Source organism: Micromonospora sp. CPCC 205561, assembly GCF_036906775.1.
Lineage (GTDB): Bacteria > Actinomycetota > Actinomycetes > Mycobacteriales > Micromonosporaceae > Micromonospora.
The window spans coordinates 1-57,671 of record NZ_JBAKHV010000038.1; the positions used below are offsets into that span (position 1 = coordinate 1).

The following is a 57,671-nucleotide window of genomic DNA, read 5'->3' on the forward strand; positions in this document are numbered from 1 at the left end:
AAATCAATTTGGCACTGGCTTATCAAGCACCCTGTTGAGTTCTCAAAGAACAACCACACACCGCCCGGAAACCCCACACCGTGGAGCCCCCGACCCGGGGCATTTCAATCACCACACCCGCCGCTCTCGCGCCAGGCACTTCTACAACGTTACCCACCGGTTTCCGCCGTGTCAAACCGCTCTGCAGCGATCCACACCACTTCACCCGATTCGCGGGCACCCCGACAAAGTCGGCTCTCGCCGACGTTCTTCGGAGATTCGGCAGACCGGCCGCTCCGCGGTCTCCCGCGAGCTCGCCCGGTTTCCTGCCGGCCGTGAACCTTACCCGGTCGGTTCCGCCTCGCCAAATCCGCCTCGCGGCGGATCCGGGGCACCGCCCGGTCCAGGACCGATGTGTACCACCACCGTACCTGGAACTCGTCTCCCGCGCCCGGCCTGTCGGAGCGTTGCCCCGTCTCGTCCGTTCCGCGCTGACACGGAGAAAGCTACGCCCGCCCGGCAAGATCGTCAAGTCGGGGGGCGGCGGTGCCGTCACACCGACTCGCCGGCGGCCAGGGCGGCGGCTGCCGCCCCGTCCAGCGTCCCGTCCGCGACCACCACCAGGTGGCGTCCGGCCCGGCTCGTTCCCGCCGCGATCACCCTGGGCCGGTCGAAGGCGAACGCCGCGCAGACCCCCGGGTACATCGCGGTCCGGACGAACCACCGGTCGCCCTGCGCGAGCCCCGCCAGCACCAGGGTGTACGGCGCGCCGTCCGGCCCCGTGCCGCCGAAGGCCAGCCAGGGATCGGCGCTGCCGTTGACGGCCTCCTCCCCCTCCGCGGTGGCGGTGCGCACCCACGCGGGCGTCGCGCTGACCGCCCGCCAGAAGAATCCGCCGTAGCCGGCGCCACCCGGGCGCCCGTTGGTGGCCGGGCTACCCAGGGCGACGTCCCGGTCGGCGGGGGCCGTCAGCGTGTACGCCACGTCCAGGGCCCACGCCCGCCCGCCGACCCGCCGGGCAACCAACTCGCGTCGCTCGGTGAGCAGCACCCCGCCGTCCCGGTCACGCCACTGGAGCCGGTGCGCCAGCCGCTGCGGTTCGCGGGTCTCCCACCCGGTGTGCGCGATCCGGCCGTGGTCGTCGCGCCAGGTGTAGCCGGCGTCGCGCACGTACGTCCGCCCGCCCCAGAGGTTGGTGCCGTCGACGTCCTGCACGGCCAGGGACGCGCCGAGGTGCCAGACGTGATCGGCGGGGAACGCGTCGGTGACCACCGTCCCGCCGAGGGTGCGCACCGGGTGCAGGTACGGGCGGGGACCGTGTCGCGGGTCGATCGCCGGGTCGACGACGTACCGCGCCACCGGCACGTCGTCGACGCTGAGCTGCCGGTCGTCCTCGGTCCCGGCAGGACCGTCCCGCTCGTGCGCGGCCGGGCCGCCCCTGCCGGTCACGACTGGCCCACCGGGGCGAGCCCGGCGCGGCGGGCGACCGCGTGCAGGGCGGCGACGAGGTAACCGGCGAGGATGGGCACCACGACGGGGGTGACCAGCACGGCGAGCAGCGCGGCGACCGCGCTGACCCCGCCGGCCGCGGCCCAGGTGCCCGGCCGGGCCCGGCAGACCTCGGCGGCGGCGCGGGCGGCCTCCCGCCAGCCGCGTCCGCCGCCGCGGCCGACCTGTACCACCGCCAGCGCCGCGTACCCGGCCAGGGCGGCCGCGACCACGACCGTGGCCAGCAGCAGCGGCGCCCCACCGGGAACCCGGCCGCCGGCCAGCGCGGCGACGTCCACCGCCAGCAGGCCGAGGGCCGCGACGGCCAGCACGCTCACCCCCGCGCCGGGCAGCAGAGCCCGGCCGTACCGGGTCAGGTTCTCCCGGGCCGGGGGCCACGACCCGACGGTGTACCGCTGGTGCACCGCCGCGCTGGCGGTGGCCACGGCGGCGGCCGCGGTGACCACCGGCAGCGCCGCCAGCGTCAGGGCGATGCCGAGGACCGCCAGGTCCGTGGCGTCGGTGAGCACGTCCCGCCAGTCGCGGCGGGCGGGCCCGTCGTCGCGCTCCGGACCGTCGTCCCGGTGCGGCCTCATCCCTTGAGCCCGCTGGTGTTGATGCCCTCCACCAGCATCCGCTGGAAGGCCACGAAGAACAGGAACACCGGAAGCAGCGACAGCACCGACATGGCGAACATGGGGCCGACGGCGCTCTGGCTCGTCGAGTCGATGAACAGGGTCAACGCCACCGGCACCGTGTAGTCCCCCAGGTCGGAGAGGAAGACGAGCTGGCGGAAGAAGTCGTTCCAGGTCCAGATGAACGAGAAGATCGCCGTGGTGACGAGCGCCGGGCGGCTCAGCGGCAGGATCACGTGCCGGAAGATCCCGAACGCGTTCGCCCCGTCGATCTTGGCGGCCTCGTCGAGTTCCTTCGGGATGCCGCGCATGAACTGCACCATCAGGAAGACGAAGAACGCCTCGGTGGCGAGGAACTGCGGGATCAGCAGCGGCAGGTACGGCCACTCGCCGCCCACCAGGCCGAGGCTGCGGAACAGGATGTACTGCGGCACGATCAGCACGTGGCCGGGGAGCAGCAGGGTCCCGATCATCACGGCGAACCAGACGCCCCGCAGCCGGAACCGCAGCCGGGCGAAGGCGTACGCGGCGAGCAGGCAGGAGATGCCGTTGCCGATCACGGTCAGCAGGCTGACCATCGCGCTGTTGAGGAAGAACCGGCCGAAGCTGAAGTCGAAGTTCGTCCACCCGTCGGCGTAGTTGCCCGGGGTGAACTCTTCCGGCAGCAGGCCGATGTTGTTGACGATCTCCTCCTGGCTCTTCAGGGACGTACCGATCATCCAGAAGAGCGGGTAGAGCACGACCGCGACGATCGCGATCAGGATGAGCAGGCGCAGGGCCTGTCCGCCGCCGCTGGCGCGGCGCGGGCCGCGCGGCCCGGTCGCCGCCGGCGCCACCGGGGTTGCCGTCGCCGTCACCGGTCCTCCCCGTCGGAGTAGTGCACCCAGAACCGCCCGGTGCTGAAGAAGATCGCTGTGATGATCGCGATGGCGACCAGGAAGACCCAGGCCATCGCGGAGGCGTAGCCCATCTCCAGGTCGGTGAAGCCGGTGATGTAGAGGTTCAGCGTGTACATCAGGGTGGAGTCGACCGGGCCGCCGGTGCCGTTGCTGAGCACGAACGCGGCGGTGAAGCCCTGGAAGCCGTTGATGGTCTCGAGCACCAGGTTGAAGAAGATCACCGGTGAGAGCATCGGCAGGGTGACGGCGACGAACTGCCGCCACTTGCCGGCGCCGTCGACCGAGGCGGCCTCGTAGAGCTCGGTGGGCACCTGCTTGAGGCCGGCCAGGAAGATCACCATGGGCGCGCCGAACTGCCAGATGGCGAGCACCATCAGGGTCTCCAGCGCCCAGTCGGGGTCGTTGACCCACGGCTTGCCCTGGATGCCGAAGACGCTCAGCAGCGAGTTGAACGCGCCCTCGCGGTTGAACATGTTCACCCAGACGATGGCCAGCGCGACGCTGCCGCCGAGCAGCGACGGCAGGTAGAACAGGCCGCGGAACAGCCCGACGCCGCGCCAGGCCCGGTTGAGCAGCAGGGCCACCCCGAGCGCGGCCGCCAGCTTCAGCGGCACGGCGACCAGGGCGAAGGTGAGCGTCACCCGCACCGAGTGCCAGTACGACGGGTCGGCGGTGAACATCCGCTCGTAGTTGGCGAACCCGACCCACTCCACCTCGGAGAAGGGGGTGAGGATGTCGTAGTTGGTGAAGCTCAGGTAGAGCGACAGGAGCATGGGTATCGCCGTGACGGCCAGCAGGCCGAGCAGCCAGGGCGACAGGAAGACGTAGCCGGCCAGACCGTCCCCGTGCCGGTCCCGCCCGACCCCGCGCCTGCCGGCGGGGGTCGGGACGGATCCGGTACGACGTCGGGTCGGGCCGGGCGCCGTGGTCAGGGCCACGAGCCGGTTCCTCTCCGTAGCGTCTCAGGTCAGGCGATGGCGGACTTGCAGGCGGTGATGAACTGCTCCGCCGCCTGGGCGGAGCTGATCCGGCCGTACTGGGCGTTCTCGGCGGCCTTGATCAGCTCGGCGCGCACCTTGCTGTGGCCCTTGAGCGGAACCTGCGGCGCCTCGCCGAACTTCTCGGCCAGGTCGGACTCGACCTGGATCGACTGCTTCATCGCCGGGTCGGTGACGTCGTCGCTGACCACGCGCCGCAGGTCCAGGTTGGAGGGCAGGCCCCGGTCGGTGCCGAGGACCTTGACCGCCTCGGGGTCGTTGACCAGGAAGTTGATCACGTCGACCGCGACGTCCTTGTGCTTGCTGCCCCTGGAGACGGACCAGTACATGGAGGCGCGGGCCCACTGGGCGCTCGGGTCGCCGGGGTAGGCGACGACGCCCAGCTCGTCCTTGGTGTTCTTCTTCAGCTCCGGCATCTGGTTGACCCAGACCCAGCTGGTGCCGGCCTTGCCGGTGACCACGAGCTGCTTGGTGATGTCGGTGGCGTTGCCCTCGTGGATGACGTCGGGGGTCGGGGTCGCGCCCCGGTCCCGGGCACCCTTCCACAGGTCGAACCACTTCGTCACGTCCTCGGCGGTGAAGCCGAGTTCCTTGCCCTTGTAGAGGTCCTTGCCCTGCTGACGCAGCCACACCCAGAACGCCTTGTAGTCGGCGCTCGGGTCCTGGGTGCCGGGCACCTTGGTCTTCTTCGCGACCTGCTCGGCCCAGGCGATGTGCTCCTCCCAGGTCATGCCGGTGGTTGGCTCCGGCAGGCCGTTCTTCGTCAGCAGCGTCTTGTTGTAGACCAGGCCCTGGGTGTTCTCCCCCGCCGCGACGCCGGCGAGCTTGCCGTCGACCACGCCGTACTGCCAGAGGCTCTTCGGGAACTTCGACACGTCGAGATCGCCGGCGTCCTTGTGGGACGTCAGGTCGAGGGTGGTGCTGCGGGCGGCGTACTCGGCCAGGTAGTTGTCGTCGATCTGGAAGAGGTCCGGCGGGTTGCCGCCGGCGGTGAGGGTGGCCAGCTTGTCGAAGTAGCCCTGGTTGGCCTGCCAGGTCTTGTCGAACGTGACGTTCGGGTGCTTCTTCGTGTAAAGGGCGAGGGCCTCCTCGGTCAGCTTGTTGCGGGCGTCACCGCCCCACCAGAAGATCGAGAGCTTGATCGGCGCGTTGGGGTCGGTGCTGGCCTCGTCGTCGCCGCAGCCGGCGGCACCGAGGACCAGGGGCAGGGCGACGACCGCGGCGATCAGGCCGCGGAACAGCCGCCGTCGGCGGACGGGGGTACGGTGAACGGGCACGGCGTACGTGCCAGTGGTGGGGGGCGTTGCGGGGTGCATGTGCGCTCACTCCTTGGCGTTAGGAGGCGACGACGCCACCGGTGGCCGCGGTCGGGCGACCCGGGCCCGCAAGGCGATGCGGGCCCGGGGTGACCAACTCGGCGTCGAGGCGGTTCCGACCGTCAGCCGGCGCGGCGGCGGTCGAGTCGCGGATGACCAGTTCGGTCTGGAGCATTACCTGTGCGGTGGTACGACGGTCGTCGCTCGTGACACCCCGACCGCCGCGTGAGCCGCGGGCGGCGACGGTGTCGTGTTGCAGGAGCATGTCGACGGCCGTCCGGCCGGCGGCCGCGTTGGGCGTGGCCACCGTCGTCAACTTGGGCCGGGTGAGCCGGCTGAGGGCGATGTCGTCGATGCCGACGACGCTCACGTCCTGCGGGACGCGCAGTCCGACGGCGTCGAGCCCCTCGATCAGGCCGATCGCCATCAGGTCGTTGTAGGCCAGGACCGCGGTGGCCTCGCCGCGGCGGACCTGCTCGGCGAGGGCCATGCCGCCCGTCTCGGTGGGCTGGTTGGGCCCGAGCACGGTGAACTCCGCGCCGCCGGCCCGCGCCGCGACGCCGGCCGCCCGGCGGATCTCCCGGCTGGTCCACGAGCCGCGCGGCCCGCTGAGCAGCGCGATCCGCCGGTGGCCGAGGCCGAGCAGGTGCTCGATCGCCGACCGGGCGCCCTGGCCGACGTCCATGGTGACGCACGGCAGCCCGGCGACCTGACGGTTTATCACCACCAGCGGCACCTCGCGGCTGAGCTGCTCGATCATGCTGTTGCTCATCCGGGGGCTGCACAGCAGTACCCCGTCCACCTGCTTCGCCAGGGCGTGGACCAGCTCCTCCTCGGCGATCGGGTCCTCGTTCGTGTCGGCCACGAAGACGTGGTAGTCACGCTGGCGGGCCTGGCTCTCCGCCGCCTTGATCAGCGGCGGGAAGAACGGGTTCGCGATGTCCGCGATGATCAGCCCCACGTTGTGCGTGCGGCCGGTGATCAGAGCGCGGGCGGCGCGGTTGGGCCGGTAGCCGAGTTCCTCGGCACAGGCCAGCACCCGGCCCCGGGTCTCCGGGTTGACCAGGTGCGGGGCCGAGAACGTGCGGGAGACCGTGGAGATGTGCACGCCGGAGGCCCGGGCGACGTCTCGGATGGTGGCTGGCACGGCGGGGCCCTTCGTCCAGTGTGGCTGGGGTCACGTCAGGTGTCGCCAATTAATGCAAACGGTTGTGCCGGTGTCAACGGGCGAGGGTTACAGCTAAGTTTCGGCTGCGCTCCCACCATGCAACCAAACCCCCATCAAATCGGATCTATGCCGCCGGTTTGGCATCGATCGTTGACGCCGCCGCTCAGGTCGTGGTTATTTCGCTGCAAACCTTTGCAGCAATCGGGAGGCGGTCGCCATGTCGTCCAGAACCGGCGAGCGGATCCGCCACGCCCTGGTGGGCACCGGGTCCCGGGCCGAGATGTTCGTGCGGGCGCTGGTGCGTGACCACGCCGACACCGCCGAACTCGTCGCGTTCGCCGACGTCAACCAGGCCCGCATGGACGCCCACAACCGGTGGCTCGGCGAGTCGGGCCACCCGCCCGTGCCGACGTACCGGGCCGACGAGCTGGCCGCGACGCTCCGCAAGGAACGCGTGGACGTGCTGGTGGTGACGAGCGTGGACGACACCCACGCCGCGCACATCGACACCGCGTTGCGGGCCGGCTGCGACGTGATCACCGAGAAGCCGATGACCGTGGACGCGGACGGCTGCCGGCAGATCCTCGCCGCCGTCGCCGACACCGGCCGGCAGGTGCGGGTGGCCTTCAACTACCGCTACAACCCGCTGCACGAGAAGCTGCGCGAGCTGCTCGCCGACGGCGCGATCGGCGAGGTGGGCTCGGTGCACTTCGAGTGGCTGCTCGACGTGCGGCACGGCGCGGACTACTTCCGCCGCTGGCACCGCGACAAGGCGCACTCCGGCGGCCTGATGGTGCACAAGGCCGGCCACCACTTCGACCTGGTCAACTGGTGGCTGGACGCCGCCCCCGTCGAGGTGTACGCCGCCGGTCGGCTCTTCTTCTACGGCGAGGCCGGCCGCCGGCACGGCTACGCCCGCGACTACGAGCGGGCGTACGGCTCCCCCGCCGCCGCCGACGACCCGTTCGCCCTGCGCCTCGACGCGCACCCGAAGCTGCGCGAGCTCTATCTCGACGCCGAGACCGAGGACGGCTACCAGCGCGACCGCAACGTCTTCGCCCCGGGGGTGAGCATCGAGGACGACATGTCGGTGCTGGCCCGCTACTCCACGGGCGCGACGATGACGTACCACCTCACCGCGTACGCCCCCTACGAGGGCTACCGGGTGATGGTCAACGGCAGCCGGGGCCGGCTGGAGCTGGAGGTCGTGGAGAGCGACCACGTCAGCCCGGCGTCGGCCGGCGCCCTCAAGGGCGCGGCGCTGCACGGCGACGAGGCGGCCGTCGAGGCCGGCTCCGCCACCCTGACGCTGCGGCCGTTCTGGGCGCCGCCGCAGGTGGTGCCCGTCTCGGGGCACACCCGCTCCGGGCACGGGGGCGCCGACGCCCGGATGGCGCGGGTGCTGATCGGAGGCGAGCCGGACCCGATGGGGCGGGCGGCGACCGCCCGCGACGGCGCGCTCGCCCTGCTCACCGGGCTGGCCGCGAACCGGTCCTTCACCACCGGCGCCCCGGTCCGGGTCGCCGACCTGCTCGACCTCCCCTGAGCCGCGAATCCCTCCCGAGGAGCCCCTTCCGTGCCCACGACCGACCTGCTCTTCCCCGCCGACCCCGCGCAGCGCGCGGTGGCCCGCCGGTTGTACGCGCTGGCCGCGCCCCAGCCGATCATCTCCCCGCACGGACACGTCGACCCGGCGATCCTGGCCGAGGACCGCCCGTTCCCCGACCCGGCACAGCTGCTCATCGTGCCCGACCACTACCTCACCCGGATGCTGTTGAGCCAGGGCGTCCCCCCGGCCGAGCTGGGCGTGCCGACCGTCGACGGCAGCCCGACCGAGGCCGACGGGCGCACCATCTGGCGGCGCTTCGCCGCGCACTGGCACCTGTTCCGGGGCACCCCCTCCCGGCTCTGGCTGGAGCAGACCTTCCGGGAGGTGTTCGGGGTGCGCGTCCCGCTCTCGCCGGCCACCGCCGACGCCGTCTACGACGAGCTCGCGGCCCGCCTCGCCGAGCCGGAGTTCCGGCCCCGGGCGCTCTTCGAGCGCTTCGGCATCGAGGTGCTCGCCACCACCGAGTCGCCCCTGGACGACCTCGGGCAGCACGCCAAGCTGGCCGCCGACGGCTGGGGCGGGCCGGGCGGCCGGGTGATCACCACGTTCCGCCCCGACAACGTGGTCGACATGGAGTTCGACGGCTGGGCCGGCAACGTCGCGCGGCTGGGCGAGATCACCGGCGAGGACACCGGCACGTACGCCGGCTACCTGGCGGCGCTGCGCCAGCGGCGGGCGGCCTTCATCGCGGCCGGCGCCACCTGCTCCGACCACGGCCACCCCACCGCCCGCACCCTCGCGCTGGGCGCGGACGAGGCGGCCCGCCTCTACGACCGGGGGCTGCGGGGGCTCGCCGACGCGGCCGACGCGGAGACCTTCCGGGCGCACATGCTGCTGGAGTTCGCCCGGATGTCACTGGACGACGGCCTCGTCATGCAGCTGCACCCCGGCTCGGTGCGCAACCACAACCGCTGGCTGTACGCGCGGCACGGCCGCGACGTCGGCGGCGACCTGCCGCAGGCCACCGAGTACCTGCACGCGCTGACCCCGCTGCTGGACGCGTACGGCAACGACCCTCGGCTGCGGGTGGTGCTCTACACCCTCGACGAGTACACCTTCTCCCGCGAACTCGCCCCCCTGGCCGGCGGGTACGCCGCGCTGTACCTCGGGGCGCCCTGGTGGTTCCTGGACTCGCCGGAGGTGCTGCGCCGCTTCCGCGAGTCGGTCACCGAGTCCGCGGGCTTCTACAACACCGCCGGGTTCGTCGACGACACCCGCGCGTTCTGCTCCATCCCGGTACGCCACGACGTGGCCCGCCGGGTCGACGCCGCCTACCTGGCCCGGCTGGTCACCGAGCACCGCCTCGACGAGGACGAGGCGGCCGAGACCATCGTCGACCTGGCGTACCGGCTGCCGAAGAAGGTCTTCAAGATCGGAGAGAATGTCCTGTGAGTGTCACCGTCACCGACGTCGACGTGCACGACGTGCGGTTCCCGACCGCCGCCGCCGGCGACGGCTCGGACGCGATCAACCGGGGCGACTACTCGGCCAGCTACGTGGAGCTGCGTACCGACGCCGGCGTCACCGGGGCCGGGTTCACCTTCACCAACGGGCGGGGCAACGAGCTGACCTGCGCGGCGATCCGGGCCCTCGCCCACCACGTGACCGGCCGCAGCGTCGAGGAGATCTTCGCCGACCCCGTGGCGTTCTGGCGCTCGCTCAGCGCCGACGTGCAGCTGCGCTGGCTGGGCCCGGAGAAGGGGGTCATCCACATGGCCACCGGCGCGCTGGTCAACGCGGTCTGGGACCTGCGGGCCAAGCTGGCCGGCAAGCCGATGTGGCAGCTGCTCGCCGAGCTGCCCACCGAGGAGCTGGTGGCCAGCATCGACTTCCACCACATCACCGACGCCATCACCCCGGACGAGGCGGCGGCCATCCTCGACAAGGGGCTGGTCGGGCTGGACGAGCGCCGCGCCGAGCTGGAGCGCGACGGGTTCCCCTCGTACACCACCTCGGTGGGCTGGCTGGGCTACCCCGACGACAAGGTCCGGGCGCTGACCCGGCAGGCGTACGCCGACGGGTGGCGGGCGATGAAGATGAAGGTCGGCGGGCCGCCGGCCGACGACCTGCGGCGGGCACGCATCATCCGGGCGGAGATCGGGCCGGACGCGCTGCTGATGATGGACGCCAACCAGGTCTGGGACGTCGACGAGGCGATCACCAACATGACCGCCCTGGCCGAGGTGGACCCGTACTGGATCGAGGAGCCGACGCACGCCGACGACATCCTCGGGCACGCCCGGATCGCGCGGGCGGTGACCGGGCTGACCGGCGGCCGGTGCCGGGTCGCCACCGGGGAGGTGGCCGCCAACCGGGTCATCTTCAAGCAGCTGCTCCAGGCCGAGGCGATCGGCGTGATGCAGATCGACGCCTGCCGGGTCGGCGGCGTCAACGAGGTCCTCGCCGAGATCGTGATGGCGGCGAAGTTCGGGGTGCCGATCTGCCCGCACTCCGGCGGCGTGGGCCTGTGCGAGTACGTCCAGCACCTGGCGGTCTTCGACTACCTGCGGGTCGGCACCAGCCTCGACGGCCGGATGGTGGAGTACGTCGACCACCTGCACGAGCACTTCGTCGACCCGGTGCGCACCCGCGAGGGGCGCTACCTGCTGCCGGAGGCACCCGGTTACAGCTCCACGATGAGGCCGGAGTCGATCGCCGAGTACCGCTTCCCGGACGGCCCGGTGTGGCGGTGAGCGTGGGTGCCGCCCGGCTCGGTCTCGCGACGCTGCGCCGGCTGCCGACGGACAGCCGACCGCTGCTGCGCCCGGGCAGCGTGCCGGCCGGGATCGTCCACCTCGGGCTGGGCGCCTTCCACCGCGCCCACCAGGCGGTCTACACCGAGGAGGCGATCGCGCGGGCCGGAGGCGACTGGGGCATCGTCGGCGTCGCCCCGCGCAACCCCGACGTGGTGACGACGCTGACCGCGCAGGACAACCTGTTCAGCGTCACCACCACCAGCGCGCAGGGCTGCCACACCCGGGTGGTCGGGGCCCTGGCGGGGACCCGGCACGCCGCCGGCGACCCCGCCGCCGTGGTGGCCCTGCTGGCCGATCCGGCGATCCGGGTGGTGACCCTCACCGTGACGGAGAAGGCGTACCAGCTCGACCCGGTGACCGGGCGGCTGCGACCGGACCCGGAGGTCGCCACCGACCTGCGCACCGACCGGGCGCCGCTCACCGTGCCGGGCCTGCTGCTGCGCGGGCTGCTCGCCCGCGCCGCCGCGCAGGGGCCGCCGCTGGCCCTGGTCAGCTGCGACAACCTGCCCGCCAACGGCCGCCGGCTGCGCGGCCTGGTCGAGCAGTCGTTGGCGTACGCGGGGGTGCCGGAGCCGCTGGCCGACTGGGTGCGGGAGTCCGTCAGCTTCCCCGGCACGATGGTGGACCGGATCGTGCCGGCCAGCACCGCCCAGACCCTAGCCGACGCCGAGCGGGCCCTCGGGGTGGCCGACCTGGCGGCCGTGGTCGCCGAGCCGTACCGGCAGTGGGTGGTCGAGGACGACTTCCCGGGCGGACGGCCGGCCTGGGAGCGGGCCGGGGCGGTGCTCACCGCCGACGCCGGGCCCTGGGAGCGGCTGAAGCTGCGCGCCCTGAACGGGGTGCACTCGGCCGCCGCGTACCTGGGCGCGCTCGCCGGCCAGGAGACCATCGCCGACGCCCTGACCGTGCCACACCTGACCACGGTGCTGCGCCGGCTGGTCGCCGAGGACGTGGCGGCCAGCTTCACGCCGCCCGAGGGCGTCTCGGTCGTGGCGTACGGCGAGGAGGTGCTGACCCGGTTCGCCAACCCGGCGATCCACCACCGCACCCTCCAGGTGGCCATGGACGGCTCGCAGAAGCTGCCGCAGCGGGTCCTGCACACCGTCGCCGACCTGCGGGCCGCGGGGCGGTCGGCGCGCTGGGCCACGCTGGTGGTGGCCGCCTGGCTGCGCTTCGCGCAGGGCCACGCCGACGACGGCAGCCTCCTGCCGCTGGCCGATCCGCTCGCCGAGGAGATCCGCGCGGCGCTCGCCGCCGCCCCGCGTACCCCGGCCGGGGCGGTCGACGCGGTGTTCGCGCTGCGCGAGGTCTTCCCCGCCGAGGTGGCCGAGGACGAGGAGGTGCGCGCGGACGTGATCGGCTGGTTGACCGCCCTGGAGCGGCACGGGGTCGTCGCGACGCTGGCGGGTGCCCGGTGACGGCCGGCGTGCCGCGGGTCGCCGTCGTCGGGGCGAACGGGCACGGCCGCTGGCACCGGCGGGTCATCGCCCCGCTGCACGCCGCCGGGCGGCTGCGGCTGGTCGCCCTGGTCGACGTACGCCCGTTGGAGGAGGATCCGGCGGCGCCGGTGCCGGACGGCACGGCGGTGCACGCCGACCACCGGGAGATGCTGCGCGCGGCCCGGCCGGACGTGGTGGTGGTCTGCACCCCGCCGCACACCCACCTACCGATCGCCCTGGACGTGCTCGCGGCGGGGGCCGACCTGCTGCTGGAGAAGCCGCCGGTGCTCTCCACCGCCGAGCACAGGGAGCTGGCCGCCGCCCTGGCCGCGACGGGCCGGGTCTGCCAGGTGGGCTTCCAGGCACTGGGCTCGGCGGCGTTGACGGAGCTGACCGACGCGGTCCGGGCCGGCCGGCTCGGCGCCGTCACCCGCATCGCCACGGTGGCGGCCTGGCAGCGCTCCGACGCCTACTACGCCCGGGCCCCGTGGGCCGGGCGGCGGACGCTGCACGGCCGGCCGGTGCTCGACGGCGCCCTCGCCAACCCCCTGGCGCACGCGGTCATGCAGTGCCTGGCGGTCGCCGAGGCGGCCGGGAGCGGGCCGGTGGAACCGGTGCGCATCGAGGTGGAGCGCTACCGGGTCCGGCCGATCGAGGTCGACGACACGGCGACGCTGCGGGTGTCGTCGCGCTCGGGGCCGCCGATCGTGGCGGCGGTGACCCTCGCCGGCGAGGACTTCGTCGCCGGCGAGGTCGTGGTGACCGGCACCGCCGGCCGCGCGGTGCTGGAGTACCCCACCGACCGGCTGCTGCTGCCCGGTGACGCCGGGCCGCGCGAGGTGCCGGGTCGGCGCGGGCTGCTGGAGAACCTCCTCGACCACCGGGAGGACCCCGCGGTCGCGCTGATCGCGCCGCTGGCCCGGACGGCGCCGTTCACGGCGGTGCTGGGCGCGGTCACGGCCGCGCCGGAGCCGACGCCGCTCGGCGGGGACCTCGTCACCGCCGTCGGTGCCGGTGCCGACCGGGTACTCACCGTGCGCGGGGTCAACCGGCTGCTGCGCCTGGCGGCCGACGAGGGGGCGCTGTTGTCGGAGCTGGGGGTGCCGTGGGCGGTGGCGCCGCACCGCGCCGACCTGACGGGGGCGGGAGGAACCGCAACGCACTGCAACTGAGCCGCCCGCCTAGCGCGGGTCCATATCGGACATAAGCGCGTCAACCTGACCGAGTGCGGTCGGGACGATACCGGCCGATCAGATCATTTGCAACACTTCTGCACACGATTGTCATTGACTCACATAAATCGCGAAACCTACCGTTGCCTGATATCGAGCAGGCGACGAACAGGTGGTCCGACATATGTGGAAGCAGGCAGCGGGCGCGGCGATGATCGCCGTCACGCTCGCGGCGACACCCGCGAGCGTGACGGCGGCCCCGGCCCCGCACGGCGGTCCCGCCGGAAGTACGGACAAGTCAGAGGCAACCGACGGCGGGCTCTCCTGGGCCGCCCGGCACTTCGGCCGGCAGGCGCTGCCGACCGGTGACGGCTGGGCGGCCGAGGGGGCCGGCACCACCGGCGGCGCGGCCGCGGCGACGGAGCAGGTGCGCGTGGTCTCCAGCCGGGCCGAGCTGGTCGCGGCACTCGGCGGCGACAACGCCACGAACCGGGGCAACGCCACCCCGAAGATCATCTACGTCCACGGCGAGATCGACGGCTTCGAGGGGCCCGACGGGACCCCGCGCGACTGCGCCGAACTCGCCGACCCGGAGTACTCGCTGCCGGCCTACCTCGCGGCGTACGACCCGGCGGTCTGGGGCCGGGTCGCACCGAGCGGGCCGCTGGAGGCGGCGCGGGTGCGCTCGGTGGCGAACCAGACCCGGCAGACCCAGATCAACGTCGGCCCGAACACCACGCTAGTCGGCCTGCGCGGCGCCCGGCTGACCGGCCTGACGCTGATGCTCGACGGCGCGCACAACACGATCGTGCGGAACCTCACCTTCGACGACGCCCGGGACTGCTTCCCCGCCTGGTCCCCCACCGACGGCGACGCCGGCAACTGGAACTCCCAGTACGACCAGATCTCGGTGCGCCGCAGCGAGCACGTCTGGATCGACCACAACACCTTCACCGACGGCGACAATCCGGACAGCGCGCAGCCCGTGTACCTGGGCCGCCCGTACCAGGTGCACGACGGGTCGCTGGACGTCACGCACACCGCGAGCCTGGTGACCGTCTCCCACAACCGGTTCGTCGGGCGGGACAAGGTGATGCTCATCGGCTCGTCCAACACCGTCGGCCCGGACGTCGGGCGGCTGCGGGTCAGCCTGCACCACAACCTCTTCGACGGGGTGCTCCAGCGGCTGCCCCGGGTGCGCTTCGGTCAGGTCGACCTGTGGAACAACCACTACCGGCTGGCCGGCGAGGGCTTCGCCTACGCGATCGGCGTCGGGGTGCAGTCCGCCGTGGTCGCCGAGAACAACTTCTTCAGCCTCGGCGCCGGCGTCGCCGCCGGCGACCTGCTCTACGACTGGGGCGGCACCGCCGTCACCACCCGGGGCAACTGGGTGGATCCCGCCGACGGGCGGCCCCGGCCGGTCGACCTGGTGGCCGCGTACAACGCGACGCACGAGCCCGACCTGGCCCCGGACGCCGGCTGGACGCCGACCCTGCGACGCGGCCCGGTGCTGCCGGCGCCCGCGGTGCCCGCGGTCGTCGGGCTGACGGCCGGCGCGGACCGGCTGCCCCTGTAGGACACCGGCCGCCGCGTCGTCCCACGCGGCGGCCGGAGAGCCGGTGGGCCGCCGCGCCCGGCGCTCAGCTCGGCGGCCCACCGGTGCCCACCCCACCACCAGGAGGTCCACCATGAACCGGACACCCCGTTCCCGGCGGCGCGCGCCGAGGCTGCTCGGCGCGGCGCTCACCGCCGCCGCCCTGGCCGTCGGCACGGTGCTCGTGACCACCTCGTCGGCGCAGGCCGACACCCTGTTCACCGACACGTTCTCCGACGGCGCCGCCGACGGGTGGTCCCGCTCCGGCGGCAGCTGGTCGGTGGTGACCGACGGGTCGTACGCCTATCGCCAGTCCGGCACCAGCAGCGACGCGCGCGCCCTGGCCGGCGCGGGCACCTGGACCGATTACGGGGTGCAGGCCCGCGTGCGGCCGACCGGCTTCGGCGGCGCGAACCGGCACGTCGGCGTGATCGCCCGGGCACAGAGCAGCAGCAGCTACTACGCGCTGGTGGTGACCGCCGGCGGCGGCGTGCAGCTGATCCGCCGCTCCGGCGGCGACCCGGTGTCGCTCGGCTCCGCCAGCGCCGGGCTCGCCGTGGGCAGCTGGGCGACGCTGCGGCTGGAGGCGGTCGGCAGCTCGCTGCGCGGCTACGTCGACGGCACGCTGCGGGTGCAGGCCACCGACGCGACGTTCGCCGCCGGCCGGGTCGGCCTGGCCACCTCGTACGCCAGCGCCACCTTCGACGACGTCGAGGTCTCCACGGCGACCGGCGCCCCGCCCACCGGCACCCCGACCGGCGGGCCCACCCTGCCACCCACCGGGCCGCCGATCGACCCGGGCGCCCCGCCGATCGGATTCGCCTCGGTGAACGCGCTGGGCCAGAACGGCACCACCGGCGGGGCCGGCGGCCCGACCGTCACGGTGGACACGGCCGCCGAGCTGCTCACCGCGATCGGCACGGCCGGCCCGCTGACCGTGCGGGTCGACGGGATGATCGCCCTGCCCGGCCCGATGCACGACGTCACCTCGGACAAGACCATCGTCGGCGTGGGCGCGAACTCCGGCATCACCGGCGGCGGGCTGAACATCGGCCTGCCGGTCAGCGACGCCACCAGCCCGCCGGCGAACGCCGTGCACAACGTGATCATCCGGAACCTGAACTTCCGCAACACCGTCGACGACGCGATCAACGTGCAGATGTTCTCGCACCACGTCTGGATCGACCACAACGACCTGGCGTACGGCTACGACGGGCTGATCGACGTCAAGCGCGGCTCCAGCTACGTCACCGTGTCCTGGAACCACACCCACCACCACACGAAGAACATGCTGCTCGGGCACGACGACCGCAACGCCGCGCAGGACGTCGGCAATCTCAAGGTCACCTACCACCACAACTGGTTCGACCGCACCCCGCAGCGCAACCCGCGGGTGCGCTACGGCGACCCGGTGCACGTGTTCAACAACTACTTCGTCTACAACACCGACGTCGGGGTCGCCTGCCAGCTCGACTCCGGCTGCGTGGTGGAGGGCAACTACTTCGAGGACGTCGAGGTGCCCTGGTCGATCAGCTACGCCGGGGACCGGGGTCGGATGATCGCCCGGGACAACGTGCTCGCCGGCACCAGCGAACCCGGCGACGCGGGCGGCACCGTCCAGGAACCGCGCACGTTCTACCCGTACACCCTGACCGAGCCGGCCACCGTGAAGTCCGTCGTCACGGCCGGCGCCGGCACCGGTCGACTCCCCTACTGACCACGCCCCCGCGGACCGCCGGACCCGGTTCGGCGCCGGGCACCGGCCCGGCGGACCGCGGCGCACCACACCCTCAGAGATCGATGCTCGTCGATCATTTGGACACCACCAGGGAGGTCCCGTGCACCACTCCGACACTCGTCGGCGGAGGCACCGCCGAGGGTTCCTCACCGCGATCGGGGCCGCGCTCTTCGCGGTCACCCTCGCCGTCGGCATGGCCGCCACGGCCCACGCCGACACGCTCTTCTCCGACGACTTCTCCGACGGCAACTCGTCCGGCTGGACGGCCTCCGGCGGAAGCTGGTCGGTGACCGGCGACAGCGCGCGGGCACTGCGCCAGAGCGGCACCAGCAGCGACGCCCGCGCACTGGCGGGCACGTCGAGCTGGACGGACTACTCGGTCCAGGCCACCGTCCGGCCCACCGCGTTCAACGGGTCGAACCGGTTCGTCGCCCTGCTCGCCCGGGCGCAGAGCAACACCAGCTACTACTACCTGGCGCTGCGCAGCAACAACACCGTCGAGCTCAAGCGGCTGAGCGGCGGCTCCTCCACCACCCTGGACACCGCGTCCGTGCCGGTCGCCGCCGGCAGGACCTACACGCTGCGGCTGGAGGTGGTGGGCGGCTCGCTCAAGGGCTACGTCGACGGCACGCTGCGCACCGAGGCGACCGACACCGCGTACGCCAGCGGCCGGATCGGGGTGGCGACGTTCTACGCCAGCGCCGACTTCGACGACGTACGGGTCGACTCGGGCGGCGCCGGCCCCACGCCGACGCCGACCAGCCCGACGCCCACGCCGACCGGCGACCCCGGCAACCCCGGCTCGAACGTGGCCGACGGTTGGGCCTCGGTGGACGCGTGGGGCCAGAACGGCACCACGGGCGGTGCCGGCGGACCGACGGTGACCGTCACCACGGCCAGCCAGTTCGTGGCCGAGGCGGCGTCCGCCGGCCCGAAGATCATCCAGGTGAACGGCATGATCGCGCTGCCCGGCCCGATGCACGAGGTCGCCTCCGACAAGACGATCGTCGGTCTCGGCGCCAACTCCGGGTTCACCGGCGGCGGCCTCAACATCGGCCTGCCGATCGACAACGCGGTCACCGCTCCGCCGGCCAACGCCGTGCACAACGTGATCATCCGGAACCTGAACTTCCGGAACTGGGCGGACGACGCGATCAACGTGCAGATGTTCAGCCACCACATCTGGATCGACCACAACACCTGGACCACCGGGGCGGACGGCGGCGTCGACGTCAAGCGCGGCTCGTCGTACGTGACGATCTCCTACAACCACGCCGACGGCACCGACAAGAACATGCTGCTCGGCCACGACGACGGCAACGCCGCCCAGGACACCGGCCGGCTGAAGGTCACCTACCACCACAACTTCTTCGACAGCACCAACCAGCGCAACCCACGGGTCCGCTTCGGCGACCAGGTACACGTCTACAACAACTACTACCTGGACACCGGCGACTACGGCGTCGCGTCGACCGAGAACGCCGGGGTCATCGTCGAGGGCAACCACTTCGAGAACGTCGACGACCCGTACCACCTCGGGGAGGGCTCCTCGGGCGACGGGCGGCTGGTGGCCCGGAACAACTGCCTGGTCAACTCCGGCGCCGGGCAGACCGGCGGCAGCGTGAGCAACCCGCCGTACGCGTACACCGTGGGCACGGCCTGCGACACGAAGGCCGTCGTCACCGCGCAGGCCGGCGTCGGGCGGGTCGGGCTGCCCGGCGGCCCGACCCCGCCGCCGAGCACCACCGCGCCGCCGACCGCCACGCCGGACCCGACGCCGACCCTCCCGCCCACCGGGGACCTCGTCGGCTGGGCCACCCAGAACGGCGGCACCACCGGCGGTGCCGGCGGCCAGACCGTCACCGTCTCCGACGGCCAGGCGCTCGCCGACGCGCTGGAGTCCTCCGCACCGCTGGTCATCCGCGTGCAGGGCGCGCTCACCATGCCCGACACGATGAACGACGTACGCAGCAACAAGACCGTGCTCGGCGTGGGCAACGCGACGCTGGACAACGGGCTGAACATCAGCGGCGCTAGCAACGTCATCGTCCGCAACCTCACCTTCCGGGGCTGGGACGACGACGCGATCAACGTGCAGGGCTCGCGCAACGTCTGGATCGACCACAACACCTTCGACGGCGGCTACGACGGCGCGGTGGACGTCAAGCGGGCCTCCGACTTCGTGACCGTCTCCTGGAACCGGGTCACGAACCACACCAAGAGCATGCTGCTCGGCCACGACGACGGGCACACCGCCGACATCGGCCACCTGCGGGTCACCTACCACCACAACTGGTTCGACGGGAGCAGGGAGCGGCACCCGCGGGTCCGGTTCGGTGACCCGGTGCACGTGTTCAACAACTACTACTTCGGCGCGGACTACGGCGTGGCGTCCACCATGGGCGCCGGGGTGCTGGTCGAGGGCAACCACTTCGAGAACGTGACCCGCCCCACCGCAGTCGGCTACGCCGAGTCCGACCCGGGAGACCTGGTCCAGCGGAACAACATCTTCACCAACTCCGGCGCCCCGGAGAGCGCCGGGGACGTCGCACCCATCCCCTACCCGTACCGGCTCGACGACGCGAGCGGGGTCAAGGCGGCCGTGACCGCCGGGGCCGGCGCCGGTCGGATCAACCCCTGAGCGGACCCCCGGGGGCGGTGGTCGGGTCGACCGCCGCCCCCGGGGGCGTGCGCGCACCCGCCACCACCGCCCGTGGCCGCCCCGCGGCGACGGGCGGACCGGCGTCCCGGCGGGCCCGGGGACCACGCCGGGGCCGGGCTGCAACAGACCTGCACATCGCGGGCATTGACCACGCTCTTCGTCGAAACCTAGTGTGAAGCCGAACAGGGAAGCGCTTTCCAAGCCTCCTGACCTCCCGTTGAGCCGCGCCGGAGCCCGGGCCTCCGACGCGCCGCACGACGGGTCCGGGCCGCGGTCACCGCCCGTCCCGCCCATTCCTCGGGCCCCCGGACCGCGCACCCCCATACCGAACCGCAAGGAGAAGAAACCGTGCAACTGAGACCCACCCCACGACGGGCCCTGGCGGCGGCCTTCACCGCCGGGGCCACCGCCGCCGTACTCGCCGCCGGCCTGGGCTCCTCGGCCTCCGCCGCCACCGTCTTCTCGGACGACTTCAACGACGGCGACGCCGGCGGATGGTCGAAGTCCGGCGGCACCTGGTCGGTGGTCACCGACGGCTCCGGCGCGCTGCGGCAGTCCAGTCAGGGCAGCGAGCTGGCCCGGCAGTTCGCCGGGCAGACGAGCTGGACCGACTACCAGGTCCAGGCGCGGGTCAAGCCGCTGTCGTTCGGCTCGTCCAGCGGCCTGGTGGGCCTGGCCGCCCGTTCGGCCAGCAGCACGAAGATGTACCGGCTGGCCCTGCTCGGCTCCGGCCGGGCCGAGTTGCAGGCGGTCAACGGCAGCCAGGTCACCTCGCTCGGCTCGGCCGCCGTGGGGGCGGCGGCCGGCAGCTGGTACACGCTGCGCATCGAGGCCGCCGGCAGCACCGTCCGGGGCTTCGTCAACGGCGCGCAGGTCGGCTCCGGCACCAGCGCCCTGGCCTCCGCCGGCCGGATCGGGCTGGTCACCGCGTACGCCAGCGCCAGTTTCGACGACGTGGCGGTGGACACCTCCGGCGGCTCCACCCCGACCACGCCGCCGCCGACCAGCGCGCCGCCGACCACGCCCCCGCCCACCACGCCGCCGCCCACCACGCCCCCGCCGACGACGAACCCGCCGGTGAGCTGGCCCACGCCGACGGCCAACGTCAAGGTCGACGCCACCATCGACGTCCCGGTGAGCCTGGACGGCGGGCTCAAGCGCTACTACGGCATCGGCGACGGCGGGCAGGGCGAGAGCCAGGACCCGATGTTCGTGCTCGCCCCCGGGGCCACCCTGCGCAACGTGATCATCGGCGCCCCGGCCGGCGACGGCGTCCACTGCGAGGGCAACTGCACGCTGGTCAACGTCTGGTGGGAGGACGTCGGCGAGGACGCCGCGACCTTCCGGGGCGGCACCACGTACACGGTGGACGGTGGCGGGGCGCGCTCCGCCAGCGACAAGGTGTTCCAGCACAACGGCTCGGGCACCGTGTACATCCGCAACTTCCGGGTGGAGAGCTCCGGCAAGCTCTACCGGGCCTGCGGCAACTGTTCCACCTCGTACCAGCGGCACGTGGTGATGGAGAACGTCACCGCGACCTCGACGAAGATGCTGGCCGGCATCAACACGAACTGGGGCGACACCGCCCGGTTCAGTCGGATCACCATCCTCGGCGACCCGAACCGCACGACCCGGATCTGCGTGAAGTACAAGGGCGTGCCGAAGGGCAGCGAGCCGAGCGAGATCGGTGAGGGCGCCGACGGCACCAACTGCCTCTACTCCGCGTCGGACATCACCTGGCGGTAGCCCTCGGCAGGGCGACGGCGACCCCGTGGACCACAGCGTCCCCGGGGTCGCCGCGTGGAGTCACCCTTTCGGCGCAGGCGCGGATCCGCGACGGTAGCGTGGCGCCACGGCACGGCCCGGTGGGGCGGATCTTCCCGCCGCCGTGGCGCTCGCGATCGTACGGAGGAGGGTGCATGTCCCACGGCGAGGACCCGTTCGCGGCACGCGAGGAGGTGGCCGCGCGGCCGAGCTTCGACCTCGCGCTGCGCGGTTACGACAAGCGGCAGGTGGACCGCTACGTCGAGCAGGTCGACAGCGAGCGGTCGACGTCGACCGCCGAGCGGGAGCGGGCCGCGTCCCAGCTGCGCGAGCTGACCGTCGAGTTGCACCGCCTGCGGGCGGAGGTGACCGAGCTGCGCGACCGGCCGGCCCCGCGTGACCGGGCGTCCTTCCGCGACCTCGGCCCGATGGTCGACCAGATCCTGGCCCTGGCCGAGAAGCAGGCCGGGGCCATCACCGACGCCGCCGGGCAGCGGGCCGCCGACCTGGAGGCCGAGGCGGAGCGGGTGCTCGCCGAGGCCCGGGAGGTGACCGACGCGACGCTGCGCGAGCTGGAGGAGACGGCGGCGGCGCGACGCGCGCAGCACGAGAAGGAGCACGAGGAGCGCCGCGGCAACGCCCAGGCCGAGCTCGCCCGGATCCGCGAGGCCGCGGAGCGGCTGCGGGCGGCCGGCGAGGCGGCGCACGACCACGCGCTTCAGGAGGCGAAGCGGATCGACGAGCAGACCGCCCAGCAGGTCGAACAGGCCCGCGCCGAGTCCGAGGCGTTCCTCGTCTCCGCCCGCGCCCAGATCCAGCAGGAGGTGCAGGCGGCGCGCGCGAAGACCCAGCAGGAACTGGGCCAGTGGCAGGCCGGCGTGGAGCGGGAGATCAACGAGCGGCGCACCACCGCCGAACAGGAGATCACCGAGCAGCTCGCCTCCGCCGAGCGGGAGCTCGGCGCCCAGCGTACGACGGCGGAGCAGGAGATCGCGACGCTGATCGCGGAGGCCCAGCAGTACGCGGCCAAGGTGCGCCAGCACGCCGACGAGCAGGCCGCGACCCACCAGCAGCAGTTCGCCGCGGCCCAGCAGGGCATCCGGGACCGGCGGGAGGCGCTGGCCCGGATGCAGTCCGAGTTGGACGCCGCGCAGCAGCAGCTCGCCCAGGCGCGGCAGGAGAGCGCAAGCATCGAACGGGAGTTCGCCGAGGCCCAGCAGCGGCTCGCCGCCACCCGGCAGGAGCTGACCGACGAGCTGCGCCGCCTCGACGAGGCGCGCCGGGCCGCGGACTCCGCCGAGCAGCACGCCAAGGAGGTCCGCGCGCGGGTGAAGCGGGAGGCGAAGCGGGTCGCCGACCTGGCCGCGGCGGCGGTCATGGCGGCCGCCACGGGCGGCGCGGAAACCGCCGAGTACCCGCAGGTCGCGGCCCGGCCGCGCCCGGACCGACCGGCGCCGGTGGCGGTGGACCGCCCCGTCGACGGCGCGGCCCCGGACGGCAGCGACGACGCGGCGGCGACCGCCCCCGGCGACGGCGGGCGGGCCCCGGCCGAGGCACCGGCGCCGCAGCCGGCGAACCAGGTGGTGACCGCCCGCTGACGTCGACGCTGATCGCGGGCCGCGCGCGCTCGCCAGATCGGCAATGGCCGGACCGGGCGGGGGCTCGACCATCCGGCTGGTCCAACCAGTTGACGGGTTGATGTGCGCTGCGCCACACTGCTCCGCATGGCCTTCGCCCCCGTCCCGCGCTCCTCGGTCTCCGACCACGTCTTCGGCCAGGTCCGTGACGCCATCGTCAGCGGCACCTACCGCCCGGACGAGGCGCTGCCCGGCGAACGGGAGCTGGCCGCCACCTTCGGGGTCAACCGGCACGCCGTCCGGGAGGCGCTGCGCCGGTTGCAGCAGCTCGGCCTGGTGCGGGTGAGCCAGGGCGGCGCCACCCGGGTGCTGGACTGGCGGGTGCACGCCGGGCTCGACCTCGCCCTGTCGCTCACCCGCTTCCACGACACCCTGCCGGTGGACACCCTGGTCCGCGACATGCTCGAGATGCGGGCCTGCATCGGCGTCGACGCCGCCCGGCTCTGCGCCGAGCGCGGCGACCCGGCGGTGCGGGCCGCGGTTCCGCGCGCCGTCGAGGAGTACGCCGACCTGGCGCCGGACCTGACCGGGATGGGCGAGGCCACGATCGTGCTCTGGCGGCACATCGTCGCCGGCTCCGGCAACACCGCCTACCTGCTGGCCTTCAACAGCCTGGTGGCCGGCGCGCTCGCCGTCGGCGAGGTGCCACCGGAGCGGCGCGCCGCGGAACTCCTCGACGTCGCGGGCCACCGCCGGCTCGCCGACGCCGTCGTCGCCGGCCGGGCCGCCGACGCCGCACGCGAGGCACGGGCCCTGCTCACCGCCCCCCTCACCACCCCCGCCGCAGCACCGAGAAGGGAAACCCGGGCATGATCCCCGCCGTGCTCTACGCCGTACCGGCGTTCCTGCTCCTGGTCGTCGTCGAGGCACTCTCCTACCGCTTCGCCCCCGACGACGACGAACGCGGCTACGAGCTGCGCGACACGGCCACCAGCCTGACCATGGGCGTCGGCAGCCAGGTCGTCGGCGTGCCGTGGAAGCTGGCGACGATCGGCCTCTACGCCGCCGCGTACACCGTCACGCCGTTCCAGCTCTCCCCCACCAGCATCTGGACGTGGGTGCTGCTCTTCTTCGCCGACGACCTCGCCTACTACTGGTTCCACCGCTCCCACCACGAGGTGCGGCTGCTCTGGGCCGGGCACGTGGTGCACCACTCCAGCGTCTTCTTCAACCTCTCCACGGCCCTGCGGCAGAGCTGGACCCCGATGACGTCCGTGCCGTTCTGGCTCGGCCTGGCGCTGCTGGGCATCCCACCGTGGATGATCTTCCTCCAGCAGTCGGTCAGCCTGCTGTACCAGTTCTTCCTGCACACCGAGCGGATCAACCTGCTCCCCCGCCCCATCGAGTGGGTCTTCAACACGCCGTCGCACCACCGGGTCCACCACGGCGCCAACGCCGAGTACCTGGACCGCAACTACGGCGGGATCCTGATCGTCTGGGACCGGCTGTTCGGCACCTTCGAGCCCGAGCGGGCGGCGGTCCGGTACGGCCTGACCAAGAACATCGACACGTACAACCCGCTGCGGGTGGCGACCCACGAGTACCGGGCGATCTGGGCCGACGCCCGGGCCGCCTCCTGCTGGCGGGACCGGCTCGGCCACGTGCTCGGCCGACCGGGCTGGCAGCCCGCCCCGCGCCGGCAGCCGGCGGTGGCCCGGTGAGGCGTCTCTGGCCGTTCGGCGTGGTGGCCGCCGTCGAGCTGGCCGGCGTGGCGGCCGACTCGCCCCTGTTGCAGTGGCTGGCCAAGCCCCTGCTCGCGCCGGTGCTGCTGGTCCACCTGCTGCGGACGCGCCGGCGCGTCGACCCCGTCGCCGTGGGGCTGGTCTTCGCGACCGGCGGAGACATCGCGCTGCTGGTCTCCGGCGACACGGCGTTCCTCGTCGGCATGGGGTGCTTCCTCGGCACCCAGGTGGCCTTCCTGACCGCCTTCCTGCGGCACCGGCGGCCACCGGTCGTCGCGGTCGCCGGATACCTCGCCTGCTGGGCGGCGGCCAACGCCGTGCTCTGGAGCTCCCTCGGCGCGCTGCGGCTGCCGGTCCTCGGCTACAGCCTCGCGCTCAGCCTGATGGCCGCCGCCGCGGCCGGGATCTCCCGCCGGGTCGCCGTGGGTGGCGCACTCTTCCTCGTCTCCGACCTGCTGATCGGGCTGGAGGCCGCGGGTACCCGGCTGCCCGGCCACGGCCTGGCCGTGATGACCACCTACATCGCCGCCCTGCCGCTCATCACCACCGGCTGGGTGGCGGTCACCGCCGGCCGGGCCCGGCCGGCGGTGCCGATGAGGGCCGACGGGGCCGCGTCCGGCACGATACCGCTGCCCGAACGCGCACGGTGAGCCCGCGCCCGGGGTTCGCCCCGCCGGGCACCGCGGGACCGTCGCACGAGGTGTGAGGCGGATCCCGCCGGCCGGGATCCGGGCGCCCCCGCCCGCGCGGCGCCGCTCAGTTGTACGGCATCGTCGGGAACCACCCCACGCCGAAGATCGCCGGCACGCGCAGGTCCCAGTACACGACGGTGAAGACGCCCAGCGCGACCAGCAGCGAGCCGGTCACCGTCGCGGCGCGGCGCGGCGACGCCATCCAGGCGAGGAACCGCCCCCGGCTCACCAGGATGAGGAGCGCGAAGAGCGCCGCCACGATGACGATGTTGCCCAGCGACTGCAGGGCGAAGGCGAGCGCGCCGTACGCCGGGTTGCCGGTGTCCACCGCCCAGTGGAACAGCTTGTTGAACAGCGGGTAGGGGCGGCCGACGAGGAACCCGCCGACCAGGGCGCCCATCACGACCACCCGCGCCACCGGCCGGGCGGCGAAGACGTCGGGCAGCAGCCCGAGGGCCGCGAGCCCGAGGTACGTCAGCGCCAGGCCGATCAGGCCGAAGACGACCGAGGACTGGATCAGGCGGACGGGCATCCCGCCGACCGTGTCGGTCGAGAGCTGCGGCAGGCGTTCGCCCACCAGCACGCCGATCGCGCCGTAGGTCACCGACACCGCCAACATGCCCACGGTCAGCCAGGCGACGGGCCGCAGCAGCGACCGTACGCCGGCGCGTCGCCCGACCGCTCCGGCCTGGCTCATCGGGCCGACGGAGGCCGCCATCGCGATGTTGCAGGCGGTGAAGGTCCCGGCGAAGCCGGACACGAAGGCGAACAGCAGCCCGGCCGCCGTACCGCCGATGGCGACGCCCTTGGCGTCGTGGCCGAGGAGGGCGTCGGCGATCGTGTCACCGATGACCGAGTCGACCAGCTCGAACGACCAGAGCACGGCCAGCAGCACGCCCGCCGCCGCGCTGATCAGCGCCGTGCGTCCGCGGCGTGCCGGGGGCGGCGCGACGGGCGCCACCGGTACGTGTCGGGTCGGAGCCTCGGGGGTCGGGTGCACGCCGCATCGCCTCGTTTCCGTCTCTGGTCCGGGCCGGCGGACGCGGGCCGGCCCGCCGCCGCCGGGGTGGGCCGCCGGCGGCACCGCGGCGCGGCGTGGGCGGCGTGGCGCCGGCGGTGCTGAGCCGTGCGGGGCACGCCCCGCCGGTGGCCCTCAGTGTGCCTGCCGTCGCCCGGCGTGACATCTTCGATCGTGCTGACCGTCGGGCACCGCCCCGCGCGGCGCGCAGCCGAACGCGTCGTCGGCGCGGCCCGCCCGGGGCCACGCCGACGACGGATCGGAGGGCGTCAGCTGACGGCGGTCTGGGCCGCCGCCGCGCGCCGGGAGCGGTCACGCAGCCAGATGCCCCACCAGAGCAGGCCCCGGGCGAGACAGACGATCGTCACGGCGAAGAAGAGGGTGTAGACGACGTTGAAGGTGATCAGGACGCCGTACACGGCCGCGACGCTCGCGCCGAACATGAACTGCGCGCGACCCGAGCTGGGGGTGGTGCCGGGGTCGGTGATCATGTAGTTGGTGAAGAGCACGAACGCGACACCGGTGATCGGCAGCAGCGCCGCCCAGAGCGCGACGTCCCAGATGAAGTGCCGCACCAGCGCCTGGATCACGAAGCCGCCCACCCAGCCCACGACGAGCGGGATCTTCTTGGTCAGCACCCCGTTGAGCACCGTGCCGGCGGTCAGGATGACCAGCGGCACGAGGAGCCGGATCATGTCCGGAACGTCCTCGGTGAAGTGGTACGGCGGGGCGATGTTGACCCAGGAGAAGGCGACCAGGGTCACCGTGATGCCGAAGTTGGACGGGTTCATGAAGTGCCGCATGCGGCCCTTGATCGGCGCCAGGAAGATCGCCTTCTGACCGATCGCGACGACCACCGCGAAGGCGATGGGCCAGAAGTTGTCGTTGGCGTAGAGCAGCATGTTCGCCGCGAGCGCGGTGATGTGGGTGGGCAGCAGGAACGTGTACATCCCCCAGGCGCCGTTGCCGCTGAAGGCCGGCGGGCGCTTGTTCGCCCGCGCGGTCACCAGCTCGACCACGATCTCGGTGGCGTAGCCGACCGCCAGCGCGAAGAACGGCCAGGTCCAGGGCTGCTCGAAGCCCAGCACCGTGTAGCCGAGGATGTTGAAGATGCTCATGGAGAGGGCGAAGTTGCGCAGGGCCAGGTAGCGGGGGTCCCGCCGGTCGACCCGCGGGGGCGCCCCGGGGGTGGCGGCCACCGACGCGTTCCGGTCGAAGGTGACGACCGGCGGCGGGCCGACCGGGGCGTCGGCGAGCTTGGTGTCGCCCGGCTCCCGGACGCCGGTGGCGGTGCGGGCGCTGTCTCGGACGTCGGTCATTTGGCGTTCATCTCCTGGGCTTTGTCCGTGAGCATGACCGTGTGCCAGCCCGCGGAGAGGTCGAGGGTCTGCTTGTGCACGCCACCGTTGAGGTCGCGCCAGGCGATCTCCGCCGAGACCGGCTTGTCGCCGGCGTCGCCGAGGCCGAAGAAGACGTCGAAGCTGCGCTTGCCCGAGTGGCCGCTGCCGCCGTCGAGCTGCGCGACGCGGGTACGCCCGTCCGCGGTCTTCACCCGGACCTGCGCGCCGTACGCGGGCGAGCCGAGGCCGTCCTCGCCGGGCCGGCACAGCCGCAGGCCGAGGAAGTTGCCCTTGCCGGGCTTGTCGTTGCGGTAGTACGACGGGGCGCCCCACTGCCGCGCGACCGCGAAGTCCTGCCCGCCGTCGCCGTTGGTGTCCGCCACCGCCACGCCCCGGCTCGGCGTGCTGTCGGTCATCCCGAGCTGGGCGCTGATGTTCGCGTAGCGCCCGTTCTTCTCCCGCACCCAGAACGCGAACGGCTCGGAACCGGCGATGTCGTCACCCGGCTCGGCCTTGGGCCACATCGCCGGGTTGCGGAGCATGAGGTCGTTGCTCATGGCCAGCTCCTGGAGCCAGGACCAACGGTTGATCTTGCCCTTGACGAACCCGGCGGTCTGCACCACCGACATCTCGCCGCTGTTGTCGAAGTCGGCGATCTTGGCATCCCAGCCCCAGCCGACCCAGGCCATGTTGAGCTCGGCGGCCTTGTTGTCGAAGACGGCCTTGCCCTCGCTCAGCCGCTTGCGGGCGTCGGCCAGGCTCGAAGAGTTGTTGCGCCAGACGAAGTTGCTCTCCTCCAGGCCCCAGGAGCTGGTGATGTTGCTGACGAACATGTCGAACCTGCCGGTGCCGGCCAGGTCGCCGAACTCGATGGACATGCCCTTGAAGGAGTCGTGCCCGACCACCATGGACTTCGGGGTGAGCGCGCCCCGACGCCCCTCGACCATGGCGAACTTGATCTGGCCAGGGCGGGAGACGTTGTGGAAGAAGCGGTCCCGGCCGAAGTCGTTGGCCAGGTACAGCTCGGGCAGCAGGTCGCCGTCGATGTCGGCGGAGCCGGCGCCGAGCGTCCAGCCGGTGGCGAACTCCGGCGGGATGGCGGCCTGCTCGACGTACGTCACGCTCGGGTTGTCGCCGCTGGTGGCGCCGGTCCAGCGCAGCACGTGCGCACCGCCGGCGTTCTCGGCGCGGGAGAGCGAGTGGTTCATCTCGACGTTCGGCTGCCCGACCGGGTCGAGGACCTGGCTGTCCGGGAAGTAGTTGAAGACGCCGATGTCCGGGCGGCCGTCGCCGTCGAAGTCCGCGACGGCGACCGCGTTGGTGTTCCAGAACTTGCCCTGGTACTCGCCCCCCGAGGAGGACGGCTGGCCGACCAGCTCGGTGGGCTGGAAGGTCGCCTTGCTCAGCGGGGCCTTCGCGGAGGCCCGGTGCAGGAACATCACCGGCGTACGGCCCCAGTAGTAGGCGAGCAGGTCGGTGCGGCCGTCACCGTTGAAGTCCCCGGGCACGCAGCCCATCGGCGCCATCGACCTGTGGGTGGGCAGCGGCGCGGGGTCCAGCACGAAGGGCGCGTACCGGGCGGGCCCGTCGGGCGACGGCGTGACGATCACGCTGTCGCTGCGGGTGTCGACCAGGCAGAGGTCGTTGGCGATCATGTCGCCGTCGAGGTCGTTCGCCGCGACGGCGGCGCCGACCGACGACACCCAGGCGCGGATGTGCTCGTACTCGGGATTCACCGGCCGCACGGTGCGCTCGGGCAGGCCGGGCGGCAGCGCGATCGGCAGCTCGGTGAAGCCGAACCGCGATGCCAGCGTCCGGCGCTCCTCGGCCGACGCGCTGGGCAGCCGGGCGACGACGAAGAACGCGGCCACTAGGACCAACACGAAGACGGCGGGAATGATTCGGCGGATAGCGCCGACGGGTTGCGATGGCAAGGGGTTCCCCTTCAGATTCGGCCATCACCCGTGCCGCGCAACGGCGTACTGGCCGTGCGGCCGGGTCTGGCGACGGGCAGCGTCAGCGGCTGACGGAAGAAGTGAATTGACCGCCGGCGGTTCTCTCGCCTGTTCTGCGCGACCAGTGAATTGCCGGCGACGGACGCCCGCGACGCGTGACGCTAAGGCGTCCGCTGCGGGTGCACTTTCCCAGCCGATCGAGGCATGACGTGCGGTCCCTTCACGATGCCTGGCGAAACCGGTAGCGGAAAGTCGCTACCGGCTCACTTATCGTGGCGGGAGCGCCGCCCGAGTTCTTCTCAAAGGTTGCTCAGTGGACGTCACGCCCGCGCGGCGCTCCGACATGCGCGGCGCCGGTCGCGGCGCGGCCGTCATCCGCTCTGGTCGGGGAATCGCTCTGCCACGTAGTGCTCGTGCGCGATCCGGCGCAGGGCGGACAGCGCGACCTCGAACAGGATGCTGCGGACGATCGCCGGCGCCTTGGCGGCGGCGCTCTCGTCGACGATGAGGTCGAGCTCCGCCACCACGAGCAGCTCGGCCGCCCGGGCGAAGGGGGTGAAGAAGGGGACCTCGGCGGTGCAGCCGAGGCTGCGCAGCCCGGCCAGCACGTGCGCGAGCACCTCGCGGCCGCACGTGCTGGCGTCGGGGGACCAGCCGAGCGCGCCGGTGAGATCCGCCACGTCCGTCCGCGCCCGTTCCACGGCGGAACGGGACAGGGTCTCCGCGCCGTCCAGGTGCAGGACCTGGTCCAGGACCTGGTACGCGTCCCGGAGGGTGACCTCGTCGTCGTCGATGGCGGCCAGGATGTCCCGGACCGAGGAGAGGTCGAGCCCGGCGATCCCGGTCAGCACCCGGATCAGTCGAATCCGGCGCAGGTGCCGCTCGCCGTAGTCGGCCTGATTGCGGCCGGTTGGCACACCCCCTGGGAGCAATCCCTCACGCAGGTAGAACTTGATCGTCGGGACTGACACGCCACTCTGTCGACTGAGTTCCGAGATACGCACGCGCCCTCCGCCCTGGCGAACGTTGCGGCAATCTTGCCATAGAGATCGACAAAGAGCCATCGATAGATGGACGTCCATAGGAACGGGTCCACCACCGGCCAGTCGCGACCGCACACCAGTTCGATGGAGAACCGCAGAACACATGGTCATGTCCGAAAAACTACGCTAAGTATTGATAGCCGACGAACGGATACTGGCGAGTTCCACAATACAAACAGGAATGATAGTGATTCATGTCCGCGCTGTACAGTGGATAGTGCCAATTCTGGGCAAGAATCGATAAGCTGCGGCAGTAACTCCGCGCTACTCTCTGATCGCAGCTCGTGTTGACCGCCCCGCTGGGCTCGGCTAACATCGACTGCGGTTAGCGGGAAAATATGGCAATCGACGCCACAAAATGGCCGGCAGAATTGCCGAACCCGAAATTGGATTGTCCGCAATCCGGGGGAGACAAATGTACAACAGCGCAGAGCAGGCAGTGGAACGGGCAATCGACACGATGCGCAGCAATCTGTCGGAACAACTGACGGTGGACGACATGGCACGCGCAGCCATGTTCAGCAAGTTCCACTTCACGCGGATCTTCCAGCGGGTCACCGGCATTTCGCCGGGTCGATTCCTGTCCGCGATCAGGTTGCAGGAGGCGAAGCGGCTGTTGACCACGACGAGACTCAATGTCACGGACATCAGTCTCCGGGTGGGATACAACAGCGTCGGGACGTTCAGCACCCGCTTCACCAAGAGTGTCGGCCTGCCGCCGACCACCTATCGCCGAATGGGAGGCTTCGCCCCACGCATTCCCATCCAACGCCCCACCGGCCTGACGCAGGGAGTCGTCGCCGGCCGGGTCACCGCGCCGGAGGACGGGCCGGGACCCGGGCTCATCTTCATGGGCCTGTTCCAGCACCGGATCCCCGAGGGCCCACCGGTGCGCTGCGCGGTGCTCGACGAGCCCGGGACCTACCGCTTCACGGACGTGCCCGACGGCACCTGGCACCTGCTGTGCCACTCGGTCTCCGGCGACGTGCTGAGCCTGCGGCAGGAGGGGATGATGGTGGCCTCGGTGGGCCCGCTGACCGTTCGCGGCCGGCAGCCCGTCACCGCCGACGCCTATCTGAAACCGGTCACCAAGCTCGACCCGCCGGTGCTGCTGGCCCTGCTCGACAGCCGCAAGGCCGCCTGCGAGCGCAACGAGCGGGCACAGGCCGAGCAGCGGGCCCGCGCGACGATGTACGCCGCCTGAACCCGCCGCCGGACAGTGCAGCCACCGATCCGCCGCCGGCGCCCGCCACGGGCGCCGGCGGCAAGCGTCGTGGCCCCGGCCCGCCGCCACGACCCGGACCCGCCCGGACCGGAATCCCCCGCCGGCGGCCGCGGTCGCCGGGACGACCCGGCGCGTCCGGCGGCAGGCGTACGGACGCACACGAACGGTCCGCGGACACCGTGGCGCCCGCGGACCGCTCGCCGCCTCAGTCGACCTTGCGTACCGTCATCGGCAGGCCGCCGCGTACGCGCAGCGACAGCATCGGCTCGGGCACCACCGGACGGCCCGGCACCCCGGTCAGGCGCACGTCCCGGGCCAGCATGGCCAGCACGAGGGTCGCCTCCATCATCCCCAGGTTGTTGCCGACGCAGAAGCGCGGGCCCGCGCCGAACGGGATGTACGCGTACCGGGGGCGCTCCGAGGTCCGCTGCGCGTCGAAGCGGTCCGGGTCGAAGCGCTCCGGCGCGTCCCAGAACCGGGGATGGCGGTGCAGGGTGTACGGGGAGATGAGGATGTCCGCCCCCGCCGGCACGTGGTACCCGCCGATCTCGTCCGCCTGCTGCGCCTTGCGCGGCAGGAGCCACACCGGCGGGTAGAGCCGGATCGCCTCCTCCACCACCATCGCCGTGAACCGCAGCCGGTGCAGGTCCTCGTAGACCGGCACCCGGTCGCCCAGCACCGTCACGGCCTCCTCGCGGACCCGCTGCCTGATCGCCGGGTGGCGATCGAGCAGGTGCAGGCTCCAGCCCAGCGTGCTGGCGGTCGTCTCGTGCCCCGCCAGCAGCAGCGTGACCAGCTCGTCGCGCAGCCGCTGCCGGGCCACCCGTGGGTCGCTCTCCAGCCGGGTCGAGATGATCAGGCGGGAGAGCACGTCGTCGCGCCCGTCCACGTCCCGGCCCCGGCCGGCGACGAGCTCGTCGACGACGTGCTGGAGGTGTCCGCGGGCGCGCCGGAACCGCCGCTGCCGCGGCAGCGGGATCCAGTGCGGCACGGTACTGAGCGTCTCCAGCTCGAACATGGCCTGGTCCTGCACGGCGGCGAAGGAGTCCCCGACGCCGTGGAAGCCGCCGAGTTCGGCGTCGAGCAGGGTCCGCCCGAGCACCCCCAGGGTCAGCGTCGTCATCTCCTCCAGCACGTCCACCGGGGGCCCGTCGATCCGGGCCACCAGCCGCCGGACGAGCAGGGCGGCCTCCTCGCCGATCACCCCCGCGTACTGGGCGAGCCGCCGGCTCTGGAACGCCGGCTGGATCACCTTGCGCTGCTTGCGCCACAACTCGCCCTCGCTGGTGAGCAGCCCGTCGCCGAGCGCCCGGCGGGCGTGCACCAGGCCGATGCCCTTCTGGTAGTTGGCGGCGTTGTCGGTGAGCACGTGCTTGGCGTGGTCGGGGTGGTTGAAGAAGTAGAGCTGCCGGTGCCCGACCGGCAGCCGGGCGGCGTCGCCGTACCGCTCGGCCGCCAGGGTCATCATCCTCAGCCGGTCCCGCGTCATCAGGACCAGCATGTTCACCGCGTGGGAACGCGGCGGGCCCGGCGGCGTACGCAGGCCCCGCCCGTCGATGGTCGTCATGCCGCCTCGCTCCGCTCCCGCTCGACCTGACGGAACCGCCCCGCCAGGAAGAGCAACGCCTCCTCCCCCGACCGGCGCTCCAGGGAGAGCAGCCGGCCGAGGAAGATCGTGTGGTCGCCGCCGTCGTAGGACCGCCACACCTCGCACTCGAAGTGGGCGAGGGCGCCGCTGATCAGCGGCGCCCCCGTCGCCTGGCCCGGGTGCCACTGCACCTGCTCGAACTGCTCCCCGCCGAGCGGGCGCCGCCCGTCGGCGAAGTAGCGGGCCACCTGCTCCTGGCCGTCGGTCAGCACCGAGACGCCGAACTCGCGGGTCTCGGAGAGGCAGGCGTGCATCAGCGCCTTGCGGTCGATGCACACCAGGATCAGCGCGGGGTCGAGCGACACCGAGGTGAAGGAGTTGGCCGTCATTCCGTGCGGGGTCGCGCCGCCGACGGTCACCACGGTGACGCCGGTCGCGAACGCACCGAACGCCCGCCGAAGTGCCTTCACGTCGGGCGTTCCGACGGTGAGTGTTCGCTGTACGTCCACGTCCGTCCCTTCCGTCAGGAGCGCCGCGCCGAGGCGTACGGCTGCAGGGCCGTCGCCAGCGCTTCCGGCACCCTCGCCGGCGCGGTGCGGGTGTTCGGGCCGCGCATGCAGGCGATGCGCTGCCGGCCCCGGGCCACCAGCGTCTCGCCGCCGTCCCGTTCGAGCTTCACGTAGTCGAAACTGAACTCCACCTGGGTCTGTGCCAGTTCCTCCAGGCGCATCCGGATGGACAACTCGTCGAACGCGGTGATCTCGGCGAAGAACTCGCAGTCGACGCGCAGGGTGAACAGCTTCAGGTCACCGCGCACGTCCGCCAGCACGTCCGGCGCCCGTTCCTTGAGGAACATCTCCCGGCAGCGCCCCTGCCAGCGCAGGTAGTTGACGTAGTACACGTTGCCGACGAGGTTGGTCTCCTCGAAGCCCACCGTGTGCAGGTACTCGAAGTACTTGTCCATCGCCTAGACCCGTCCTTCCGTCAGGATCGCGAACGCCATCGGCTGGGAGAGGTCCCGCACGCTCGTGACGAGCGTGGCGATCCGCAGCTCGCCGGAGGCGAACACCAGCCAGCCGGCCCGGTCGGTCGGCACCACCACCAGCGGCGCCCGGTGCGACAGGCCCGCCTTGCGCAGGCACTCGATCGCCGCCCACACCCGCGTCGCGGCGGCGTCGAGCGACTCCCCGCCGTCGGTGGCGCAGAGCCGGGCGAGGTCCGCGTGCGCGCCGAGCAGGCCCGCCCAGACCGACTCGTCCCGGTCGCGTACGGCCTCCACGTCGCAGGCGACCGTCGCGCTCCCGACCACGCACAGGGCCAGGTCCTCCGCGTGCGCCGCGGAGAGCGAGCGCCCGTCGGCCAGTTCGGGGCGCCCGTCGGGCCGGTACGCGACCTCGACGGGGTGGCCCGCCGCCCGGCCGGCGGCGACCGCGGTGCGGGCGCGCCTCCTGCGGACCTCGTCCGACGTGCCCTGTCCGGCGGACTCGCCGCGCCGGACCGGACCCGCCGGGCCGGGCTCCACCGCGACCGCGACGTCGCCGCCGACCAGGTCACCGACGGTGCGCTCCAGGTACGGCCCGAGCAGCGACGCGACCCAGGGGCCCTTCCCGTCGGTCTTGCGCACCGCCCGCAGCCGCAGGCCCTCCCAGCGCTCCACGACCTCGCCGTCGGCGGCGCGCAGCGCGATGTCGTAGACGTAGGTGTCGCCGTCGCGGCTGCGCTCCACGGCGCAGTAGCGCAGCTCCTCCGCCTCCGTCAGCCGCGGGCCCGCCGGATGCAGCCGCTCGATCCCCGCCGGCAGCAGCGTCGCGTCGGGGACGCAGACCTGGTTGCCGTGCATGAGCGCGTCGCGCACCCCCGGGTCGCCGAGGAGCAGTGTGGCCGGCAGGTAGTCGGCGAACCACCTCGTCGCCGGCTCGGTCACCACGTCGACGTCGACGTGTCGGGCCGCCGCCCGGTGGTAGCGGCGCAGCCGCTGGAAGCGTCCGCCCTGGAAGAGGATCCCGTCGTACAGGTCGGCGGCGGGGTCCAGCGGCACCGCCGGCAGGCCGGCGGGCACCTGCTCCGGGGGACCCGAGGCCGGCCGCGCGTCGGTGAAGCGCAGCCGGGCCTGGAAGTGCGCGGCCCGGAAGTCCGTCTCGGCGCTGTAGATGACCGCGTCCACGATCCCGTCGTCGACCACGAGGGTGGCGATGCGGACGGTGGTGCTGCCGTCCGGCGGCACCACGATCGGTCGCAGGAACTCCGCCTGCTCGATGACCGGAGTCTCCGCCCGGCCCGTCACCGCGGCCGCGACCTGGGCCATCGCCTCCATGCCGAACACCGCCGGGAAGAGCAGGTTGCCGTCCAGCCGGTGGTGCTCCAGGTAGAGGTCGGCGGCCGGCTTCAGCTCCGCCTCGGTGACCAGCTCGACGCCGTGGTAGCGCACGAGCGGGCGCTCCACGAACCGCAGCAGCGGCAGCTCGGGGAGGTCCGGCCGGACGGTGTCGATGCCCTCGGTGCGTCCGCTGACCACCACCACCGACGGGGCGTGCGGGTCGGCGACCAGGCGCCGGAGCATCGCCACGCCCTGGTCGGGCGTGACCGGGGTGATCCCGTCGCGGGTCAACGCCTCGACCACCGAGAGCCGCTCGCCCATGCCGACGCCGGACCAGACCGACCACTCGAGGCAGAGGCTGCGACAGGTCGGGTGGCGGCGGCCGAAGTCGACGGTCTGCTCGGCCAGCCAGTCGTTGGCCGTCGCGTAGTGCGCCTCGCCGCGCAGGCCGGCCCGGCCGATGATGCTGCCGAACGTCACCAGCAGGCGCAGCCGCTCGGGGTCGAGCGCGTCGAGCACCGCCCGCAGCCCGTCGACCTTCGGTGCGAAGGTGCGGCGGAAGGCGTCCATGGTCAGGCCGGTCAGCGCCGCCGGCTCGTTGCGGCCCGCCCCGTGCAGCACCGCGGTAACCGGGCCCAGCTCGGCGACGATCCCGTCGACCGCCCGGCGTACCTGCGCCGCGTCGGCCACGTCGGCCCGGGCGTACCGCACCCGGACGCCCGCGTCCGCCATCCGCCGCAGGTTCGCGGAGAGCTCCTCGTCCTCGGCGGGATCGGAGCGGCCGAGCACGGCGAGGGCGGCGCCGCTGTCCATGGCCATCGCCAGCGCGCACTCCGCGGTGATGCCCTTGCCGCCGCCGCTGACCAGCAGCAGGTCCTCCGCGCCCAGCGGCTGCCGGACCTCGGTGGCGCGCACCGGCAGCCCGCGCAGGGTGGGCACCTGTCGCCGCCCGGCCGCGTCGTAGTGGACCTCGGCGAAGCCGTCGGTGGCGGCGACGTCGCCGACCACCCGCGCGACGGCGTCCGGCCCGAACGGCGTGTGCACGATCGTGATCCGCAGGTGCGGCGCCTCCAGCCGCAGGGTCTTGGCCAGCCCGGCCGCTCCCGGACCCTGCTGCACCAGCACGTACCGGGTGCCGGGGGCGGCGGCGGTCGCCGCCTGCGCACCGCGCAGGGCCAGCTCCAGGTCGGCCTCCGCGCACCGCTCCGGCAGGCACACCAGCGTCCCCCCGCCGACACCGGCGCCGCTCAGCGCCGCGCGCAGCGGCTCGGCGAGCGGGTGGCCCGGGGTGGCGAAGAGTTCCCACGGGCCGTCGGCCTCGGGGCCCTTGGCTGCCGGGGACGGCACCTCGTCGAGCTCCACCGCCCAGGCCCGGCACCAGTCGGCGACGCCGTGCACGAAGGTCGGACCGGACGTCTCACCGGCGCGGCCGGTGCGCGCGAGCTGCTCCAGCGCCTCGGCCAGCTCGCCGACGGTGGCCGTCGCGAAGTTGGTCGGGGTCTGCGCCGGCGGGATGCCCAGCCGCTGCGCGGCCTGGTTGACCAGCTGGCCGACCGTGATGGAGCTCAGATGCAGGTCGTCGAGGAGCTGGCTGCCGTCGTGCACCATCTCCAGCGGCAGCTCGGCCCGTTCGGCGGCCAGCCGGCGCAGCAGTTGCAGGCCGGACTCGCCGGTCGGCTGCTCCGGCTCCGACTGCTGCGGGGCGGCCGTCGGCCGGCCCGCCGAGCGGTCGGTCGCGGCTCCGGCACCCCTGGACAGGCTGACGACCGGGGCGGACTCGCAGGGGCTGGCGAAGAAGCGGAACTGCTGTCCCACCTCCAGGGGCCGCACCAGCCGGTCGTGGAAGAGGGTGCCCTCGACGCCGCCGGCGCCGACGACGTACGCCGCGGCCGCCACCCGCAGCAGACCCGCGAGCGACTCGTCGTCGGTGTTGAGCGCCACCGCCGGCACCTCGCTGGTGCTCGACGCCAGGCCGGAGAGCACCTGGCCCGGGCCGACCTCGACGAACAGGTCGACCTCCTTGGCGGCCAGGGCGACGGCCTGGCCGAAGAGCACCGGGTCGGTGATCTGACGGTGCAGCAGGGCGGCGACGTCGGTGTCCTGGGCGAGCGTCTCGCCGGTGACGGTGGAGACGACCCGCCGGGCGACCGGAGCGAACGACTCCCCCGCTATCGCGTCGCGGAAGGCGTCCGCGGCCGGCTCGACCAGCGGGGAGTGGAACGCGTGGGACACCGACAACCGGGTGGAGCGCAGGCCCGCGGCGCCGGCCCGCTCGCAGGCCTCCTCCACCGCGGCCACGGACCCGGCGACCACTGTCTGCTCCGGCCCGTTGTAGGCGGCGATCACCACGGCCAGGCCGGCGATCAGACCGGCCACCCGCTCGGGCGGTGCGCTGATGTTGGCCATCGTGCCGGAGGCGCTGTGCTCGGCCATCGTCCGGCCGCGTACGCCCGCCACCCGCAGCAGGGCGTCGTCGTCGAGCACGCCGGCCCAGTGCAGCGCGGCGATCTCGCCGAGGCTGTGCCCGACCGCGACGGTCGCCTCCAGGTTCAGCAGCGACAGTGCCCGCAGGCCGGCCAGCGCCCCGGTGACGATCCGGGGCTGGGCCACCGCCGTGGCGACCATGTCGCCGCTGCTCGGCAGCGCCGCGCGCTGGTACACCTCCTCCACGTCGGCGAAGCGGCGGCGCAGCGCGCCGCCCGAGGTGCCCCGGCCGGATCCCTGCCCCGGGAAGAGGTAGCCGATGCGGCCCGGGCCGCTGACGTGTCCCAGGAAGCAGCGGCCGTCGGCGGAGAAGAGCCGCGCCTCGCCGGCGTCGAGGGTGTCGCAGATCCGGGCGAGCTGCCGCTCGGCGTCCTCGGGCGAGGAGACCACCACCGCCGCCCGGTAGGGCAGGTCGCGCAGCTCCCGGTGCAGGGTCGCGGCGAGGTCACCGAGCTGGGCGTACGACACCGTCGCCACGAACTCGGCCAGGTGCCGCAGCCGCTCGCGCAGTTCCTGCGCGTTGGCGCCGTCGACCAGGAGCAGCTCGGCGTCCTGCATGGACGCCGCGACGTTGCGGAACCGGCTGTCGAGGCGGGACGATCGGCGGGGCCGCTCGTTCTCCAGCACGATGTGCGTGTTGATGCCGCCGAATCCCATCGCCGTGATACCGGCGCGCACCGGCAGGTCGCGCGGCCACGGCTCGGCCTTGCGCAGGGCCCGCAGCGCGGAGTGCTCGGCGGTGAGGATCTCGTGCGGGTCGACGCAGCCGATGGTGGGGGGCAGCACCTCGTGGTGCACGGCCATCGCGGCCTTGATCAGGCCCGCCACGCCGGCCGCCGCCTTGGTGTGCCCGATCATGCCCTTGATCGAGCTGATCGCGGCCTGCGGGGAGTCGGGGTCGGCGGCGCGCCGGGCCTGCGACAGCGCCTCGAGCTCCGTCGCGTCGCCCACCGCCGTACCGGTGCCGTGCCCCTCGAACAGGCCGACCGTCTCGATGCCGAACCCGGCGCGGTCGTACGCCCGGCGCAGCGCGAGCCGGTAGCCACCGACCTCCGGCCGGGTGATGCCGCCCTTGCCGTCGGAGGAGATGCCCCAGCCGGCGATGGTGGCGTAGATGCGGTGCCCCGCCTGGCGCGCCTCCGACTCGCGCATCAGGACGACCATGCCGCAGCCCTCGCCGGGCCAGAACCCGTTGGAGCCGCGGTCGTAGACCCGCATCTCGCCGCGCGCCAGCGCGCCGGTCTTGGCGAAGCCGATGATCTCGAAGGGGTCAATGGAGAGGTCCACGCCGCCGGCGACGGCCACGTCCACCTCGCCGTCCGTGAGCGCCTTGCAGGCGGTGGCGACGGAGAGCAGGGACGACGAACAGGCACCGTCGACCGTGTAGCCACCGCCCTTGAAGTCGAAGTGGTTGCAGATGCGCCCCGCGATGGTGTTGGACAGGCCGCCGGCCAGGGTGTCCTCGTCGACCTCCGGGAAGGGCTCCTTGAACGTCGCCTCGAAGTCGTCGAGGAAGCCGGTGAGCTGGTCGTCGTCCCACTCCTGCTCCTTGAGCGCGGCGGCGACCATGCGTCGGACGTACGGCCAGCGCAGTCGCAGCTGGTTGGCGCGGGAGAACTCCCCGGTCAGCGTGTTGCCGACGACCACGCCGGTGCGCTCGCGGGGCAGTCCCTCGCCCATCGGGAAGCCGGCGTCGGCCAGCGCCATGGCCGCCATGTCGAGGGCCAGCCAGTGGGTCAGGTCGGTGGAGCGGAAGGTGCTGCCGGCGACCTTGTAGGCGATCCGGTCGAACTCGTACCCCTCGATGACCGCCGCGTTGCGCGCGTAGAAACGGTCGGGCGTGGCGGGGTCGGGGTCGAAGTAGTCGTCCAGCCGCATCCGCTCCTCGGGCAGCCGGCGGAAGGCGCGACGCCCGGCGAGGGCGTTCTCCCACAGTTCCCGTGGTGAGGTGGCATCCGGGTAGCGGCACGCCATCCCTACGACAGCGATCCTGGTCACGAGGTCTCTCCTTCGTTGCACGTATCGGTGGACCGCCGGGGTGGGAGGTGGTCCGGACCCGGGGGCGCCACGCTCAGCACCACGCCTCGAACTCCGCGGCGATGGCCCGCCGCCACCGCTCGAAGGCGGGGACGTCCCCGTCCCCCTCGGCGGGCAGCGTGACGTCGGTGACCTTCGCCGCCTCGGCGGGGGTCACGCCGCAGAACACCTGGGTGGCGATCTCGTTGTGCGGGACGACCAGTCCCGCGCGGACCCGGGCTCCCGCCGCGAAGGCGCTGCCCTGGGCGAGGTCGATGCGGTGGTCGCCGGCGCGCTCGCGGAAGCGGCGCAGTTCCGCCTCCGTGACCCCTCCGGCGTAGGTGGCGGCGAGGCCGGCGCCGGCGTACAGGTCGGCGCGCCGGTGTGCCGGGAACGCGGCGATGAGGTCGCTGACCACGTCCGCGTCGGTGCCGCCGACGAACCACATGGCGCGGCCCACGCCCTGGTCGATGACGCGGGCGGCGTACCCGCGGGGGCCGTCGGCTGGCCAGGGGAAGTTCTCGTGCCGGTACTGCCCGCGCACGTACCGGTCGGTGTGGAAGTACGCCTGGTGGAAGCCGTAGCCGTCGAGCACCAGCCAGCGCAGCAGCGGATCCGGGGCGTGCAGCTGGCCCCAGCGGATCCGGGGCACCCGGGCCATCGCCCAGCCGACGCCGACGTAGATCATGTAGACGTGCGCGTCGCCCCGGCCGGAGAGCAGGCTCCGTACGTGCCTCGGGCGGCCCGGGCGCAGCGCGTCGCGGACCGCGAAGCCCATCCCGGCGCCCTCGTAGGCGAAGCCGCGAAACCGCGTCGGCAGGGTCTCCAGGCGACGCTCCGCCGCCTCGGTCGTCGCCGCCTCGGCGGCGAATCCGTAACCGGCGAGGAATGAGGCGCCGACATTTTCGAGCATCTCCTTCGATTCGTCGTCCTTCACGTGGAAGCCGCGCACGTCGAGTTTCGTCTCGGAGATATTTGGCGTCAGAATCTTGCGCCGCAGGTCGCGGAGGCTCTGCATCGCACGCTCCCCAAAAAAGTTGGATTCGACGTCCGCCGAGGACGGACATCTGTTTCGATAATGACAAACACGAAGAGGGCGATGTTCTTCGCTCTTGCGCATCGACGACAACTGTCCGAAACATTCGCGAACCATGGCGACAGGGGGAAACCGCGCCGCGCACGGACGCCGGGCGTCCGGGGCCGGTCGTCGCGATCAGTGGTCGCGGCCGATGTCGGCCGGCGCGAAGTGGGCGCGGACGTTGCGCCGCCACACCTCGTACGCGGGCAGCCGTCCGGCCGCCTCGGCGCGGACCGCCACCTCGTCGGCGAGCAGCGCCACGGCGGCCACGGAGCGTCCGCCGAGCGCCTGCATGGCGGCCTCGCTGTGCTCCGGCACGTGACCCGCGTGGCTGCGGGCCTTCGCCGCGAAGACCGCGCCCTGGGCCAGGTCCGGCGCGCACGCGCCGGCGTCCTCGCGCAGCGCGACGAGCGCCTCCGCGTCGGCGCCGCCGGCGAAGGTGGCCGCCAGCCCGACGCCGCTCCACAGGTCCCCGTGCCGCTCGGTCGCGAACGCGCGCACCGCCGCGGTCACGTCGGCGGTACGGGCGCCGTGGATAAACCACAGGGCCCGGCCGAGTCCCTGGTCGGCGGCCCGGAGGAAGTAGTCCTGGTGGCCCTGCCACGGGTACGCCGGCAGCCGCTGCTGGCGGGTCACCCACCGGTCCAGGTCGAAGTAGGCGCGGTCGAACCCGTAGCCGTCCACGGCCAGCCACGACATCGTCGGGTGGTAGGGCGAGCCGGTGAGGTCCGGGACGACCTGCCGCCAGAAGCGGCGTGGCAGGCGGGCCATGGCGAACCCGATCCCGATGTAGGCGAGGAAGAGGTGCGGCGCGCCCGGTCCCCGCAGCAGGTCACGGGTGCGGGTACCCTGCCGGGGCCCCATCACGTCGAGGATCGTGCAGGCCATCGTGGCGCCCTCGTAGGCGAAGCCGAGCAGCTCCGGGTCGACGAGCGCCAGCCGGCGCTCCAGCTCCCAGGGGTCGCGGGTGTCGATGCCCCACTCGAACCCGCAGACCACCGACTGCGGGACCGCCTCCAACCGCCGGGTGACCTCGGTGGCGGGGCCGGGAAAGCCGCGGCGCTCGAAGGTCACGTCCGCCAGCGTCGGCGCCATCAGCAGTCGGCGCACGGAACCCAGTACCGTCGACATGTGGCAGCTCCCCTAGTCGGTACGACGACGCCGGCCCCGGCCGGCGGGAGACTTCATCGTCACCTCGCGCCGGCCGGGGCCGCCTCTTCTGCTGTGCCCTCATCCGCCGTCGCCACCGGAGCGCCGTGGGTGGACGGGCGGCTCGGCCGGGCCCGCCCCGGTGCCGGGCCTACCGCCGCTGCGGGCGGAGGAACAGCAGCATCAGGGCCACCGTCACGAGGCCCACGTCCAGCAGGAGCAGCACGCCGTTGATGCCGTCGAGCTGGACGTGGTGGTGGGCCGGGGCGGCCGCGTCCCCGCCCGGGACCGCGCCGGGACGGGCCGGCCCGGCGCCGAGCGCCACGGTGAAGCCGGCCAGTCCGGAGATCTCCCGGCCGTCGGGCAGCAGGGCCTGGTAGTCGACCCGGTAGGTGCCCGGCCCCGCGTCGCGTACCGGCACGGACAACCGGCCGTCGCGCACGACCGGCCTCCGGGTGGAGACGAGCGCGCCGGTCGGGCCGGTGACGGCCATCCGCAGGTCCTCGGCCGACTCGGCGCCGCCGAGCCGGAGCGACACCTCGGCGGGCGCGGCGCCGAGGACGGACCCGTCGCCGGGGGTCAGCACCAGCTGGCGGTTCGTGGCCGGGCTGCCGAAGGCCAGCAGGATCAGGACCGCCAGCAGGACGCCGGCCGCCACGACGATCGCCGCCCGCCGCGTCCCACCGGCCGGCGTGGGCGGCGCGGGCGGGCGCCCGGCGTCCATCGTGTCCACGGTGGTCACGACGCCTGCGCGGCGGCCTCGGGCTGGCGGCAGCTGCACGACATCAGCCGCGTCTCCGCCGACGACGGCCGCAGGTGCAGGTACATCGCGATAACCATCGGCACGAAGACGACCGTGTTGTAGAACAGGTGCAGTTCGACCCGGGGGATCACGACCTGAAGCAGGCTGGTGGGCACGGGGCTGTCGAACAGGTGCCGGCCGGTCTGCGCCTGCAACAGCAGCAGCAGGTGCTCGATGTGGTGCCAGAACTGGATCGCCAGGGTGGCGGTCCACCAGCCGCGGCTGCGCCCCACGAAGCCGGTGCGCAGCATCCAGAACCCGGCCAGCATCACGACGGCGTAGCCGTAGTGCAGCCACTCCGAGCTGACCAGCCAGGGGAACGGCATGCCCAGCACTCCCCGGGCCTCCGGGCGCGGCCAGCCCAGTCCCCAGATCTGGTAGGCCTGCACCAGGTGCTCCGCCCAGTGCGCCAGCACGATCAGCATGAAGAGGTTCAGGGCCACCCGGTGGTGCGCGCCGTTGAGTGTCGCCCAACGCCCGGACGCTCCGGGCAGGGTCGTCTGGTAGCTGGTCACGTTGCCTCCTTGAAGGGCTCGCGGGCGCGGCCGTCGGCCGCGCCCCTCACCCAGCGTGTCGAGACGGACACGCCGATACGCCTTCCAGCGTGCGCAGTTCGGTCGGGAATCCGTCAGAGCGGCCCGGTGGCGTCGGCGGGGGCGTACCAGGAGCCGATCCGGCGCGCCGCCGCGAAACTGGCCCAGGCGACCGCGTCGACCAGCGCCGCGTCGGCGCGCCGGTGGCGGCGGAACTCGGCCACCACCTCCTCGTCCACCTGGTAGGAGGCGAACGCGCTCAGCAGCGCCAGCCGTCCCACGGCCCGGTCGGCCTCGGGCAGCCTCGCGACCAGCCGCTCGCACCACTGCCGGCTCAGGCCGGTCTCCTCCCCGCGCCAGCCGTCGAGTCGCTCCTCGACCAGCTCCCGCACCGACGCCGGCACGGCCCGCTCGCCGGCGGCGTCGAACGCCGCGTACGCCCGGGCCATGGCCGCGCCAAGGTGCCGGCTGCCCGCCGCCCACCCGGCCTCCGGCGGCAGCGGTGCCGGAGGCAGCAGCTCCACCGACCGGCCGGGCTCGCGGGCCTCGCGCAGCGTCCCCTGCAACACCCAGCCGAGCCCGCGCTTGAGCCGACGCCGCGCCCGCGGCGCCAGCCCCGGCGGAAGCAGGAAGTTGGAGAGGAAGACGTTGACCATCCGGGCGACGTAGTGGAAGCCGACCACCACGCCGACCAGTTCCGGCCGGTCCGCCTCGGGAAACGGCAGGACGGCTCCCGAGGCCGGCGGCTGGTGGGCCGTGCGCCCCCACTCCGCCGCCTCCCGGATCCGCCGGTCGCCGACCTCGGCGATCCGGTCGGCCACGATCGCCTCCGCGTCGTCCTCCGAGGAGAGCTCGTAGAGGCCCACGCTGTGCATGTCCACGCAGTACGGGCAGATGTTCGCCACCGACACGGCGGCGGCGACGGCCTCCTTCGTCGCCCGGTCCACGTTCTCCGTCGGCAGCAGCGGCTCGCGCATGAACATCCAGTACGCGGCGAGCACCTCCGGCGACGGCGAGTGCAGCAGCGCCGGTGGTACCACCAGTCGCATCTCCTGCGCGACCTGGGCGTAGACGGCCTGCACCAGCCCCCGCGCGGCCTCGGGTGACACCGGCGAGACGTAGCTGACCTGGCGTTGGACCACCGACGAGGCGACCCTGCGAGCGATCATCATCTGCCTCCTGCTCCGCGCCGCCCGCCGGGCCGTCACGACGACGGCTCCGGTGACCGCGGCAATGCCAGTATTGGGAAACGGAGGGCGTAGGCAACGTGGTCGGCGCCGGTTGAGCAACCTCCGAGAAGGAGGCGCCGACGAGGCCCGCACATGATGGGCCACGACCCAGTCCTCCACGGTGGGAGTCGCGATGCTGGTCCTGGTAACCGGTGGCACCGGATTCATCGGCTCCCACTCGACGGCGGCCGTCCTGGCCGCCGGGCACCGGGTCCGGATGCTCGTCCGCGACCCGGCACGGGCCCGGGGGGTGATCACCGCACTCGGCGCGGACCTCGGGCGGGTCGAGCTGGTCACCGGCGACGTCACCGATCCCGCCGACGTGGCCCGGGCCGCCGACGGCTGCGCCGCCGCGCTGCACGCCGCCGGGGTCTACAGCTTCGACTCCCGGGACCGGGCCCGGATGCGCGCGGTCAACCTGCGCGGCACCGAGGTGGTACTGGACGCGGCGCTGGCGGCGGGGCTGGACCCGGTCGTCCACGTCTCCACGTTCGGCGCGCTGCTGCCGGCCACCGGGTCCCCGCTGACCGTCGACTCGCCCATCGGCGCGCCCCAGGAGACGTACCTGCGCAGCAAGGCCGCGGCCGAGCACGTCGCCCGGCGGCACCAGGACGACGGGGCGCCGGTCGTCATCACCTACCCGCTGGCCTCGCTCGGCCCCGACGATCCGCACCTGGGCGACCAGGCCCGGCGGGTACGCGACGTGCTGCGCGGGCTGATGCCCCTCTGGCCCAGCGGCGGCTTCCCCGTCGGCGACGTCCGGGACGTCGCGCGGCTGCACGCGGCGGTGCTCGAACCGGGGCGCGGTCCACGCCGGTTCCCGGCCCCCGGCCGGTACGTGACGACCCGGCAGTTCGTCGACGCGCTGCGCCGGGTCACCGGGCGCGCCCTGCCCAGCGTGCACCTGCCGGCCCGGGCGCTGCTGCCGGTGGGTCACCTGGTCAGCGCCGTGCAGCGGCTCACGCCCGTGCACCTGCCGGCCGCGCACGGCGCCATCTACCTGTGCGCCGAGGCGTGCCCGATGGACGGCACGCCCGCCGAGGAGCTGCTCGGCTCGGCGGGGCGGCCGCTCGACGAGACGATGGCGGACACGGTGCGGTGGCTGCACCGGACCGGGCGGGTGAGCCGCCGGCAGGCCGGGCTCGCCGCGTCCTGCGGCGCCGCGGCGCGGGCCGCCCGGCCGGACTGACCGACCCCCCCTGCCGCCCGCGTCCCTCAGCCCTCCGCTCGGACCGTCGGGCGTCGCCGCGCGTCCCGAACCGCGGCGGCCGGCACCGCGTGGAAATTGCCCTACGCGCCAGTGGCAGCAATTTCCCGGAATTCGTACGCGCGCCGCGCCGATTGCCTCAGCAAACCAGGAGATGCGTTGCGGGCGCATTATTCGACACGATAACGCAGGGCTTCGCGCACCATCCACGGCGGGCATTCGACGCCCGCGAGACCACCATTGTCATTCCTTGCTTCCGTCGCGCTTGTCGGCGGTGGACAGGGCTGCCCGCAATACGGCACCGGGACCGGGCACCGACGCGCCCGCCCGCACGAAGGAGGTAGCCGCCGTGCAACCGGATACACCCGAGGCGCAGCAGACACGCGTGCTGACACTGGAAGCGTTCGCCGACACCATCATCCCCGGCGTGAAGCGGTCGGCCGACGACCGGGCGATCGCCGGGGTGTCGACCGACGGCGGCGCCGTCGAGTCCGGGGCCGTGGCCCTGATGGAGGACCCGGCGGGCGGGTTCGCGATGATGCTGGGCCCGCTCAGTGAGTCCCTGAACGGCCACGCCGCCGGGTACGCCGAGGAGAACGGGTTGACCCTCGACCCGACGGTCCCGCCCTTCGTCGCGCTCGCGTTCGACCACCGCACCGCCCTGCTGAGCCGCCTGCTCGCCCCGGAGCACCCGGAGAAGGAGATGTGGGTGGGCCTGGCCCTGTTCAGCAACATGGCCTACGACAGCGCCGCCCACATGACCACCGTCGACGCGCTCGCCGCCGGGCACCCGGGGCTGCTGGCCATCGGCATCACCCGCCCCGACGCGGACGGCCTGTGGCGCTTCCCCGAGTACTCGTACGGACGTCCGCTGTCGCGACTGCACCCGCAGACCACCCCCACAGGGAGCCCGGCATGACCAGTAGCGCCAGCACCGACGTCGTGGTGATCGGCAGCGGCTTCGGCGGCGCCATCCCGGCGTACCACCTCGCCGCGGGCGGGGCACGGGTCGTGGTCCTCGAACGCGGGCCGTGGCTGTCCAGCGAGGAGTTCGACCACGACTTCAAGCTCGGCTCCTCGTACACCCGGATCTTCGACTTCACCGTCGGCGACGGGATGAGCGTGCTGGGCGGCAACTGCGTCGGCGGCGGCAGCGTCGTGTACTTCGCCACCATGCCGCGCGCGCCGAGGTTCGTCTTCGACCGGCAGGGCAGCATCGGCCGCCGGATGTGGCCGGCCGCCATCACCCGCGACACGCTCGACCCCTGGTACGACCGGGTCTGCGAGGCGCTGCCGGTGACGATGCAGAGCTGGGACAAGGTGCCGTACGCCGGCGGCCTGTTCGCGGCGGCCTGCGCGCACGCCGGGCGCACCGCCAACCCGGTGCCCTCCGCGGTCGACGTGGACAGGTGCACGAACTGCAACTGGATGATGGCCGGGTGCCGCTTCGACGCGAAGCGCTCCCTGCTGCTCAACTACCTGCCGGCCGCCCTGGCGCACGGCGCCGAGATCCGGCCCCTGCACGAGGTGCAGCACCTCTCGCGCACCGAGGACGGCGGCTACCGGGTGCACTACCGCATCGTCGACGCGGAGGACTACCGGATCCTGCACGACAGCGGGACGATCGACGCCAAGATCGTCATCGTGGCGGCCGGGGCCGGGGCCACCCCGGTGATCCTGCAACGCTCGGAGCCCACCCTGGGCGAGATGCCGCCGGCCGTGGGCCGGTACTTCTCGGGCAACGGCGAGCGGCTCAACACGGCCGTCTTCGACGAGGACCGGGTCCGCGAGGTGCTCGGCCTCAGCCGCCCCGGCGGGCAGGCCTACGCCGCCAACCAGATCGGCCGGGGACCGACGGTGGCGACCTGGGACCGGCTCGACGGCAGCCTGCCGGAGTACGAGCGGTACTCGCTGGAGCAGCTCTTCTTCCCGCTCGGGCTGGGCACGATCCTCGCCCAGGTGCCGGACGCGGACGGCCCGAGCTGGTTCGGGCTGTCCAAGAAGGAGATGCTGCGCCGCTGGCAGTCCTGGCTGACCATCTTCACGATGTCGGAGGACGACAACGAGGGGGTCTTCGGGCCGCCGCCGGCGACCGGCAACGCCGACCGCATCTCCCAGCAGATGCTCGGCCGGGGCCCGTTGAGCTACCGGCCCACCGCGAACACGCTGCGGGGCTGGGCCGCCGCCGACGCCGACGCCCGCGACATCCTGGAACGCGACGGCCTGGCCCGGGTCATGCCGTGGACCAACGAGGTGGTCGGGGCGTACACGGTGCACCCGCTCTCGTCCTGCCGCATCGGCGACGACCCGGCGACGTCGGCCCTCGACGACCGGCACGAGCTGCGGCGACACCCCGGCGTCTTCGTCACCGACGGTTCGGCGGTGCCCGGCGCGCTGACCGTCAACCCCGCCCTCACCATCGCCGCGCTCGCGGAGCGGGCCGTGCCCGGCATCGTCCGGGCGGCGCAGGAACGCGGCGTGCGGGTCAGCTACCACGGCTCGTTGCCCGACGGGTCCGTCACCACCGCCGTGCCCCAGGTGGTGCCGGGTTAGGACCTCCGTGGGCCGGGGCGCCGGCGGCGCCCCGGCCCCGCGCCGCGGACCAGGAAGGATTTCGATGGGCAGGCGCCTGGCTCGGGCGACGAGCCGCACCATGCTGACCCACGTCCGACACGTGACCCCGGTCGCCCCCGCGGCGGCCGAGGGGGCCGTCGCGCGGGTCTACGGGCAGCTGGCCGAGGACTTCGGGGTCCTCGCGCCGCCGGTACTGCTGCACTCCCCCGCCCCCGCCGTGCTGCGCGCCTGCTGGTCGATGCTGCGCGAGTCGATGCTCGCCGAGGGGCTGGTCGACCGCGCGGCCAAGGAGGTCGTCGCCGCCGCCGTCTCCGAGGGCAACAGGTGCCCGTACTGCGTGGAGGTGCACGGCGCCACCGTGGCCGGGCTGCTGGGCCGGCGGGACGGCGACGGCGACGGCGACGCGCTCCACGACCCCGGCCTGCGGGCCCTCGCCGAGTGGGCCCGGCACAGCGGGGCCCGCGGCGGCGCCCGACGCCGACCGCCGTTCCCCGCCGCGCACGCGCCGGAGCTCATCGGCGTGGCGGTCGCCTTCCACTACCTCAACCGGATGGTGAGCGTGTTCCTCCAGGATTCGGTGCTGCCGCCGGCCCCGGCCGGCATCCGCGCCGGCGCCCGGCGGGTGGCCGCCCGGGTCATGGCTGCCCTGGCCCGCCCCGGTCGGCCGCCCGGCCGCTCGCTGGAGCTGCTGCCGCCCGCGCCGCCGGAGGCGGACCTGGCCTGGGCCGCCGGGCAGCCGCACGTCGCCGCCGCCTTCGCCCGGGCCGGCCACGCGGTCCGCGTCGCCGGGGAGGCCGCCCTGCCGGAACGCGCCCGCGAGCGGGTCCTGGCGTGCCTGGCCGATCCGCCCCCGCCCGAACCGGCCGGCGGGCGGTGGTTCGACGCCGCCGTCGCCGAACTGCCGCCGCCCGAGCGGCCCCTCGCCAGGCTGGCGCTGCTGACCGCGCTGGCGCCGTACCGGGTCGTCGACGCCGACGTCGCCGCCTGCCGGGCCGTCGGCGTCGACGACGCCACGCTGGTCTCGGCCACGGCCTGGGCGAGCCTGGCGGCCGCCCGGCGCATCGGCGCGAGCCTGCACGAGGATCGGACGTCGCATGCCGGCGAGGCGTGACCCGCGGCGGGGCGTCGAGGGGACGACGCCGCCGCGAGCCGTGAACCCGTGGGCGGCCCTGCTGGTGCTGTGCCTCGGCAACTTCCTCATCCTGCTGGACACGAGCATCGTCAACACCGCGGTGCCGGACATGATGCGGTCGCTGGACACCGGCATCGACAGCATGCTCTGGGTGCTCAACGGCTACCTGCTGGCCCTGGCGTCCCTGCTGATCGTCGCGGGACGCCTCGGCGACCTGTTCGGCCCGCGTACCGTCTTCATGGCCGGCATGGCGGTCTTCGCGGTGGCCTCGGTACTCTGCGGGGCGGCCCAGACCCCGGGGCAGCTCGTCGCCGCGCGGGTGGTGCAGGGGGTGGGCGCGGCCGCGCTGCTGCCGCAGGCGCTGGTCCTCATCTCCGGCATCTTCCCGGCCGCGCGGCGCGGCGCCGCCTTCGGGATCTTCACCGCCGTCGCGGGCGTGGCGGCCGTCAGCGGCCCCACCCTCGGCGGGCTCGTGATCACCCGGCTCGGCTGGGAGTGGATCTTCTATCTGAACGTGCCGCTGAGCGCCGCGGGCGTCGCCCTGGCCTGGTGGCTCGTGCCGGACCTGCGGTCCCCCCGGCCGCGCCGCGTCGACCTGGTCGGGGTGCTGCTGGCCACGGCCGCGCTGGTGGGCCTCATGTACGCCCTCATCGAGGGCGAACGGCACGACTGGGGCGCGGTGTACGGGCCGGTGGGCATCCCGGTGATCCTGGCCGCCTCGGCGCTCTGCGCCGCGGTCTTCGTGCTCCGGGAGCGCCGGCAGGGCGAACCGCTCGTACCGCCCGGGCTGTTCCGCCTGCCCAACTACGCCCCGGCCACCATGGTCACGCTCGTCGCCTCCTTCGGGCTCTACGGCTTCCTGCTGCTCTTCGTGATCGAGACACAGGCGCTGCTCGGCATGAGCCCGCTGGAGTCGGGCCTCGCCGCGCTGCCCTGGACGCTGGTGCTCAGCGCGGTCGCGCCGGTGGCCGGACGGCTCACCGACCGGATCGGCGGCCGGCGCCTACTCACTGGCGGGCTCGCCGTGTACGCGCTCGGCGTCCTGGGCATGGCGCTGCTGGTCACCCCGCGCTCCACGGCCGGCACCTTCGTCGTACCGCTGATCGCCGTCGGCATCGGCATGGGGGCGACCATCGCGCCGACCACCACGGAGGCGATGCGCCACGTCCCGGCCGACCTGGCCGGCGCCGCGGCCGGCGTGCTCAACACGGCCCGCCAGGTCGGCGGCGCCCTCGGTGCGGCCGTCGTCGGGGCCGTACTGCAACACCGGCTGGCCGACACCCTGCCGGAGGCCGCCGGCGAGCGGGCGGCCCAGCTGCCCCCGGAGTCCCGCGCGGCGTTCCTGGGCGGCTTCGGCGACGCCGGGGAGGGCGTGCGGCTCGGCGCCGGCCAGGCCGGCGGGTTCGACGTCCCGCCCGGCACGCCGCCGCAGCTCGCGCAGCGGTACCGGGACCTGGCCGAGGGGGCGTTCGCCGACGCGTTCCTGCCCGCCGTCCGGCCGGCGCTGGCCGTGGTGGTGGGGGTGCTGCTGCTCGGCAGCCTGTTCGCGCTCCTCCTGCGCGCCCGCCCGGGTGGGGACGACGCCGGGGACGGCGACGGCGTCGCCGGGGAGCCGGCCGGCGGCCCGCCGGTGCCGGCCGGCGGGCCGGGCCGCCACCGGCCGGGGCGCTCCGCACAGTGGGAGAAGACTCCCACCGGGCCACCCGCCGATGATTGAGGCGGCCGGCGCCGACCCGATCCGCCGGCTCCCCCATCAACCGCCCGGCGCGCGGCGCGCCGGGCGGCGTGCGCCCCGATCCGGTCACGACGACAGGCAGCCCGGCAACCACGTCCGGGGCACCGTCGTAGGGCCGGGTCGGGTGGCACCGCAGCGAGAGGATGAGCGCGTGGCAGAGCAGGACGTGTTCGTCGCCCTGGAGGCCGAGGGCGACGAGGTCGACCGCATGGTCGCCGGGCTGGACGACGCCGGCTGGTGGACGGCCACCCCGGCCGAGGGATGGACGGTCGCGCACCAGATCGCCCACCTGACCGCGACCTTCCGGATGGCCGGAACGGCCGCCGCCGATCCCGAGGGCTTCCGCGCCCTGATGTCGCGGTTGAGCGACGACTTCGACGCGAACGTGAACGGGGCGATGGCGCCGTACCTGGCCCTGCCCCCGGCGGCGCTGCTGGAGCGGTGGCGGGACGAGCGGGCCACCGCCGAGAAGGCGCTCGCCGCCGTGCCGGCCGGGCAGGTGGTGCCCTGGCTCGTCCGGCCGCTGCCGGCGACGGTGCTCGCCGCGGCGGGGATGATGGAGCTGTTCGGCCACGGCCAGGACATCGCCGACGCGCTCGGCGTACGCCGCGACCGCACCGACCGGCTTCGCCACCTGGTCGAGTTCGCCGTCCGCACGTGGGACTTCGGCTACCTGGCCCGGGGGTTGGAGACGCCCGCAACCAGCCCGCGCTTCGTCATCACGGCCCCGTCCGGGGCGGTCTGGCACCTCGGCCCGGAGGACGCCGACCAGGTCGTCACCGGTCCCGCCGCCGACTTCTGCCTGCTGGTGACCCGGCGCCGGCACCGCGACGACCTGTCGCTGACGGCCGTGGGCGCCGAGGCCGACCACTGGCTGGACATCGCCCAGGCGTACCGGGGGCCGGCCGGTCCGGGGCGGGCGCCGGGGCAGTTCCACGCCTCCTGAACGTCCCCGTGCGCCCCGGCCGTACCGCGTCGGGGCGCACGGGTCCGTCCGGGGCCGGGCCGCGCTCCGGTCCGGCGCCTCCCGGTGCCCGGGGGCGCCGGGAGCCGGGCGTCACCGCCGGATCAGCACCTCCGGCAGGGGCTTGCGCACCAGGTCGGGCACCGTCGCCTCCGGTGCCGGGTAACCGACCGGCATGACCAGGTACGGGCGCTCCTCCGGCGGGCGGTCGCAGACCTCGTTGAGGAAGCGCATCGGGCTCGGCGTGTGCGTCAGGGTGGCCAGGCCCGCGTGGTGCAGGGCGGTGATCAGCACGCCGACGGCGATGCCCACCGATTCCTTGACGTAGTAGGGCTTCGGGCTCCGGGGGCCCTGGTGCACCTCGAAGACCACGATCACGACCGGCGCCACCTCCAGGAACGGCTTGTGCCAGTCCGTACCGATGGGGGCGATCGCCTCCAGCCACTCCTGCGACGCCCGGCGGGCGTAGAACTCGCGTTCCTCGGCCTCGGCGGCCTCCCGCAGGCGACGCTTGCGCTCGGCGTCCGTGACCACGACGAACCGCCACGGTTGCAGGTTGGCGCCGCTGGGCGCCGTCGCGGCCGCCCGGACCGCCTCCTCGATCACCTCCATCGGCACCGGCCGGGACGAGAACTGCCGGATGGAGCGCCTGGCGGCCATCCGGTCGGCGAAGGTGCGGGCCAGCCGCACCATGTCCCCCGCCGTCGGCGAACCGGACCTGTCACCGGTCATTGCATCCATGAAACGCCTCCCACACGATCGACCGGACCAGCATCGCCCAGGACCGTGCCGTCCGTTTACGGAAATGTGCGGACCTGTGCGGGCGGCCCTCGCGGCCCGACACCGCCGCCCGGTGAACCGGCTCAGCTCAGTCCTGTCGGGACGGTCCCGGCCGGGCCGGCACCGCGACCGGCCGGTGCTCCCCGGCGGCTCCGGGCGCCCCGGCCGTGGCGAGAAGGCGCGCGACCAGCGCCGCCAGCAGGGCGGTCCGCTCCGGCATCCGGGCGACGTCGACGTACTCGCCGCGCGCGTGCGGGAGGCCGCCCACCCCGCCCAGGCCGTCCAGGGTCGGCACGCCGAGGGCCCCGGTGAAGTTGGCGTCGGAGGCGCCCGGCGCGGAGGCGCCGCGTACCTGCGGCAGGCCGAGTTCCGCCGCCACCGACTGGGCGATCCGCAGCAGCGGCGTGGAGACGTCGGCGGACAACGGGTACCGGTTGATCCCGCCGCCGACCACCAGCCGCGCGTCCGGCAGCCGGGGTGCCAGCTTCCGGATGAGCCGGTCCACCCGGTGCAGCTCCTCCCGGCTCCACGCCCGCACGTCTACGCAGAGGACGGCGGACTCCGGCACCACGTTCGTCATCGTGCCGGCGGAGAGGGCCGTCGGGGTCACGCTCGTCTCGCCCGCGGCGAGGGCCTGCACCGCGAGGACCTGGTGGGCGAGTTCGACCCCCGCGTTGACGCCGCGGTGCGGCTCGACGCCGGCGTGCGCCGCGCGGCCCCGCACCGTGATCCGGTAGACGGATCCGCCCTTGCGCGCGACCTTCAGGTCGCCGCCCTCGGTGCTGGGCTCGCCGACGAGAACCGCCCCGGAGCGCCGCGCCTGCTCCTCGATCAGCGGTCGGGAGGCGGTCGAGCCGGTCTCCTCGTCGCAGGTGAGGAGCAGCCCCACCCGGGAGGTGTCCGGCAGCAGCTCCAGGGCGGCGAGCATCTGCACGATCCCGGCCTTCATGTCGCAGACGCCGGGGCCCGTCGCGGTGCTGCCGGTGATCGAGAAGGGCCAGTGCCCGATGGTGCCCGCCGGCCACACCGTGTCGTAGTGCCCGAGCAGCAGCACCCGCTGGTCGGCGGCGGGCCAGAGCAGGTGCGGAAGCCCGTCGAGGAGCACGCGGCGCGCCGGGCGGCCCAGCGCCGCGTTGCCCCACGCCTCCAGCAGGTCGGCGCAGGCGGCCAGCTCCGACGCCGCCCCCGGCGGCGACTCGCAGGTCACCAGCCGGCGCAGCCGCGCCGTGAGCACCGCCGACCGGGCCTGCGCCGCACCCCGAAAGACATCGACATTCACCATCATCTGATGGTGGCACCGGCGCCGCCGCGACCCCAGGCGCGAGGCCCGACACCGCACGGACGCGGTGCCCCCGGCGCCCGACACGGCACGCTGGAAGGCGGGCCGCCGCGAACCGGGCCCGCCCGGACGTACGACCGCGCGCCGCAAGGGATGCGGCGCGCGGTGACGGGCGGGAGCGGGGTCGGTCAGTGGCTGCCCTCGAGCTGCGTGCGCAGCTTGCCGAGGGCGCGGGCGAGCAGCCGGGAGACGTGCATCTGCGACACGCCGACCTGGGTGGCGATCTCGCTCTGGGTGAGGTTGCCGTAGAAGCGCAGGGTCAGGATCTTCTGCTCCCGCTCGTCGAGCGTGGCCAGCGCCGGCCCGAGGGCGACCCGCAGCTCGGCCAGCTCGAACTCGCCGTCCTCGGCGCCCAGGGTGTCGCCCAGCTCGTTGGCGCTCTCGCCGTCGCCGATCGGGGTGGACAGCGAGACGGCGTTGTAGGCGCGGGCGCCTTCGAGCCCCTCCAGGACCTCTTCCTCGGTGATGCCGAGGTGCACGGCGATGTCGGCGACGGTGGGGGCCCGGTTGAGCGTGTGGGTCAGGGCGCCGTTGGCCTCGGAGATCCGCAGCCGCAGCTCCTGCAGGCGGCGCGGCACCCGGATGTTCCAGGTGCGGTCGCGGAAGTGGCGCTTGATCTCACCGAGGATCGTCGGGATGGCGAAGCCGGCGAAGTCGACGCCCCGGGAGGCGTCGAAGCGGTCGACGGCCTTGATCAGGCCGAGGGCCGCCGTCTGGGCCAGGTCCCCGTTGGGCTCACCGCGCCCGCTGTAGCGGAAGGCGAGGTGACGGGCCAGCGGCAGCCACGCCTCGATCACCCGCTCGCGCAGCGCCGGCCGGTCGGGGTGCCCCTCCGGCAGGGCCGCGAGGGCGGCGGTCAGCTCGCTCGCGCGGGCCTCGTCGCCGGAGACCGTGGTGCCGGCGCCGGTGGGCGCGGTGGTCGTGGTGGTCATGCTGCACTTCCCGTCGCACAGGTGCGGCGACACCCGGAACCGTCGCCGCTGTGGCCACCACCCTAGACCAACGGCCGCCGTCATATCAACCGAAAGGCCGATGGATAAAGGTGACGAAATCCCCCACAGCGGGCGAGGCGGCGCCGGCTCGGTGCCCCGCCGAGCCGGCGACCGCACTCACGGGGCCGCCGCCGCGGCCCCCGGGTAGAGCCGGCTCACCGTCTCCGCGACGCAGACCGGCTTGGCACCGGCGTCGCACTCCACCACCGCGTTGGTGACCAGCTGCACCCCGCCGTCGACCGGGGACACCTCGGCGATGGTGGCGACGGCCCGCACCGCGCTGCCGACGGGTACGGGGGCGGGGAAGCGGACCCGGTTGAGGCCGTAGTTGACCCCCATCCGTACGCCCCCGACCCGGTAGAGCCGACCGACCAGCGCCGGCAGCAGGGACAGGGTCAGGTAGCCGTGGGCGATCGTCCCGCCGTACGGCCCGGCGGCAGCCCGCTCCGCGTCGAGGTGGATCCACTGGTGGTCGTCGGTGGCGTCGGCGAAGAGGTCGACGCGGCCCTGCTCGATCCGCTGCCACGGACCCGGGCCGAGGGTCTCGCCGACCGCGGCGGCCAGCTCGTCGACGGAGGCGAAGGTCCTCATGCCAGGTGCCCTCCCAGTCGGGTGTAGCCGCGCAGCAGGTCCCGCGCGATGATCAGCCGCTGCATCTCGTCGGTGCCCTCGAAGATCCGGTAGAGCCGGACCTGCCGGTACCACCGCTCGACCGGCAGCTCCCGGGTGTAACCCATGCCGCCGTGGATCTGAAGCACCCGATCGACGACCCGGTTGACCATGCCGGCGCCGTAGAGCTTCGCCATCGAGGAGGCGTGCCGGGGATCCATGCCCTGGTCCACGGTCCACGCCGCCCGCAGGATCAACCAGCGGGCCGCCTCCAGCTCGGTCTCGGAGTCGGCGAGCATCCACTGGATCGCCTGGTTGTCGCCGATCGGCCGGCCGAACGTATGCCGGGTGGTGGCGTGGTCGATCGCCATCCGCAGCGCCCGCTCGGCGATGCCGACCGCGTGCGAGGGGATGGTGTAGCGCCCCTTGCCGATCCACTCCATCGCGAGGTCGAAGCCCTGGCCGGGCTCGCCGAGGATGTTCCGCCGCGGGACCCGTACGTCGTCGAAGACCAGCGACGCCGGCCCGCCCTCGCCCATCGTCTGGATGAACTCCGAGCGCCAGCCCATCGCCCGGTCCACGAGGAAGGCCGTGGCGCCGCCGTTGCGGGCCCCCTTCTCCCGGTCGGTGACGGCGATGACGATGGCGAAGTCGGCCTCGTTGCCGCCGGTGATGAAGGTCTTCTCGCCGTTGAGCACCCAGTCGCCGCCGTCGGGGCGGGCGCTGAGCCTGATGTTGGCGGCGTCGGAGCCGGCGCCCGGCTCGGTGATGGCGAAGCAGCTGCGCCGCTCCCCCTCGATCGTCGGGACCAGGAACTCACGCTTCTGCTCGTCATTGGCCCGGAACAGGATGTTGTCGGCCTCGCCGCCGAAGCGGAACGGCACGAACGAGCGGCCGATCTCGGTCCAGATCAGCGACTGGGTGACGGCGGGCAGGTCCATGCCGCCGTACTCCTCCGGGGTGGCCAGCCCCCAGAAGCCGAACGCCCGCGCCCTGAGCTGCAACTCGCGCAGCTCGTCGGGCTCCAGCCCGGGTCGGTGCGCGCGTTCGCGCCGCAGCAGCTCCTGCTCCAGCGGCACCACCTCCCTCGTGATGAAGTCGCGGGCCGTGTCGCGGACGGCCCGTTCGGTGTCCGAGAGCGCGAAGTCCATGTCCCCTCCGGGGTCGGGTGCGGTGCGGTGCTACGCGCGACTCAGCGCGCGCCGCCGTTGACGTACAGGGTCTGACCGCTGACGTACGAGGCGTCGTCGCTGGCCAGGAAGGCGATCACCGAGGCGATCTCGGTCGGCTGGGCGACCCGGCGCAGCGGGGTGTGCTCGGCGACCGCCCGCTGG

The 57,671-nt window shown here is 73.4% G+C and carries 45 protein-coding genes (1 of these 45 running past the window's edge); 20 read left to right on the forward strand and 25 right to left on the reverse strand.

The window, feature by feature from the left end; translation table 11 throughout:
* Positions 1–531: 531 nt before the first annotated feature.
* From V6V16_RS19555 to V6V16_RS19580, 6 genes are all read right to left on the reverse strand, one after another.
* Positions 532–1,428 (reverse strand): PmoA family protein, encoded by an 897-nt coding sequence (locus V6V16_RS19555; RefSeq protein WP_334564053.1) that lies wholly within the window; start codon positions 1,426–1,428, stop codon positions 532–534.
* Positions 1,425–2,063 (reverse strand): hypothetical protein, encoded by a 639-nt coding sequence (locus V6V16_RS19560; RefSeq protein ID WP_334564056.1) that lies wholly within the window; start codon positions 2,061–2,063, stop codon positions 1,425–1,427. The genes V6V16_RS19555 and V6V16_RS19560 overlap by 4 nt, the downstream gene beginning before the upstream one ends.
* The gene (locus V6V16_RS19565) at positions 2,060–2,821 is read right to left on the reverse strand and encodes a carbohydrate ABC transporter permease (RefSeq protein ID WP_334564129.1); all 762 of its coding nucleotides are present in this window, start codon (positions 2,819–2,821) and stop codon (positions 2,060–2,062) included. The genes V6V16_RS19560 and V6V16_RS19565 overlap by 4 nt, the downstream gene beginning before the upstream one ends.
* 134 nt (positions 2,822–2,955) lie before the next feature.
* Entirely contained in the window at positions 2,956–3,939 is a 984-nt protein-coding gene (locus tag V6V16_RS19570) for a carbohydrate ABC transporter permease (protein ID WP_334564057.1), read from the reverse strand.
* A 29-nt stretch (positions 3,940–3,968) separates the two neighbouring features.
* Positions 3,969–5,315 (reverse strand): ABC transporter substrate-binding protein, encoded by a 1,347-nt coding sequence (locus tag V6V16_RS19575; protein ID WP_334564059.1) that lies wholly within the window; start codon positions 5,313–5,315, stop codon positions 3,969–3,971.
* A gap of 19 nt (positions 5,316–5,334) precedes the next feature.
* Positions 5,335–6,462, reverse strand: a complete 1,128-nt coding sequence (locus V6V16_RS19580) for a LacI family DNA-binding transcriptional regulator (RefSeq protein ID WP_334564060.1) — start codon at positions 6,460–6,462, stop codon at positions 5,335–5,337.
* 238 nt (positions 6,463–6,700) lie between these two features.
* Here V6V16_RS19580 and V6V16_RS19585 point away from each other — a divergent pair, with 238 nt between their 5' ends.
* The 13 genes from V6V16_RS19585 (at position 6,701) to V6V16_RS19645 (ending at position 25,186) form a co-directional block, all read left to right on the forward strand.
* Positions 6,701–8,029, forward strand: coding sequence for a Gfo/Idh/MocA family protein (locus V6V16_RS19585; RefSeq protein ID WP_334564061.1), 1,329 nt, complete (start codon positions 6,701–6,703; stop codon positions 8,027–8,029).
* Between the two features lie 30 nt (positions 8,030–8,059).
* On the forward strand, positions 8,060–9,484 hold the full coding sequence (uxaC, locus tag V6V16_RS19590; protein ID WP_334564063.1) for a glucuronate isomerase: 1,425 nt from the start codon (positions 8,060–8,062) through the stop codon (positions 9,482–9,484).
* Positions 9,481–10,785 carry an enolase C-terminal domain-like protein gene (locus V6V16_RS19595; protein ID WP_334564065.1) on the forward strand — a complete coding sequence of 435 codons (1,305 nt, stop codon included), beginning with the start codon at positions 9,481–9,483 and terminating at the stop codon, positions 10,783–10,785. Before uxaC ends, V6V16_RS19595 begins: the two co-directional genes overlap by 4 nt.
* Positions 10,776–12,266 carry a mannitol dehydrogenase family protein gene (locus V6V16_RS19600; RefSeq protein WP_334564067.1) on the forward strand — a complete coding sequence of 497 codons (1,491 nt, stop codon included), beginning with the start codon at positions 10,776–10,778 and terminating at the stop codon, positions 12,264–12,266. Before V6V16_RS19595 ends, V6V16_RS19600 begins: the two co-directional genes overlap by 10 nt.
* Entirely contained in the window at positions 12,263–13,459 is a 1,197-nt protein-coding gene (locus V6V16_RS19605) for a Gfo/Idh/MocA family protein (protein WP_334564069.1), read from the forward strand. The genes V6V16_RS19600 and V6V16_RS19605 overlap by 4 nt, the downstream gene beginning before the upstream one ends.
* A 184-nt stretch (positions 13,460–13,643) precedes the next feature.
* Positions 13,644–15,035, forward strand: coding sequence for a pectate lyase family protein (locus V6V16_RS19610; RefSeq protein ID WP_334564071.1), 1,392 nt, complete (start codon positions 13,644–13,646; stop codon positions 15,033–15,035).
* A gap of 112 nt (positions 15,036–15,147) precedes the next feature.
* A complete protein-coding gene (locus V6V16_RS19615; protein ID WP_334564073.1) occupies positions 15,148–16,770 on the forward strand; it encodes a pectate lyase family protein in 1,623 nt (540 codons plus the stop codon).
* 121 nt (positions 16,771–16,891) lie between these two features.
* Positions 16,892–19,432: a pectate lyase family protein gene (locus V6V16_RS19620; RefSeq protein WP_334564074.1), complete on the forward strand. Its 2,541-nt coding sequence runs from the start codon at positions 16,892–16,894 to the stop codon at positions 19,430–19,432.
* Positions 19,433–19,801: 369 nt separating this feature from the next.
* Positions 19,802–21,199, forward strand: a complete 1,398-nt coding sequence (locus V6V16_RS19625) for a pectate lyase (RefSeq protein WP_334564075.1) — start codon at positions 19,802–19,804, stop codon at positions 21,197–21,199.
* Positions 21,200–21,372: 173 nt separating this feature from the next.
* Positions 21,373–22,815: a hypothetical protein gene (locus V6V16_RS19630; RefSeq protein WP_334564076.1), complete on the forward strand. Its 1,443-nt coding sequence runs from the start codon at positions 21,373–21,375 to the stop codon at positions 22,813–22,815.
* 126 nt (positions 22,816–22,941) lie between these two features.
* A complete protein-coding gene (locus tag V6V16_RS19635) occupies positions 22,942–23,667 on the forward strand; it encodes a FadR/GntR family transcriptional regulator (RefSeq protein WP_334564077.1) in 726 nt (241 codons plus the stop codon).
* A complete protein-coding gene (locus tag V6V16_RS19640; protein ID WP_334564079.1) occupies positions 23,664–24,515 on the forward strand; it encodes a sterol desaturase family protein in 852 nt (283 codons plus the stop codon). Before V6V16_RS19635 ends, V6V16_RS19640 begins: the two co-directional genes overlap by 4 nt.
* Positions 24,512–25,186 carry a lysoplasmalogenase gene (locus tag V6V16_RS19645; RefSeq protein WP_334564081.1) on the forward strand — a complete coding sequence of 225 codons (675 nt, stop codon included), beginning with the start codon at positions 24,512–24,514 and terminating at the stop codon, positions 25,184–25,186. The genes V6V16_RS19640 and V6V16_RS19645 overlap by 4 nt, the downstream gene beginning before the upstream one ends.
* Before the next feature lie 106 nt (positions 25,187–25,292).
* Here the strand turns inward: V6V16_RS19645 and V6V16_RS19650 are convergent, their stop codons facing one another.
* The 4 genes from V6V16_RS19650 to V6V16_RS19665 form a co-directional block, all read right to left on the reverse strand.
* Positions 25,293–26,228: a hypothetical protein gene (locus V6V16_RS19650; RefSeq protein ID WP_334564083.1), complete on the reverse strand. Its 936-nt coding sequence runs from the start codon at positions 26,226–26,228 to the stop codon at positions 25,293–25,295.
* A gap of 287 nt (positions 26,229–26,515) precedes the next feature.
* Positions 26,516–27,565, reverse strand: coding sequence for an enediyne biosynthesis protein (locus V6V16_RS19655; RefSeq protein WP_334564085.1), 1,050 nt, complete (start codon positions 27,563–27,565; stop codon positions 26,516–26,518).
* A complete protein-coding gene (locus V6V16_RS19660; protein ID WP_334564087.1) occupies positions 27,562–29,469 on the reverse strand; it encodes a CRTAC1 family protein in 1,908 nt (635 codons plus the stop codon). The genes V6V16_RS19655 and V6V16_RS19660 overlap by 4 nt, the downstream gene beginning before the upstream one ends.
* Positions 29,470–29,912: 443 nt before the next feature.
* The gene (locus V6V16_RS19665) at positions 29,913–30,605 is read right to left on the reverse strand and encodes a MerR family transcriptional regulator (protein ID WP_334564131.1); all 693 of its coding nucleotides are present in this window, start codon (positions 30,603–30,605) and stop codon (positions 29,913–29,915) included.
* A gap of 394 nt (positions 30,606–30,999) precedes the next feature.
* Between V6V16_RS19665 and V6V16_RS19670 the strand changes: the two genes are divergently transcribed.
* Entirely contained in the window at positions 31,000–31,788 is a 789-nt protein-coding gene (locus V6V16_RS19670; protein ID WP_334564089.1) for an AraC family transcriptional regulator, read from the forward strand.
* Positions 31,789–32,014: 226 nt separating this feature from the next.
* On the opposite strand, the gene V6V16_RS19675 is transcribed toward V6V16_RS19670, so the two are convergent.
* The 9 genes from V6V16_RS19675 to V6V16_RS19715 form a co-directional block, all read right to left on the reverse strand.
* The gene (locus V6V16_RS19675) at positions 32,015–33,376 is read right to left on the reverse strand and encodes a cytochrome P450 (RefSeq protein ID WP_334564090.1); all 1,362 of its coding nucleotides are present in this window, start codon (positions 33,374–33,376) and stop codon (positions 32,015–32,017) included.
* Positions 33,373–33,906, reverse strand: coding sequence for a flavin reductase family protein (locus tag V6V16_RS19680; protein ID WP_442934109.1), 534 nt, complete (start codon positions 33,904–33,906; stop codon positions 33,373–33,375). Before V6V16_RS19680 ends, V6V16_RS19675 begins: the two co-directional genes overlap by 4 nt.
* A gap of 14 nt (positions 33,907–33,920) precedes the next feature.
* A complete protein-coding gene (locus tag V6V16_RS19685) occupies positions 33,921–34,361 on the reverse strand; it encodes an acyl-CoA thioesterase (protein ID WP_334564094.1) in 441 nt (146 codons plus the stop codon).
* A gap of 3 nt (positions 34,362–34,364) precedes the next feature.
* The gene (locus V6V16_RS19690) at positions 34,365–40,196 is read right to left on the reverse strand and encodes a type I polyketide synthase (protein ID WP_334564095.1); all 5,832 of its coding nucleotides are present in this window, start codon (positions 40,194–40,196) and stop codon (positions 34,365–34,367) included.
* Between the two features lie 73 nt (positions 40,197–40,269).
* Positions 40,270–41,232 carry a DUF1702 family protein gene (locus V6V16_RS19695; protein WP_334564096.1) on the reverse strand — a complete coding sequence of 321 codons (963 nt, stop codon included), beginning with the start codon at positions 41,230–41,232 and terminating at the stop codon, positions 40,270–40,272.
* 195 nt (positions 41,233–41,427) lie between these two features.
* The gene (locus tag V6V16_RS19700; protein WP_334564098.1) at positions 41,428–42,423 is read right to left on the reverse strand and encodes a DUF1702 family protein; all 996 of its coding nucleotides are present in this window, start codon (positions 42,421–42,423) and stop codon (positions 41,428–41,430) included.
* Between the two features lie 169 nt (positions 42,424–42,592).
* A complete protein-coding gene (locus tag V6V16_RS19705; RefSeq protein WP_334564100.1) occupies positions 42,593–43,183 on the reverse strand; it encodes a copper resistance CopC family protein in 591 nt (196 codons plus the stop codon).
* Positions 43,180–43,758 carry a hypothetical protein gene (locus V6V16_RS19710; RefSeq protein ID WP_442934110.1) on the reverse strand — a complete coding sequence of 193 codons (579 nt, stop codon included), beginning with the start codon at positions 43,756–43,758 and terminating at the stop codon, positions 43,180–43,182. Before V6V16_RS19710 ends, V6V16_RS19705 begins: the two co-directional genes overlap by 4 nt.
* A 113-nt stretch (positions 43,759–43,871) precedes the next feature.
* Positions 43,872–44,945, reverse strand: coding sequence for a carboxymuconolactone decarboxylase family protein (locus V6V16_RS19715; protein WP_334564101.1), 1,074 nt, complete (start codon positions 44,943–44,945; stop codon positions 43,872–43,874).
* Between the two features lie 193 nt (positions 44,946–45,138).
* Here V6V16_RS19715 and V6V16_RS19720 point away from each other — a divergent pair, with 193 nt between their 5' ends.
* From V6V16_RS19720 to V6V16_RS19745, 6 genes are all read left to right on the forward strand, one after another.
* Positions 45,139–46,194, forward strand: coding sequence for an SDR family NAD(P)-dependent oxidoreductase (locus V6V16_RS19720; RefSeq protein WP_334564102.1), 1,056 nt, complete (start codon positions 45,139–45,141; stop codon positions 46,192–46,194).
* Positions 46,195–46,600: 406 nt separating this feature from the next.
* The gene (locus tag V6V16_RS19725; protein WP_442934111.1) at positions 46,601–47,131 is read left to right on the forward strand and encodes a DUF5987 family protein; all 531 of its coding nucleotides are present in this window, start codon (positions 46,601–46,603) and stop codon (positions 47,129–47,131) included.
* Positions 47,128–48,765: a GMC family oxidoreductase gene (locus V6V16_RS19730; protein ID WP_334564105.1), complete on the forward strand. Its 1,638-nt coding sequence runs from the start codon at positions 47,128–47,130 to the stop codon at positions 48,763–48,765. Before V6V16_RS19725 ends, V6V16_RS19730 begins: the two co-directional genes overlap by 4 nt.
* A gap of 100 nt (positions 48,766–48,865) precedes the next feature.
* Entirely contained in the window at positions 48,866–49,897 is a 1,032-nt protein-coding gene (locus V6V16_RS19735) for a hypothetical protein (RefSeq protein WP_334564136.1), read from the forward strand.
* Positions 49,881–51,635 carry a DHA2 family efflux MFS transporter permease subunit gene (locus V6V16_RS19740; RefSeq protein ID WP_334564106.1) on the forward strand — a complete coding sequence of 585 codons (1,755 nt, stop codon included), beginning with the start codon at positions 49,881–49,883 and terminating at the stop codon, positions 51,633–51,635. Before V6V16_RS19735 ends, V6V16_RS19740 begins: the two co-directional genes overlap by 17 nt.
* A 169-nt stretch (positions 51,636–51,804) precedes the next feature.
* Positions 51,805–52,599, forward strand: coding sequence for a TIGR03084 family metal-binding protein (locus tag V6V16_RS19745; protein WP_334564108.1), 795 nt, complete (start codon positions 51,805–51,807; stop codon positions 52,597–52,599).
* A 111-nt stretch (positions 52,600–52,710) separates the two neighbouring features.
* Here V6V16_RS19745 and V6V16_RS19750 read toward each other — a convergent pair whose 3' ends face one another.
* From V6V16_RS19750 to fabG, 6 genes are all read right to left on the reverse strand, one after another.
* A complete protein-coding gene (locus tag V6V16_RS19750; protein ID WP_334564109.1) occupies positions 52,711–53,349 on the reverse strand; it encodes a nitroreductase family protein in 639 nt (212 codons plus the stop codon).
* A gap of 136 nt (positions 53,350–53,485) precedes the next feature.
* Positions 53,486–54,679: a M20/M25/M40 family metallo-hydrolase gene (locus V6V16_RS19755; RefSeq protein WP_334564112.1), complete on the reverse strand. Its 1,194-nt coding sequence runs from the start codon at positions 54,677–54,679 to the stop codon at positions 53,486–53,488.
* A 185-nt stretch (positions 54,680–54,864) separates the two neighbouring features.
* Positions 54,865–55,668, reverse strand: a complete 804-nt coding sequence (locus tag V6V16_RS19760) for a SigB/SigF/SigG family RNA polymerase sigma factor (protein WP_334564114.1) — start codon at positions 55,666–55,668, stop codon at positions 54,865–54,867.
* A 177-nt stretch (positions 55,669–55,845) separates the two neighbouring features.
* Complete coding sequence (locus V6V16_RS19765) at positions 55,846–56,319, reverse strand: MaoC family dehydratase (RefSeq protein ID WP_334564115.1); 474 nt, start codon at positions 56,317–56,319, stop codon at positions 55,846–55,848.
* Positions 56,316–57,488 (reverse strand): acyl-CoA dehydrogenase family protein, encoded by a 1,173-nt coding sequence (locus tag V6V16_RS19770; protein WP_334564117.1) that lies wholly within the window; start codon positions 57,486–57,488, stop codon positions 56,316–56,318. The genes V6V16_RS19765 and V6V16_RS19770 overlap by 4 nt, the downstream gene beginning before the upstream one ends.
* A gap of 41 nt (positions 57,489–57,529) precedes the next feature.
* Positions 57,530–57,671, reverse strand: the 3' end of a protein-coding gene (gene fabG, locus V6V16_RS19775) for a 3-oxoacyl-ACP reductase FabG (protein ID WP_334564119.1). It continues 617 nt past the right edge of the window; the window shows 142 of its 759 coding nt (coding positions 618–759); the start codon falls outside the window, past its right edge; the stop codon is at positions 57,530–57,532.

Excerpts from the sequence above, each read along its gene's own strand:
- V6V16_RS19560 (WP_334564056.1), bottom strand. The coding sequence starts at position 2,063 with ATGAGGCCGCACCGGGACGACGGTCCGGAGCGCGACGACGGGCCCGCC.
- V6V16_RS19565 (WP_334564129.1), bottom strand. The coding sequence starts at position 2,821 with ATGATCGGTACGTCCCTGAAGAGCCAGGAGGAGATCGTCAACAACATC.
- V6V16_RS19575 (WP_334564059.1), bottom strand. The coding sequence starts at position 5,315 with ATGCACCCCGCAACGCCCCCCACCACTGGCACGTACGCCGTGCCCGTT.
- V6V16_RS19585 (WP_334564061.1), top strand. The coding sequence starts at position 6,701 with ATGTCGTCCAGAACCGGCGAGCGGATCCGCCACGCCCTGGTGGGCACC.
- V6V16_RS19610 (WP_334564071.1), top strand. The coding sequence starts at position 13,644 with ATGTGGAAGCAGGCAGCGGGCGCGGCGATGATCGCCGTCACGCTCGCG.
- V6V16_RS19615 (WP_334564073.1), top strand. The coding sequence starts at position 15,148 with ATGAACCGGACACCCCGTTCCCGGCGGCGCGCGCCGAGGCTGCTCGGC.
- V6V16_RS19630 (WP_334564076.1), top strand. The coding sequence starts at position 21,373 with ATGTCCCACGGCGAGGACCCGTTCGCGGCACGCGAGGAGGTGGCCGCG.
- V6V16_RS19635 (WP_334564077.1), top strand. The coding sequence starts at position 22,942 with ATGGCCTTCGCCCCCGTCCCGCGCTCCTCGGTCTCCGACCACGTCTTC.
- V6V16_RS19640 (WP_334564079.1), top strand. The coding sequence starts at position 23,664 with ATGATCCCCGCCGTGCTCTACGCCGTACCGGCGTTCCTGCTCCTGGTC.
- V6V16_RS19655 (WP_334564085.1), bottom strand. The coding sequence starts at position 27,565 with ATGACCGACGTCCGAGACAGCGCCCGCACCGCCACCGGCGTCCGGGAG.
- V6V16_RS19665 (WP_334564131.1), bottom strand. The coding sequence starts at position 30,605 with ATGGCTCTTTGTCGATCTCTATGGCAAGATTGCCGCAACGTTCGCCAG.
- V6V16_RS19670 (WP_334564089.1), top strand. The coding sequence starts at position 31,000 with ATGTACAACAGCGCAGAGCAGGCAGTGGAACGGGCAATCGACACGATG.
- V6V16_RS19675 (WP_334564090.1), bottom strand. The coding sequence starts at position 33,376 with ATGACGACCATCGACGGGCGGGGCCTGCGTACGCCGCCGGGCCCGCCG.
- V6V16_RS19685 (WP_334564094.1), bottom strand. The coding sequence starts at position 34,361 with ATGGACAAGTACTTCGAGTACCTGCACACGGTGGGCTTCGAGGAGACC.
- V6V16_RS19695 (WP_334564096.1), bottom strand. The coding sequence starts at position 41,232 with ATGCAGAGCCTCCGCGACCTGCGGCGCAAGATTCTGACGCCAAATATC.
- V6V16_RS19700 (WP_334564098.1), bottom strand. The coding sequence starts at position 42,423 with ATGTCGACGGTACTGGGTTCCGTGCGCCGACTGCTGATGGCGCCGACG.
- V6V16_RS19715 (WP_334564101.1), bottom strand. The coding sequence starts at position 44,945 with ATGATCGCTCGCAGGGTCGCCTCGTCGGTGGTCCAACGCCAGGTCAGC.
- V6V16_RS19720 (WP_334564102.1), top strand. The coding sequence starts at position 45,139 with ATGCTGGTCCTGGTAACCGGTGGCACCGGATTCATCGGCTCCCACTCG.
- V6V16_RS19730 (WP_334564105.1), top strand. The coding sequence starts at position 47,128 with ATGACCAGTAGCGCCAGCACCGACGTCGTGGTGATCGGCAGCGGCTTC.
- V6V16_RS19735 (WP_334564136.1), top strand. The coding sequence starts at position 48,866 with ATGCTGACCCACGTCCGACACGTGACCCCGGTCGCCCCCGCGGCGGCC.
- V6V16_RS19740 (WP_334564106.1), top strand. The coding sequence starts at position 49,881 with ATGCCGGCGAGGCGTGACCCGCGGCGGGGCGTCGAGGGGACGACGCCG.
- V6V16_RS19750 (WP_334564109.1), bottom strand. The coding sequence starts at position 53,349 with ATGACCGGTGACAGGTCCGGTTCGCCGACGGCGGGGGACATGGTGCGG.
- V6V16_RS19755 (WP_334564112.1), bottom strand. The coding sequence starts at position 54,679 with ATGGTGAATGTCGATGTCTTTCGGGGTGCGGCGCAGGCCCGGTCGGCG.
- V6V16_RS19760 (WP_334564114.1), bottom strand. The coding sequence starts at position 55,668 with ATGACCACCACGACCACCGCGCCCACCGGCGCCGGCACCACGGTCTCC.
- V6V16_RS19765 (WP_334564115.1), bottom strand. The coding sequence starts at position 56,319 with ATGAGGACCTTCGCCTCCGTCGACGAGCTGGCCGCCGCGGTCGGCGAG.
- V6V16_RS19770 (WP_334564117.1), bottom strand. The coding sequence starts at position 57,488 with ATGGACTTCGCGCTCTCGGACACCGAACGGGCCGTCCGCGACACGGCC.